We start from the raw sequence: 57,502 nt of genomic DNA, 5'->3' as shown, positions 1-57,502 counted from the left end.
CACCGCGATCAGCGAGGCGTCGGACCGGGCCAGGTTGCGGGCGATGCTCTGGATCAGCGACGGATCGCCGTTCGCGTTGGTGACGTCGAAGCTGACCGGCCGGCCGGCGAGCCTCGCCGCGAGCTCCTTCTTGAACGCCGTCTCCAGCGTGGTGACGACGTCGGCCTGAGCGACCTCGAAGATGCTGACCTTGACCGCCGCCGAGCCCGGGGCCGACGGGCTCTCCGGTCCGGGCGAGCTTCCGCAGCCCGCGGCGGCGCTCACGCCGATCATGCCGATCACGCCGAGAAGCGCGCCCGCCGCCCAGCGGCGGCGCGACGTTCTGATCTTCATCCCACCTCCAGATCTGAGAAGTTCTTCTCAAGTCAGAGTCGGAGCGCTATGTTTCTCGGGAATGAAGATCTATGAGCGCTTGCGTAACGACTCGCTCACATAGGGTGCCTATATCTCGGGCCTACTACCTCGTCGCCCACCGATAGCTTCTCCCCCATTACGCAATGGGCGGGGGGATCATTGCCAACCCCGGCAAGGTTGACCTCGTTCCGCCGCCTGGCATGATCACGATTTCTGCCCTCTGCGGGTCATATCCGCAGCCCCTTCGCGACCACCAGAGGGCGCAAACGGCGATCACGCCAACGGGCCACGCGGCCGCGGCAATGGACGCGGCCACAGTCGCCGGCCCGACAGTGTCAGTCGCCAGTCGCCAGTCGGCCGACGGCACCGGCGGCGGGTGGTCACCGACGGTCGACACGTCGTCACCCGGCCGCCACGACCTCTCCCCCAGTGACGCGCCGCACTGGAACGCTCCTCGGGAAACGATCCGGCGGGCCGTGGCAACCGGATGGCCGCCCAAAGGGTTAACGCGGCGAAAGCGGGGAACCCGAGGATCATCGTCGCCGACGGCCGGCGCGGTGTTCCTCTCGGAGCACATCCTTGTATGTTCTGGAGCGCTGACATGGGCCTGCGCTATACCCGCCGCCCCCACTACGGTCCTTTTCACGTGAACGTGAGCGAGAACGGGGTGTCATCGGTCACGCTCAAACTCGGACGTGTCTCCTGGCGGGTCTGGTCGAAGAACCGCCGGCGCGGCCTGTCCAGCGTCGACCTTCCCGGCCCGTTCTCCTACCGGCGCGAAAGCTCCCGCCGATAACGATCATCACCGCCGGCCGGTGGGCGTGGCCCGTAACCCAGGGCACGCCCGCCCGCCGGCCGGCGCTCGTAACCGGCCCCGCGCCGTCCTCCCGGGGAGAGAAAAACACGCCGGCCGCTCTCCGTATCAGGCGTGACGGGGCCGCGGCCGCCCGCTGGCGAGTTCTTCGATCTGGGCACGGATGAAGGCGTCGACGGCCTCGTAGTCGGCGGCGATACCCAGATCGACGTCGATTGTCATGATCTGGGTCATGCCTATCATCGCCACCTGCGCGACCAGTGGCGGGCACCGTTCAGGTGGAACTCCGAGGTCGGTGAGCGCGACCGTGAACGCGTCGAGCTGGAGCTGGCGATAACGCTGGTAGTAGTCGATGATCGCGGACCGGATCGCCTTGCGGTGGTTGGCCAGAGCCATGAACTCCATGTTGAACCTGGAGTTCGTCACGCCGGTGTCGCGCAGCTCCCAGAGCTGCCGCAGTGTCGGCCGGGAACCGAGCACCTCCCGCAGGAGCTCCAGGCCCACGTCCGCGCGCCGCCGGAACACCTGCAGAAACAGGTCGTCCATCGTCTGGAAGTAGTAATGCACCAACTGGGGTGTGAGGCCAGCCCGCGCGCCGACCCGGCGCGAGGTGACGGACGCGTAACCTTCCTCCAGCAGCAACCGCTCCGCGGCGTCGAGCAGCTGCTCACGCCTCCCCGACTCCGCTGAAGCAGTCCGACCCTGGCTTACCATCTGTCCTTCATATCGCGGTGCGACGGCTAGTTCCGCACGGTTCACACCGTGTCGTGCCGGTCAGATTATCAGCACCCGTCGATCACCATGGTGACCGGAACGGCCGGGACGGAGGCCCCGGGCACCGCTGGTGAGGACGGCGATCCGGCTCATCGGGCGCCGCCCTCGACGGGGGTGAACTCCAGGTGGAGCTCGGTCAGGCCGCGCAGTATCCAGGTCGGCTCGTACTTGAAGCGCCGCGCCTCGGCCGGGCCGTGGTGCTCCTCGGACAGCCGGATGTCTCGGGTGCGGGCGAGGATGCGTTCGAGGCTGATGCGGCCTTCGACGCGGGCCAGCGGGCCGCCGGGGCAGGAGTGGACTCCCCTGCCGAATGCGATGTGCTGGCGGACGTTCTTACGGTCGACTCGGAACTCGGCCGGGCATTCGAACTGCCGGGGATCGCGGTTGGCGGCGCCGTTGAGCAGCATGACCGGCGTCCCCGCCGCCACATCGACGCCGCCGATGGTCGTGGCGCGCCGGGCGAGGCGGAAGTCGGTCTTCACCGGGCTCTCGATGCGCAGCGTCTCCTCGATGAGGTCCGGGATGAGCTCCGGGTGCTCCCGAAGCTCGTCCTGGACGTCGGGGTGCTCGGCCAGGTATTTCAGCACCGCCCCGAGCAGCCGCGCGGTGGTCTCCTGCCCGGCGGCGAACAGGAACGTGGCGGCCCGGACGACCGCGGTCACCTCTGGGACGCTCCCGTCCGGGTAGGTCGCCGCCGCCATCTGCGTCAACACGTCGCCCCGCGGGTCGCGCCGCCGGTCCTTGATGTACTCGGCGAACCAGCTGTCCAGCCACCCGAGCGCGTTCAGCTCCCCGTCCCGCGAGCCGCCTGCGCCAACCTGCCCCGGGCTCGCGGACAGGCCAAAGCCCACCCGGAACCGCTCGTGGTCGGCCTCGGGCACGCCCAGCACGTCCGCCACCGTCAGCATCGCGAACGGCTGCGCGAACGCGCGGATGAACTCGCACCGACCGTCCGCGAGAAACTCGTCCAGTTGCAGGCCGGCGAGCCGCCAGATGAAACTCTCGTTCTCCTGCAGCCGTTTCGGCGTGAGCATCCGCATCACCAGCGCCCGCTCGCGGGTGTGCATCGGTGGGTCCATGGTGACCATGTGCTCGTTCATCGGGATCTGGTCCCGGTAACGGTCGATGATCTCACCGACGTCGTCGCCCTCAAGCGGCACCGGGAACGTCGCGAACGGACCGATCACCGAGTTGCACGACGAGAATGTGTCGACGTCGCGGTACACCTCGTGCGCCTCGTCATAACCCGTAACGGCCACCACGCCGAGGTGGGGCAGCGGGAGCACCGGGCACGCCGCGCGCAGGTCGTCGAAGTAGGAGTACGGGTCTTCGACAAGCGACTCGTCGTTGAAGAAGTCGATGGTGGTCCAGTCGGTCATCCCAGCCGCCTTCCAGGCTTCGGACACGCGATATCCAGGGGTCTTGGGCGGTCGCCAAAACTGCGATTGACGAATTTTTAGCACACGCCCAGCCCGGCCCGCAAGCAGCGCCCGGAATCACTACTCTCACCCCACGGCTCAGCCATGGACTCCGTCCCCCCGAGCCAGCCCGCGCGAGATGGACCGATGGAAGACCCAGGTCAGCGCGCGGAGGTGGTGAACGACCACCCGACCGCGCCGACGCGCATCGGGCCGCCCCGGGCCAGCGGCGAGCGCCGCGCCGGCCCTATCCATGGCACCGGGTGCAGCAACATGCGGCCGCGTGCGAAGATCTGGCGCAGCCGGCGATGAGGCCGGCGCCACCGACTCGCCATGACTCCCGCCCACCGCGGCCGCCGTCGCTTCCACCCGGCCGAACGGGAATGCGATCGCGGTTCGCAACGGTCGGGCTTGCCGACCCGGTGGACATGTGTTAGACACCGGGCGAGCAAATTGGGCGACCGCCCAAGATGGCGTTGGCTGAGGCCGTCATGGTCGGGCCTCAGAGTCAACAGCGCGGCGGTCCGACGTTTCTAAACCGAGTACCAACGCCGTCCCCCTCGCGGCAGAGGAGAAGATTCATGACGATGGCCGGACCTCCCCTGCGGATCGTGCAATGGACGACGGGAAAGGTGGCTCGCGAGGCCGTCAAGGCGATCGTCGAACGCCCGGACCTCGAGCTCGTCGGTGTCTATGCCTTCAGCAAGGAGAAGGTCGGCCAGGACGTCGGTGACCTCACAGAACTCGGACGTACCCTCGGTGTCGCCGCCACCGACGACATCGAGGCCATCATCGCCTTACAGCCCGACTGTGTCGTCTACATGCCGTTGCACCCGGACGTGGATCATCTGACCCGTCTGCTCGGTGCCGGCGTCAACGTCGTCTCCACCGCCGGATTCATCACCGGCCGTGCCTACGGGCCCGAGACGCGCGCCGCGCTGCAGAAGGCCGCCCTCGCCGGCAACGCGAGCCTCTTCGGCAGCGGCATCAACCCCGGCTTCGCCGAGTACATCGCCACGGTGGCCTCGGGACCGTGCCGGGAGGTCAACTACGTCCGGGTCACCGAGTCGTTCAACATCGGGCTCTGGGCCGCGGACGCGAACCAGGACGAGCTCGGCTGGGGCAGCCCGGCCGGCGAGCCCGGCCACGCCGACGACATCGAGAAGGCGACGGCGGTGTTCGGCGACGCGGTCGAGTCGATCGCCGCCCATCTCGGCCTGCCGCTCGACGACATCCGCTGCGAGGTCCAGTTCGCCCACGCGGCCAGCGACGCCGACGTCCCCGGCCGGGCCGTGAAGCGCGGCAGCGTCGCCGGTATCGACGTCCGCTGGATCGGCTCCGACGCCGGCGTCGACGTCGTCGAGGCGCAGGTCCGCTGGACGGTCGCGGCCGACCTCGAACCGGCGTGGGACATCGCGATGGCGTACCTCATCGAGGTGCGCGGCACACCGCAGATCAACCTGCGCGTCGACGTCCTGCCGGCAGACATCTCCACCTTCACGCTCGAGGACGCGTCCGCGATGGGCTCGATGATCACCGCCATGCCGGTCGTCAACGCCATCCCCGCCGTCGTGGCCGCCCCGTCGGGCATCGTCACCTACGCCGATCTGCCGCCGGTCACCTCGCGGCTGAAGGCGAAGCGCTGACGGGAGCGGAAGCGGGCCGCCGAGAAGGGTGAGCCCGCGGCGGGAGTGCCCACGCTGTCGTGAGCACTCTCATTCGAGATTCGAGCAGCGTCGGCACACCGAATCGAGGCGACGATGAACGACAGCGACCCGGGGACGCCAGGCGAGTTACCCAGCCCCCGACGAGCCCGGCCACGTCACGGACGCCCGGGCCCGCCGGCTGCCGCGGGCGGCCCAGAGGGCAGCGAAGACCGGGGCGGGCCTCGGCATCGCCGGCCACGGCGCACGGCGCTGGCCGCCGCCGCGATGGTCACGGCGCTGGCCGCCGGCTGCGCGGTGGCCGGCGGCGGCGCGGGCGGCAGCGCCCGCGCGGCCTGCGACACGCCCGGATACAGCGACGACGAGATCCGGCTGGGCTTCGTCTATCCCGACAGCGGCGCGGTCGCCAGTTCGCTCGCCGCGTCCATGAGCGGCTTCCTCGCGCGGATCGGGCAGGCGAACGCGGCCGGCGGGATACACGGCCGCAAGCTGGTCTACTCCTGGCGCGACGACGTCAGCGCGAGCGGCCAGAACCTGGAGGCCGTGCGCGATCTCGTCGAGAAGCAGGACGTCTTCGGGCTCGTCGAGGCATCCGTGAGCGCCTTCGGCGGCGCGGACTACCTCCGCGCACGCGGCATCCCGGTGGCGGGGATAGCGGCTGAGGCATTCTGGGCGGACCCTCGCTACCGCAACATGTTCGCCTACACGTACCTGTTCACGGACGGCCCGTCCGTCTCCACCTTCGGCGACTACGCGAAGACCCAGGGCGGTACCCGGGCGGCCGTGATCCAGAGCGACGTCACGTCGACCGGAAACGACATCGGGTCGCGGATGAGTGTCAGCCTGGCGGCCGCGGGCATCCCGACTGTGCCCGGCCGCTTCGTCTACAACCCGAGCGTCACCAGCCCCATGCAGCTGGGCCAGCAGCTGCGCGCCGCCCAGGCCGACGTGGTGATCGCCGTACTCGCCGGCAGCAACCTGGCCGAGGTCATGCGCGGTATCCGGGAGGCCGGCGCGCCGGTGAAGGTCGTGCTCGCGCCCAGCGGCTATGACAAGGCGCTCATCGACCAGTATGGCCAGACGCTCGGCGGGCTGAGCGCGGCGGTCACCTACGTTCCCGCCGAGATCGGCGGCCCGGCCCACCAGACCTATCTGGACGCGATGGCCGAGTACGCCCCCGAGCTGCGGCCTCCGGACCAGGAGCTCGCCTTCGTCACCTACATCATCACCGACCTGTTCCTCTCCGGCCTGGATAAGGCCGGCCCCTGCCCGACCCGCGCCCAGTTCATCGACACCCTGCGCGCCAGCAAGTTCGACGCCAGCGGGCTGCTGCCCGGCCCCGTCGACATGACGAAGGACTTCGGTCAGATGGCCCTCTGCTACACCTTCATGCGGGTCAACCCCGCCGGCACGGGCTACGACGTCGTCCCCGACCCGAACGCCGACCCCGCCAACCGCGACCGCTGGTGCGGCCACCGGCTGGAGCACTAGTGATCCTGGGGACAACGGCCGCCGGATGTGCGAAGGAAGATCATTTTCGCACATCCTTTGGCCCTCTAGGCGGTCGCGTCGTTCCACGCGGCGACCGCCGCCACCGCAGCGCCGCCCACCCCGCGGGTCGGCGGGTGCCCGGGCCGAGGACGCACGATTTGTGATCCACCACGTGGTGCGCCCGAGCGCCTACTTTACGTTTAGGTCTGAGTGACACAGAGTCGCTCCATGCGCTGTACGAGAAGCTCACGCGCCACGACCGGCATGATCATCGCACTCGTCCCGCTGGCGCTCGCCGCCTGCGGCTCCTCGACGAGCCCGCCAGCCGCCGCCGCGCAGACCTCGCTCTCCCCCGCGGCCTCCACCCCGGGCGCGACGTCCACGCCGTCGCCCCTGCCCGCCCTGTCGGCTCCGCCTACGGTCGTGCTCGACGAGTTCACCCGGTACGGCCCGGGCGCCAAGGCCGTCACCTACGACCCGACGCGCGTCCCGGTCGACTCGGATGTCGCCGTCGTGCTGGTGCAGACCACCGGCCAGACCCTCACCCTGCTCACGGTCCGCGGCCTGCCCGCGAACCAGCACTTCGGCGCGCACGTGCACGCCAACGCGTGCGGCGAGAACCCAGAGGCGGCCGGCCCGCACTACCAGAACAAGGTCGACCCCAAGCAGCCGTCGGTGAACCCGGACTACGCCAATCCAAGCAACGAGATCTGGCTGGACTTCACCACGGACGCGACCGGCTCGGCCCATGTGGAGTCCACCGTCCCCTGGACCTTCAGCGACCGGCCGCACAAGTCGATCGTGATCCACGCGCAGCACACCGCCACCGACCCGGGCCACGCGGGCACCGCCGGCGCACGGCTCGCCTGCGTGAACCTCTAGCCGGCACCGCTGGTCCGGTGGCGTCGTCAGTCGGCTTCGGCCGGGTCGCGGTCGCGTCGGTGACAGCCGACGCGACCGCGGCCCGGCCGCCCGCCCGTATGACCAGCTTGATCGACAACCGGTCCCGTTTGCGTCGGGTTACTCGCCGGCACATGCTTACCGCACATGGACTATCGCGTACTCGGTCGCACCGGCGTGCGGGTCTCCCCGCTCTGCCTGGGCGCGATGATGTTCGGGGCCTGGGGCAACCAGGACCACGACGACTCGATAAAGATCATTAACCGGGCGCTGGACGCCGGCATCAACTTCATCGACACGGCGGACGTCTACTCCGCCGGCGAGTCGGAGGAGATCGTCGGCAAGGCGCTGGCCGGCCGCCGCGACGACGTCGTGCTCGCGACCAAGCTGTACATGCCGATGGGGCCCGGGCCCAACCAGCGCGGCCTCTCCCGCCGCTGGATCGTCGCCGAGGTGGAGAACAGCCTGCGGCGCCTCGGCACCGACTGGATCGACCTCTACCAGGTGCACCGGCCCGACCCGTCGACCGAGATCGACGAGACGCTCGGCGCGCTCACCGACCTCGTCCGCGCCGGCAAGATCCGCTACTTCGGCAGCTCGACGTTCCCGGCGCACGAGGTGGTCGAGGCGCAGTGGGTGGCCGAGCGCCGAGGCCGCGAGCGGTTCGTCACCGAGCAGCCGCCGTACTCGCTGCTCGTCCGCGGCATCGAGGCCGACCTGCTGCCGGTGGCCCAGAAGTACGGGCTCGGCGTGCTGCCGTGGAGCCCGCTCGCCGGCGGCTTCCTGTCCGGCCGCTACACCCGCGACGGCGGCGAGGTCACGAGCACCCGGGCGTCCCGGGTCCCGAACAGGTTCGACCTGTCCGTGCCCGAGAACCGGCGCAAGGTCGACGCCGCCATCGCGTTCGGCGACCTCGCCGCCGAGGTGGGCATCACGCTCATCGAGCTGGCCCTGGCGTTCGTGCTGCGCCATCCGGCGGTGACCTCGGCGATCATCGGCCCGCGCACGATGGACCATCTGGAAAGCCAGCTCACCGGAGCCGACATCACCCTGGACGAGGCGGCCCTGGACCGGATCGACGAGATCGTCCCGCCGGGCGTCACCATCAACCCGGAGGACGCCGGGTGGATCCCGCCGGCCCTCACCAAGCCGGCTCTCCGTCGCCGCTGACGTCACGGCTGGTCGCGGATCGGGCGATGGCGTGGGCCGGGCCGGGCACCCTCGGCCCGGCCCACGCCATCCCGGCCGTCGCGCGCGACGCACTCCCCATGCTCGAAGTCGATGTCGACATCGACGGTCGTCACCGTCTATCGTGGGCACGCCCAGCCCGCGTTCTCGGCTTCGCCGGCAGGACCCGAGCCCGGCCGCGGCGGGCCCACGGCCGTGACCGCGGGCGACGCGCGGTCCGTGCGTCAGCGCCGTCGTCGCCTTCGGAGGAAGAAGACCACGTGGACCTCGCTGTCACCCAGGAGCAGGCCGAGCTGCGCCGGACCGTGCGCGACTTCCTCGACAAGACGTCGCCGGAGACGGAGGTCCGCCGGCTCATGGAGACGGCGGACGGCTACGACCCCGACACCTGGCGGCGGCTGGCCGGTGAGCTCGGCGTCGCCGGCCTGACGCTGCCGGAGGAACACGGCGGCGCCGGCTACGGGTTCGTCGAGCTCGGCATCGTGCTCGAGGAGGCCGGACGCTCCCTGCTGTGCGCGCCGCTGCTGTCGACCGTCGTCCTGGCCGCCTCGACGCTGCTCGCGCTGGACGACGAGCAGGCCCGCGCCGACTACCTCCCCGGCATCGCCGCCGGGACGACCATCGCCACGCTCGCGCTCACCGAGGCCGCCGGCCGCTGGGACGGCCCCGACGCCGTCACCACCACGGCCGCCCGCGGCGCGCACGGCTGGACCGTCACCGGGACGAAGGCGCATGTGCTCGACGGGCACCTCGCGGCGTTGCTGCTCGTCGCCGCCCGCACCGACGCCGGGACCAGCGTGTTCGCCGTCGACGGCGACGCCCCGGGCGTGCACCGGCAGCCGCGGGCCACGCTCGACCAGACCCGCCGGCAGGCCGACCTCACCTTCACCGCCGCCCCGGCCCGGCTGCTCGGCGACGAGGGCGCGGCCTGGCCGGCGCTGGCGCGCGTGCTCGACCTGGCCGCGGTCGCCGTCGCCACCGAGCAGGTCGGTGGCGCGGCACGGGTCCTCGACATGGCCGTCGGCTACGCGAAGAGCAGGGTCCAGTTCGGCCGGCCGATCGGCTCGTTCCAGGCCGTCAAACACAAGCTGGCGAACATCCATCTCGACGTCGAGACGGCGCGCTCGGCCGCCCGCTACGGGCTGTGGGCCGCGGCCGGCAGCCCGCCCGACCTGCCACTGGCGGCGAGCCTGGCCAAGGCCTGCTGCGGGGACGCCTACGTCACGGCGGCCACCGAGAACATCCAGGTACACGGCGGCATCGGCTTCACCTGGGAGCACCCCGCGCACCTCTACCTGAAGCGGGCGCACAGCTCGCGGCAGCTCTTCGGCAACGCCGCGGACCACCGGCAGCGCCTGGCCCGGCAGGTGCTCGCCGAGCAGCCCGAGTGACCCTGAGCAATCTGAGTGGCATCGAGCGGCCCGAGTCGCGTCGAGCGGCCGAGCAAGAGCGAAGGTCCCGAATGACGGTGGAAAGTCCGAGTGGCCCGGGCATCCGGCTACGAACGCGCGTGGAGGCGAAGACCTGATGCCGACCTCAGCCGTACCGGCACCCGAGGGTGCCGTCGAAGGGCGCGCCGAGTTCCAGGACCGGGTCCGTGCCTGGTTCGCCGCCAACGCGCCGCGTAAGGGATCGCCGGAGGACTTCTCCGCCGTCCATGTCGTCAGCGCGCGGACGGCCGAGGAGTACCGCCGGCAGGAGCAGCGCGCGATCGACGTGACCCGCGCCTGGCAGCGAAGGCTCTTCGACGCGGGCCTGGCCGGCCGGTCCTGGCCGGCCGAGTGCGGCGGCCGCGGCGCGCCGGCCTGGCAGGACGAGGTCGTCGCCGCGGAGCAGGCCAGGTGGGGCGTGTCGACGAAGATGTTCGCCGTCGGGCTGGAGATGGTCCCGGCGGTGCTGTTCGCCCACGGCACCCCCGAACAGCGGGCCACCTACCTCCCGCCCGTCCTGCGGGGCGAGCACAGCTGGTGCCAGCTGCTCTCCGAGCCGGGCGCAGGCTCCGACCTCGCCAGCGTCCAGACGAAGGCGACGCCGCGGGACGACGGCGGCTGGTCGGTCACCGGCCAGAAGGTGTGGACGTCCAACGCCGGCTGCAGCGAGTACGCCCTGCTCATCGCCCGCACCGGCCGCCGGGAGGACGGCCGCGCCGGCCTGTCCTGCTTCGTGCTTGAGCTCGCGAAGCTCGGCGTCGACATCCGCCCGCTGCGCCAGATGTCCGGCGGCTACCACTTCAACGAGGTCTTCCTCGACGAGGTGGCCGTCCCCGCGGCGGGGCTGATCGGCGGCCTGGGCGACGGGTGGGCAGTGCTGCGCACGATGCTCGCGAGCGAGCGGGCCGCGATAGGCGGCGGCACCAGCGCCCGCTCCGCCACCCAGCTCGTCGCGCTCGCCCAGCGGCTCGGCCGCGCCGACGACCCCGCCGTGCGGGACCTGCTGGCCCAGGCGGTCATCCGGGAGCGGACGCTTGACCTGCTGCGGGCCAGGATCGCGGCCGGCCACCATGTGCCGGCCGGCGGGCCGACGACGAAGCTGCTCTACTCCGAGCACGCCAGGCTCAGCGCCGACGCCGCGACCACCATCCTCGGAATGGCGGCGACGACCGTCGACGACCCGGTCGCGGCGCCGTGGATCGAGCGGCTGCTGTTCGCCCCCGGGCTGCGCCTCGGCGGCGGCACGGACGAGATCCAGCGCAACGCGATCGCCGAGCGGGGGCTCGGCCTCCCCCGCTGAGCCGCCCGTCGGGCCTGACCGGGAACACCCGCCCCGCGCACCCGGCCGGGTGCGCGGCGACTCGCGCCGGGCCTGGGCCTGGTGGTGACCATCCAGTTCCCCATGCGGGTGGGGCAAAGCCCATGGACCGGATGGAACGTGATAATCCCGTTCGTCCTGCCGGCGATTGGCCCGGACGGGAGGAGCCAGCCTCGGCGGGGAGATCCAGGGCGGCGCCGACAACAGGATGGACACGAGAACCGCTCCGGTATACTCGGCATTTATGTCAGGGCTTCCTGCTCGTCCGGACGTGCGCAAGGACGCACGCGGCATCCACACGCGGGATCTGCTTCTCCGGACGGCGGAGCGGCTTTTCGCGAGTCAGGGAATCGCTCGCACCTCGACCCGGCAGATCACGGCCGAGGCCGGCATCAGCCGGGACGCAATCCACTATCATTTCGGCTCCAAGGCGACCCTGGTGCTCGCGATTGTCGACGCCCGCACCGAGGAGCTCCGCGCCGAAATCGAGCGGCTGTTCGCCGTGAACGTCCCGGACCGGGACATCACCATTCGCGACATCGCCCATGCCATGGTGGTCGCCGCGACCGAGATGGCCGAACACGAGACCGGCCGGTACTACCATCCCTTCCTGGTCGCCCTGATGAACGATCCGGAGTTCCGGCACCTTGTGAACTCGAGGTCCTCGCCACAAAGCGAGGCCGTCGTGGCGCTGCTCACCCCGCTCACCCCGGGTGTCGGTGAGGCGGAACGCGTCTACCGGGTGGCGTGCGCGCTGGTGCTGGTCCTGTTCGGCACCGGGAACGGCGGTGTCGCCGAATGGGTGAGCTCCCAGGTCGAGACCACCCAGGGACATCTGCTGATAATGCTGACCGACACCGTCACGAACGTGTTGGCCGGCGGCGTCCCGACCACGGCCACGGCGGGCGCGTCCGGGCGGGGAGGCGCGCCTCGCGGCCGCGAGGCGGCCGTCGTCGGCCCGGTCATGGACCGCTCCGCGAAGTAGGGTCGGCCGTTCTCCGGCGGGCGAGACGACCGGCCCCGCGCGACGGCCGGCCGAACCGGTCACCGCCGAAACGGCGACCGGCTCGGCCCTCGATCGGCTACCGGCTCAGTTCCCGATCGGTGAGACTCCGACCGACGTGAACCCGGCCGGCTCGCCCTTGTCGTTCAGCGTCGCGACCAGCCCGCCCCGGACACACACCCCGGGCTGGTCGGGAATCGCCTTGCCGTTGCACCGGAAACGCAGGCCTTCCGCACCCGGCAGGTCCTTCTCCGGCATCGCCTTGATGGCGGCGGTGATCGACGCGGGCGTGACATCACCGGTGAGTCCCTCGACCGCCGCGCCAAAGGCGGCGACCACGGTGAACATGCTCATCGTGCCGGGCCGGTTGACGTCGATGTCGTGGCCATAGGTCTTGACGACGGCGTTCAGCAGGCGGGTCGACGGGTTGTCCGTGCCGACGGGCGCGGTCGCGGAGACTCGCAGGCCCTTGAGGGAGCTGGCCGGCACCGCCTTGCGCGTCGCATCGGTGATGCACAGTGCCAGGGCGACGACCGGGCCGGTGTACCCGACCGCGCGCAGGCCGTTGAGCGCGCTGATGCAGAAGGCGTCGCCGCCGATGATCGACACGACACCCGGGTCGCCGGTCGCGATGTCCCGCAGCTGCGGCGTCATGTCGGCCGTGCCCGGCGGGACCGCGACGACGTGGAGGTCGATTCCCTTCTCCTTGAACTTCGACGGCGCGACCGACCTGTAGAAGTCCGAGACGACGGGCACGTCGATCACGACCGCGGTCACCTTCTTGAGGCCCTTGTCCTTCGCCTGCTGGATCGGCAGGTCGATCTGACCGAAGAACGGGTCGGTCAGCTCGAAGGTCGACTGGGTGTCCGCCAGCGCCGCGGAGGCGGAGGTGTTCGCGAACATCAGCGGGATCTTCGCCTGGTGCAGCGGTGTCCAGATGCTCTCCCCGACCGAGGACGAGCCGACGACGACGGCCACGACGTTCTGCTCGACCATCCGGTTGGCGCAGTCGGTGCCCTTGCCGGGATCCGCCAGGGCATCGCATTTCACCAGCTCGATCGGCCGGCCGGCGATACCGGAACGGTGCTCGTTGAGCCACTTGATGGTGGCGTCGGCGACGCGCCCCTCGTAGGACAGGTCCGAGACCGGGCCCTTGCCGTCCGAGATCATGCCGATCCGGACCGGGGTGCCCTTCGCCACGGCGGCCGGACCGAGCACGTCGGCGGCGGCCGCGGCGGCGGCCGTCGAGGCCGCGACGCCGGCGCCGTCGTCGCCACCGCCACCGCCACCGCCACCGCAGCCGGTGATGAGGAACAGGCTCGCGGCCAGGGCCGCCGCGGCGGCTAACGTCATCCCGGCTGGGCGTCTGCCCGCTCGTCGGCGGCCCGCGGGATGACGCGAGATCCCAATATCTCTCATGGTTCTTCTCCTCTTGTCACGGTGGTGAATGCCGGCATTGGAGGCGCGACTTTCTTCGGAGGCATCGGGAAAGGCCCAGAAGCGCCGATTCGCAGACGCGCCGTCAGTCCTCGTTCCAACCCGTCTTGAGAAAACTCTCGGTGTGCTCCCCGATCCGGGGAGCCGGTCGGGAGATGCACCAGGCGGTATGGTTGAACCGGTACGGCGCCCCAGGATGGGTCTCGACTCGGCCCGTATACGGATCGGTCACCTCGGTCGCGAATCCCCGGGCGACGAGGTGTGGGTCGGCGACCGCCTCCTCCGGCGACGCCACGAATCCCGCGACGATGCCGCGGCGCTGACAGCCCAGAAAGAAGTCATACGCCGGGAGGCGCTGGGCGAGCAGAACCATCGCGTCGCGCGAGGCGTTCCAGATCTCCTGCGCCAGCGGGTCGGTCGCGAGCTCGATGACGGCCACACCGCCGCGCTCGGCCCCGAGCTCCAGCAGGACCACGTCGGGGAACTCGTCGCGCAGCCCGACCAGGTCGACCCACTCGACGATCGAGGCGTAGTCCTCGGCAGCCCGCGGCGGGAACCCCAGGACGACGTGGTGCCCGTCGGCCGCCTGGACCTGCGTCGGAGCGCTGCCGCCGACCATCGCGTGCCGGCCCGTCTGCCGCTCGACGATGCCCCCGTCGGTGAGGTACTGGGTGGTGGCCAGCTCGCTGGAGACGTTGAGCGCGGCGTCGACGCTGACGTCGACGTGCTGCCCACGCCCGGACACCGCGCGGTGCAGGAGCGCGGTGAGCGCGGCCGTGACGGCGAAGGATCCCGCGACGTGCGCGCTCTGCCCGCCACCGCCCCGCACCGGCGGCAACGTGTGGTCGTCGTAGCCGCAGTTGTGTACCGGGCCGCCGCCGGCCATCAGCGTGAGGTCGGTGGCCGGGACGTCGGGGGGCGACCCGCGCCGCCCGAACGGCGTTACCGAGACCCAGACGAGCGACGGGTACTCGTCCGAGAAGGTCGCCGGGTCGAGCGTGAGCAGGCCGGTGTCCCGCGCCGGCAGCCCCTCCAGGAGAACGTCGCAGTCGGCGAGAAGCACCCGGAACCGCTCGCGGCCCGTGCCGTCGCCCAGATCGAGCAGGACGCTTCGCTTCGAGGTGTTGTAGTGCCGCCAGTGCAGGCTCGCCTCGGGCGCCGGCAGGTCGCCGGCGAACGGGCCCCAGCCGCGGGTCGCAGACCCGCCGGGGGGCTCGACCACGACGACGTTCGCTCCCAGGTCGGCGAGCACCTTGCCCGGGTAGGCGGAGAACTCCCCGGCGATCTCCAGGACGCGCAGGCCGTGCAGCGGGCCGGTCACACGGCCCCCTCGGCCGTCAGCTCGGCCTGCTCGGCCTCGTCGACACCGAGCAGATCGCCCAGGACGAAACGGTTGTGCTCGCCGAGGCGCGGGGCGCCGCGACGCAGTGACCAGTCGGTCTCCGACAGGTGCACCGGCAGCCCCTCGACCCGCATCGGCCCGATGTCGGGATGCGTGACGGTCGGCCAGAGATCCCAGTCGGGTGTCGCCGCCGCCCCGTCGATCCGCTCGGCCGGCGTGCGGACGGGGCTGGCGGGGATCCCGGCCGCCACCAGCCGGTCCGCGAGTTCCTGGCCGTCGAGTCCGGCGGTCCACGCGGCCAGCCGGGCGTCGAGCGCGTCCTGGTCGGCGAGCCGGGCGGCGAGCGTCGCCAGCTCGGCGCCCACGGCCCAGGGCTGGCCGATCTCGTCCGCGAGGCGCCGCCAGTCCAGGTCGTCGCGGCAGGCCAGCGCAATCCAGCGGTCCTCCCCCAGCGCGGGGTAGATCCCGTGCGGTGCCATCGCGGGGGCGCCGCCGCGGTTGGAGTCGACGGATCCCGGCGCTCGCGGGGTACGCCCGTTTAGGTGGTGGTCGAGGATGTCGGGACCGGTGAGGCTCAGGCCGACCTCGACGCCGGCCACATCCACCCACTGCCCCTCGCCCGTCTGGTCGCGGTGCCACAGCGCCGCGAACGTCGCGATCGCCATCGCGTAGGCGCCCATGTGGTCCATGTACGAGAAGCCCCAGCCGGCCGGCGGCTGCCCCTCCAGGCCGGCGGTGAAGGTCAGGCCGCTCACCGCCTGCACGATCGGCCCCCAGGTGCGGAAGTCGCGGTAGGGACCGGTGGCGCCGAACCCGCTGTGGGAGACGTAGACGATGTCGGGCCTGATCTCCTGGAGCCGTTCGTACGGGAAGCCGAGCCTGGCGAACACCCCGCCGGCGAAGTTCTCGGTCACGACGTCGGAGATCGCGATCAGCCGGGTGAGCAGGTCACGGCCGCGCTCGGTGCGCAGGTTGAGCGTGATCCCCAGCTTCTCGGTGTTGTGGTTGTTGAAGCCGCCGCCGAACTCGATGCCGCGGCGTTCGTCACGGTAGGGCGGGGCGCCGCGGACGATGTCCCAGCCGCCCCTGGTCGCCGGGTCCTCGACACGGATCACCTGGGCGCCGAACGCCGCGAGGATCCTGGTCGCCCCGGCGCCGGCCAGCTGGCCGGACAGGTCGCACACGCGGATCCGGCGTAAGGCCGTCGACCTTGCTTCGAGATCAGCCGGGCACCCGGCCCACCGATCGACCAGCCCGCCGGCGGCGGGCCGCGACGACGATCCGACCACTCGCTGCCTCCTGGGTAGGTGCCTGAGCGGGTGGAGCACCCGCGGAGGACAGTTTCTATCAAGCGCTTGACAGAAAAGTCCAGGTCTCCGCCCCATTCGCGGCGTATGTCCGCCCTTTGGCGCAGCCAGCTTCCCGGGACGCGGCCTCAGCAGCGGTCGGCGGCAAGGGGCGGCAGGGGCCCGGTGACCAGGTGTGCTCGGCGTCGGCGACGGGCAGCCGGCTCACCCGCGATCGGTCACGCGCGACGGCTCACGCGCTGCCAGCGGCGACCGGTCCAGCGCCGCGCCGACCGCCGGCTTGCCGCCCGGGCGCAGCGTCAGCGAGCCGCCCGCCGGGATGCCGAGGGCCTCGGCGGTGCACCCATGCCGAGGGCCTCGGCGGTGCACCCGTCGACCCGGCACGTCCTGACCGGGACACGTGACGTGAGCCTGCCACCGAGCGGGAGCGCGAGCGGCTGTCCATCCGTCGCTGGACCTGCCGCGGGCCAGGATCGCGGCGGGCCACTCCGCCTCCGCCCCGGGGCCGACATCGAGCGGCTGCTATTCGCCCCGGCCTGCGCCTCGGCGGCGCACCGACGAGATCCAGCGCAACGCGATCGCCGAGCGCGGTGTCGGTCTCCCCCGCTGAGCCTCCGGCGGACCCGACCGGTTCATGACTCTCCGGTCGCGGATTCGAGCCCCCACCCGCCTCGACCGCCTGCCGCAATTTCTGCAATCGACGAAATGATTCCTCAAGGGAGAGTCGTCTCATCTTGATCTCAAGACCTCGTGGCCGCTTGCGGTGTCACGCGCGCCGGTGGCGATGAGAGTAGCCGGACGGTGCGGCGGCTCGTTCTCTTTAGGAGTGGCCCGTGGCTAACAACCGTAGTTCACGGCCGCGGTCGACGGCGCTGGAGCGGCCGGTGGCGCCGAGTTTGGTGTAGATGTGGCGGATATGTGTGTTGATGGTGTTGACGGAGACGGACAGTTCGTGGGCGATTTCAGGTCGGGTGAGGTTGGTGGGCAGGTACCGCAGTACTCGCAGTTCGCTGGGGCTGAGCTGCTCGTGCGGCTGCCCCGGCGCGACGGCGGGGGTCGCGGGGGTCGTGCCGTGGACGGCGTCGCGGATGTCGGCGATCAGGGCGGCGTGGGCGGTGGCACGCGAGGGCGCCATCTCGAGAAGTTGCCATGCCCCGGTCATCGAGAACGGCGCGATCAGCCGGTCGGGTCCGGCGATCTCGAGTGCCTGCTCGACGCAGGCGCGAGCCGCGGGAAGGTCGCCGAGGTCACGGTGGGCGAGCGCGTCGAGGAGGTGGGCCTCGACGCGGGTGAGGTAGGGGTTGACCGGTGCGGTGCCGTCGAGTACCGGCCGGAGGGCGTGCCGGGCGGCGTCGGGTTGGTGGGCGGCAAGGTGCAGCGCCGCGGTGGCGTTACGCATTTCGCCGGTGGCCGCTAGGTCGGGGTCGACGGTGGCGAGGGTTGCTGCGGCTTGGTCGAGCAGTCCGAGGCGGGCCTGGGTGGCGATCGTCCAGGCGGTGACCCAGGTGGTAAGCCCGTGCCGTCCCGCCATGCGGGTCTGGACTCGTGCGGCGGTGGTGAATGCGGTGAGGGCTTGCGGGTGCTGGCCTCGTGCGGCATACGAGACGCCGTCGACGAGGTGCAGCAGGAGTTCAAGGCCGGGTTCGCCGCCACCGTGGGCGGCGGTCCGGGCCTGGTCGAGCCATTGCCGGCCGTGGTCGAGTTCTCCGGTCCAGATGAGGGTGCCGGCGAGTGTCGCCAGCGCCGGTGCGATCACCGGTGCGGTGGCCCAGCCATGCCGGGCGGCCAAGGCGATGGCGTCCTCGCAGTGCTGCCGGGCCTGGCCGAATGAGTGGGCGATCGCGGCGAATCCGAGGTGGGCGCGGCAGGCGACCTCGAGGTAGGGGCGGTTGATGTCGTGGGCGAGGGCGGCGCCGTCGCGGAGGTGTCGTTCGCTGTCGGCCAGCCGTAGCGACCAGGCTTCGGTGACGCCGAGGTTCATCAGGGCCAGGGCCCGCAGGTCGGCGCCAAGGGCGAGGCCGCCACCGATGGTGCCGGCGCTGGAGAGGGTGTCGATCTGGGCGATGACACCGTCGAAGTGGCCGCGGAGCCGGGCGAGTAGCAGGTCCAGCGACGCGATCGCCAGGTTCAACTGGTCGCGGTGGACCGCTGGGGACGTTGCGGCGTAGGTGCGCACGGTGTCGAGGTGCGCGGCGGCGTGGTCCAGGCGCATCCGGTCGAGGTCGGCGATGGTGTCCACCAGCGCCAAATCCGGATGCGTGTCGCGGATCGGGGCAGGAAACGCCTGGAGCAGGCTGGTCACGGTGGCGGCGTGGCCGTCGAGGGTGAGGCTGAGCGCGTGGTCGGTGAGCAGCCGGGCTGCGGCGCTCCAGTCGCCGGCGGCTTGGAGGTGGCCGATGGCCTCGACGGGGTGGTTGCGCTCGGTCAACCAGCCGGCGGCGAGTCGGTGCAGCTTGGGCACCTGGCCGGGTTCGGTGCGGCGCAGTTGCAGGGCGAGCATGTCGGCGACTAGGTGATGGAACCGGAACCAGGTGCGGCCGGGGTCGAGGGAGACGACGAACGCGTTGGTGTCCTCCAAGTCGAGCAGGAGCCCCTCTGAGCCGGTGGCGCCGGTGAGCAGATCGGCCAGCTCGCCGTTGATCCGGTCGAGCACGCTGGTGCGCAGCAGCAGCCGCTGGACGTCCGCCGGCTGCCGGTCGAGCATTTCGGCCATCAAGTACTCGGCGACGGTGCGGTCGGTGCCGGAGAACTCCGCCACGAACCCGGCCGGATCGGGGTTGCCGGACAGGGACAGCGCGGCCAGGCGAAGGCCTGCGGCCCAGCCCTCGGTCCGCTGGTGCAGGACGGCGACGAGGCGCTCGGGTAGGTCGACGCCGGCGGCGGAGAGTAGCTGACGGGTTTCGCTCGCGGTGAAGGTCAGCTGCGCGGCGCGGATCTCGGCGAGTTCCCCGTCCAGACGCAGCCGGTGCAGGCGCAGGGGCGAGTCGTGTCGGGTGGCGACAGCCGCGTGCACCGCGGCGGGAAGGTTCGCCAGCAGTTCGGTGAGATGCTCGATCGCGGACGTCGAATGCAGCTCGTGGAGATCGTCGATGATCAGTGCGGTGGCACCGTCGAGGGCGGCGAGTTCACCCAGAACCTGGGCGACCATCGTGGGACCGTCGAAGTCCGGTGTCGGCGACGGCGGGTCTGCGTGGCACGCCGCCCGGATCGCGGCTAGCAGAGCGAGCCAGAACTGGTGCGGGTCGGCTTGGCCCGGCCGCACGGTCAGGAACACGATGCGGCGATCTGTCGCGGCGTGGCCGGCCCAGGTCCGCAGGAGCGACGTTTTTCCACTGCCGGCGGGTGCCGAGATGACCGTTACCCGACGCTCAGTGGCGCGGTCCAGTGCGGCAAGCAGACCGGGTCGGCTGATCAGCCCTGGTCCAGGGGCGTGTGGCGGATCGACCGTGGTGGACGCGGCCATCCGCGTGCCCTCTGAACGTGGCACCGTGTCAGCCTATCGCACGCGAATCACCGGAATCTGGTGACGACCGGTCATCCGGTCGGCGACAACGCTCAAGCGACCGGCCAGTCAGGCCGGGCGAATTTGAGCGGAGATCGTGATGACATCAGCCGCCACCGACGAACCCCAGCCGCTGCCCGACTACGCGCCGGTCCCGGACTTGGCGCTCGGCCCGGCCCTCAACGACCACGGCTTCTACGTTGGCAGAGTCCAGCGCAACCTGTTCTGGGTGACCGACGGCACTTACCAGTGCGCGTTCTTGGCCACCCGCGACGGGGTGGCGCTCTTCGACGCCCCACCGACGATCGGACACAACCTGCGTCGTGCCGTCGATGAGATCACCGCGGCCGAAGGCGTCCCGAACACGGTGACGCATCTGGTGTATTCCCACCACCACGCCGACCACGCTGGGGCGGCGGACCTGTTCGGCGACGACGTGGTCCGCATCGGTCACGTCGAGACGCGGCGGCTGCTGCTTCGCGACAACGACCCGACCCGCCCGGCGCCCGAGGTCACCTTTGAGGATCGGTACACGCTGCAGGTCGGCGGAGAGCGAGTCGAGCTGGCGTTTCACGGCCCGAATCACTCGCCGGACAACATCTTCATCCACTTCCCGGACCACGACGCGCTGATGCTCATCGACATCGTCAACATCGGCTGGGTACCGATCTACAACCTCAACCTCAGCGAGGACGTTCCAGGCTATCTCGACGCCCCCGCCCAGGCTCTGTCCTATCCATGGACGCACTACATCGGCGGGCACCTCGGTCGGCTCGGTACCCGCGACGACATTGCCCTGCACCAGCGCTACATCGCCGACATTGTCGACAGCTGCCGTGCCGCGCTGGGATCGGTGGATCCGACACCGTACTTCGTGAGGTACGGCGCGAACGTGTGGGCGGCGGTCGGCGGCTACCTCGACGCCGTCACAGCAAAGGCAGCCGCACCCATCATCGCCCAGTACACCGGCGTGCTCGCGGCCGCGGACGTGCCGGCGTTCACCACCAGCACCACCTTCACGATCCTGCAGTCGATGCGCCTGGACCTCGGCGCGGGCTCCCAGGTCCACCCGTGACCACACCCGGCGCCCGAGCCAGCCGTCCGGACCTGGGCGGGTACTTCCCGCTCGGCCCGTGGCGGGTGCACAGAGCCGGGTACGGGGCGATGCAGCTGGCCGGCGACGGGTTCTTCGGACCGGCGACACGCGATGGCGCCGAGGCGGTCCGGGTACTGCAGGCGGCCGTCGCCGCCGGCGTCGACCACATCGACACAGCCCAGTACTACGGGCCCGGCACCGTCAACCAACTCATCCGCGAGGCGCTGCACCCCTACCCGGCGAGCCTCGCGATCGTCAGCAAGGTCGCCGCACGACGCGACACCGACGGCGCGCTGGTGCCCTTCGACGACCCGCACGAACTTCGCCAAGACATCGAGGACAACCTCACCACCCTGGACATCGACCGGCTTGCCGCGGTGAACCTGCGGATCGCGGACCCGGCCGCACCCGCGGGCCGGCGGTTCGACGCCCAGATCGCCGCCCTCGTCCAGGCCCGCGACGAGGGCCTCATCGGCGGTGTCGGCATCAGCAACGTCTCCCGGGAACACCTGGTCCGGGCCAGGGCACAGACCGAGATCGTGTGCGTGCAGAACCTGTTCAACCTGGCCGACCAGTCTGCCCGCGACGTACTGGCCGAATGTGAGGCCCATGGCATCGCGTTCGTCCCGTACTGCCCACTGGGCTTGGCCGGAGACCAGCGGCGCCGGCTGCTCACCGAACCCGTGCTCACGGCGACCGCCGCGCGGCTTGGCGCGACACCGGTGCAGGCCGCGCTCGCCTGGCTGCTGGACCTCGCGTCGAACATTCTGCTCATCCCGGGCACCCGCACCCGCGGCCACCTCGCCGAGAACCTCGCCGCCGCCGACGTCCGTCTCGACGACACGGCCCGCACCGAACTGACCCGCCATTTCCGACCCTGAACGAGCTGACGACCGTGGACAACGAAGAGATCATCCGCAACGCGTACCGGATCGCCGAGGCCAAAGACACCGAAGGCTGGCTGGCCGCGTTCACCCCCGACGGGACGTTCACCGACGAGTCGATCGGGGTCACCTACCGCGGCCAGGACCGGACGTTCCCGCTGGACAACTACGGGCGGGCGTTCTCCGACATGCACCGCGAACTCCACCAGGTCTACGTCAACGGCGACATGGTCATCGTCCAGCTCGCGCTGCAGGGCACCCACGACGGGCCGCTCCAGGCCGGCGACGGGATCATCGCACCGACCGGCAACCGGATGGACGCCCCGTGCTGTGACGTGTTCCAGCTGCGTGACGGCAGGATCGAACGGTTCGACTGCTACCCGTCGGGCACCGTGATCCTCGCCCAACTCGGTGTCCTCGGCGCCCTCGACGCCGCCATCACCCGCTCATGACCACGCCGATCACGGGCGCCGAAGCGGCCGACCGGCTGGCGATCCGCGACCTCGTCGACGCCTATGCGCACTGTGCCGACCGCCGCGACGCCGTCGGCCGGATGCGCGCTTCCACCCGGAGCCTCCGGTCGCGCGAATCACCGGAATCCGGTGACGTGTCCTCACCTGCCGGACGACAAGGCTAGAAGGGCCTGCCTCCCGGCAGGAGATTCAGCAGCGGATTTGCCGTCGGCGAGCGCCGCCTCGGGAGCGCTGACGCGAATCCCAGGGGAAGGGAGATCCTCGGTGAGCACCGAGCAGCGAGAGACCCTCGACGCGATCCTGCGACAGTCAGTCTTCCCTGACGGCATCGATGTCATCGAGCAACGGCGACTGCTCAAGGAGTTGGTGTCGGCGCAGCCACTGCCCGCCGACGTGACCGTGACCGCAGCCGCACTGGGCGGCGTACCCACTGCCGAGATCACCATCGACGGCATCGAACCCCGCCATGTCGTCCTGTACTTTCACGGCGGCGTGTACGTACTGGGGGACGCCGTCAGCGCCGCCAACCTGGCCTCCCAGATCGGCCGGCGGACGCACGCAAAGGTCATCTCCGTCGACTACCGGCTTGCCCCCGAGCATCCGTATCCAGCAGCGGTCGACGACGCCCTGACCGCCTACGAAGCCCTCCTGCACAACGGCACCGCACCGTCGGACATCGTCTTCGCGGGCGAGTCCGCCGGCGGCGGACTCGCGATCGCCACCCTGGTCAACGCCCGCGATCACGGGCTGCCCCTGCCGGCCGCGGCCCTCGTCATGTCACCGTATGCCGACCTCACGCTGGCCGGGGCGACCATGGACACCAAGGGGGAGGTCGACGTACTAATGAGTCGAGAAAATCTTCAAACCCGAGTCGCCGACTACACGGCCAGTCAAGACGCCGCTTCCGGGCTGATCAGCCCCATATTCGCCGACCTGTCCCGCCTGCCGCCGCTGATCATCCAGGTCGGAACCCACGAGGTGCTCCTTGACGACGCCGTCCGCCTCGCGCGACAGGCCGCCACCGCCGACGTCGACGTCACCCTCGACATCACCCCCGGAGTACCGCACGTCTTCCAGACCTTCTATCCGATCCTCGACGAAGCGGTCGGCGCGCTGGACCGGGCCGGACAACTCCTGTCGACGCATCTTGCCAGCGCAGAACGCGTCACCGGATAGGGAAAGGCAGAACGCATGGCTACGTTCAACGACACGATGATCGAGAGCTTCCGGGCCAACGACGGCGTCCTCGGCGGTCCTTTCGAGGGCAGGACCACCCTCCTGCTACACACTCCCGGCCGCAAGTCCGGCAAGCAGTTCGTCAACCCGCTCGTCGCGGCGCCCCACGGCGACTCGTACATCGTCTGCGGCAGCGCAGGCGGTGCGCCGCAGGACCCGCAATGGGTGGCCAACCTAGAGGCCGTCGAAGGCCCCGTCACCATCGAGCTGGGCGCCGACACGGCGCAGGCCGACCACCGGGTGGTACGCCCCGGCCGCGACGACGACTGGGACCAGCTGTACGGCGTGTGGCGCGCATATTGGCCAGACGCCGCGACATACGAGAAACAAACCGACCGGAAATTCCCGGTCGCCGTCATCACCGTACGTTAACGGCCACGTCTCGTTCGAGTCCCAGTTGGCTTCGACGCAAACGGCTACCTGCGGTAGCGGCGGGGCCAGCGCTCGGCGCACATCCGGATCATAAGCCTGTCGCCTGTCGCCTGTCGCCTGTCGCCTGCGGCCCGAGGCGGCTGACCCCGGACAACCAGGCCCGGCGCGGCCGGGCCATCGTGGATCAATGGTTCTGCCTCCCGAGTGGCTCGGTGAATCCGGGGATCATCTTCTCGAGGAGACGCTCGCGATCCTCAGCGACCCGGCGTACATCACAGTGGCCGTGTTCAGCGCATTCTCCCCATGCCCCGCGGTGCCTGGCGCCGCCGTTTCGCTTCCCGACGCTCCGCCCGGGCGAAGTGTGGACGCATCCCCGCCGCTGCCGATGACGTGTTTGGCGAGCAAGGCGCTCACTGCGGAGGTGGGCGTTCTATCGTGAGTGCGTCAGAGGATGTGTGTTCCGGTGCTTCCCCGCCCAGGATCCGACTGTCGTCGAGACGACGTTCGTCAGCTATGAACGCCGACAGGACGCGCGGGCTGGGTGACCGATGAGGAAGGGTTTAGGAGTGCGAGCGCGGACGGTCGACCGCCTGGTGTGGCAGGTTTGCACGGGCGACGGCTTCTACAGACGTCGGCGGGCTGGTCGGGCCGCCGACCGGCTTGCCCGAGCCATCAGTCGTGGTGACCTGCTCGGGGGGCGGATGCCGAACACGGTGGAGGTCCTTCTCGGGTGGCTGCCCGAGTCACTGCCGCGTCGGGCTGACCGCATCCGTCTGGCGCTGCGTTCGCTACCCGATCCGGCGGCGCAGCATCTTATGTGCGAGATCGCACTCAGCCAGGGTGGTGAGGCGAGGGCGGCTGCGATCGAAGCTGGCTACCTGCCCGCGCTGGACGCCGACCGCGCGGCCTACTTGGTGCTGACCGATCAGTGGGACCGTTACCACGAGTCGGACCCGGATGGACGTCTGCTCGCCGCCGCCTACCGCGCCCGCCCAGCGTCGGGCCGGGACCGCATTCGGGCCGCCTGTCAGCGCGGACGCGTGGACACGCTACAGATCCTGGTCGGCGATGACCGGCGCGCCGGAGTACGCGACCTCAACGCTGAGACGGCGGACTACCTGCTCGAGTCGCTGATCTCGGCGGGGCGGTGCCAGGAGGCTTGGAGTCTCGTTTTCGACCTGCGGTTCGAATGGGGTCTGCTTGCGGCAGCCCGGCTGCGCGATGCGGATATCTTACCGGAAAGATCGTCGGACGCTCCGGCGCCCTGGGCGACGCGACTTCGGTGAGCTATGGCGAGGGCTACTCTTCTCGCTACGACCCTCGTCCTTCCCATATCGCTTTCGCCCCGGCAGGCGACGAAATTCTGGTCGGGACCAGGCAGGGCGATGTCGGAGTCAATTTCAGTTCGGGCAGCAAGGGGGTGGGCCGCTCCTTCTCCGTGGCTGGCAGGAGCCCGATCGTGGATATTGTGTCGATCGGGGAGACCGCGATTGTTGTGGCGGCCGCCGAGAACGGAAACATCGAAGTGTCAGACTGGATCAGCGCCTCGAGACTACTTTCGATTAAAACAGGCAAACGAATCCGCGCGTTGGCCGCATCCCCCTGTGGGGCCTTCCTGGCTGGGACGTATCATGACGGCACCATCGAGCTATGGGACCTGCGCGCACTGAAGATCGCCTACCTTTTCCAGTTACCGCTCGTAGACGCGACTCCCGACCACCTGACCCAGGTCCAGGATGCCGTCGCGCATGGACTCCCGCCGCGGCTCCGACCGCACGTGGAGGCACTCGGGGCGGTGCTGCAATACCGTTTCCGCCACGTCATCCAGGTCGGCGAGCATTACGGCCCCGAGAGAGGATAGTCAGCCGATACCGGACTTCGCGAACCATGAGCCAAGGGTGCCAACCGCCTTCCAGGCCTGGCACTGATGACCCCACGTCGATCGAGGCGGCACGGCACCAGGCAGGACCACGGCTCCCCGAATCCGTCACCCCACAAGCGCTCACGTATAACGAGCAGGGCGGGATGGGTCTCGTCCCCCGGATGCCTCACCTGGCCTGGAACGTAGACCTAGCGGTGCAAGAACCCTCGTCCGGAGTTGCTCTGGGGTAGGGGATACGGAGCGTTTCATCCCGGGGGCGAAGGCCCTTGGTGCCGCTCGGGTGCCTCCGCACTTGTGTAGGTGTCATTAGGTGTAGGTACAGTTCGACACACGGATTCAGCTGACAACCTCCAATCGAGGGGGCCGCTCTTGTGGCCGCAAACCCCGCCGAGCTGCGACGGCTCGCTGAACGCGCCGACGTCGCCGCCGACTCGGCCGCCAGGTACATCGCCGCCTACAACTCGATGAGGCTTCGCTACTCCGACCCCTACGCCGGCTACGGAAGACACAAGGGTCTCCATTACCAAGATGCGGAGGACCGCGATACCCATACGGGCAGCGACCGAGCGGCAAGCGCCGCCCACGCGGCCGCCCTCGACGCCGATAATGCCACCCGCAGCGCCCTCGACGATGTCCGAATCCGCATCCCGGTCGCCGCCCGCGTCGCAGTCGCCGCGCGCGCTCGCCTCACGACCAGGCACGCTCGCTGTCCCGGCGCCAAGGAGGCGCGCGCGGCCACCATCGCCGCTCGTCGGGCCGCCGCCTTCGCCCGTCTGGTGGCGGACCGGATGGAAACGCGCGACCGCTCCTGATCACACGCTTGGGCTTGGACCCGTCCTGCGCGGGCATTTCTGAAAGCGCGATCCGCGTCTCATCGGACGAAAGCGCGATCTCGTAGTTAGATCGACCTCGGCCCGACTGCGGTGGTCGAAAGCCAGGGTTATCAGCAGTTGATGTTGCTCATCGTGAGTAAGACGATATCAAACACGCGTTGATCGTCGGTCCAGCAACATCCAGTTCTTGCGCCCCATTTTACTGATCTTAGTAACGGTGGCGTTACATTCGCGAGGCGCTGACCAGCGTCGATGCGAAGTCGACGCTGAAGGTCAACGTCGCCAATACGGAGACTGCCTGCTGATCACGGCGACCTTGCCCCGCAAGGGCTGGCTGTAGTCCTACATGATTCTTCTCCTTGTTGTGATCAGGACTGGATGGTGGGGCGGACGACAATTTCGCTGATGTCGATGCCGGCGGGCTGTGCGATCGCGTAGCCGACTGCGGCGGCGACAGCGGACGGTGGCATGGCGATCTCCTCGCGTTGACGGGCCAGCGCCGCTGCCGCCTCCGGGCTCGCGCCTTTGCCGACGCCCTCGGTGTCGGTGAAGCCCGGCGACACGAGGGTGACGCGCAGGTCCGGACCCGACTCCTGCCGCAGCCCCTCGGTGAGTACCTTGACTGCGGTCTTCGTAGCCGCGTAGACGCCCTGCGGGGACTTCACGACATACGCCGCGGTCGAGGCCACATTTACGAATTGGCCCGAACGCTGGCGCCGGAACACGGGCAGCGCCGCCGCGATCCCGTTGAGCACTCCGGTGATGTTCGTCGCCACCATCGCGTCCCAGTCGTCCTGCCGCATGTCATCGAACGGCGACACCGTCAGGGTGCCGGCGTTGGAGACGAGGACGTCGAGCCGCCCGTGCCGCTAGACCGCCGTGCCGACGAGCCGGACGAGATCGTCACGGCGAGTCACGTCCATGACCAGTCCGGTCGCATCACCGCCGCTCGCGATAACCCGGTCGACTACCTCTTTGAGCCGGTCCTCCCGTCGCGCGCCCAGCACGACCCTGGCCCCTCGCGCCCCGAGGTGTTCTGCGGTCGCGGCACCGATGCCGCTGCTCGCGCCAGTGATCGCGACGACTGCTTCGTCGATTCGCGCATGCATGTGAAGTCCGACCTTCCGATCACCGCCGGTACGCTGGAACCGGACGGATGTCCAGATCGACGGTAGTGGACAGGTGTCCGTTTGTCGAGAGGGGTGACGTTGCGCGCGGACGCGAGGCGGAACAAGGAACGGATTCTCGACGTCGCTCGCGCGGCGCTCAGTGCCGGGCAGACGCCGACCATGGCCGCGGTCGCGCGGGCGGCCGGCGTGGGTCAGGGGACGCTGTACCGGCACTTCCCGACGTGGCAGGACCTCGTGATGGAGGTGCATCGCGCGGACATGGCGGAGCTCGTCGATGCCGCGCCGAAGCTGCTCGAGCAACAGCCGCCGGTCGAGGCGCTGGCTGCCTGGCTGAGTCAGCTCGCCGAGTACGGTCGGATCAAGAAAGGCCTGAGCGATGCCATGCACGCCGCGATGCGTGAGCAGTTCGCCGGCGAGGAGCACTACCCGGATCTGGCGCCGATCGACCTCATCCTCGATGCGGGCAAGGCAGACGGCAGCATCCGCGGCGACGTCTCCGGAGAGGACGTGCTGCTGCTAGTTGGGTTCCTCTGGCGCCTGGACCTGACCGCCGACCGCGACGAGCGCTCCACGCGACTCCTGCGCATCGTGCTCGACGGGTTGCGGGCGAGGACGTGAAGGCGGCCTGGGACGTGAAGGCACAGGACAAGATCTTCGAGAGCCTGGGCGGTGACTTCTTCCAGGAGGTCCACCGGTTGGACGCGCGATCTGAATGCGTCCTGGCCGCGCCTCGCGACCGGATATCCGGCGGCACGGCGCCGGTAGAGGACGGTGGCGGTGGGGACGAAGATGATCAGTAGTCCGATGACCAGATCGGGGTCGCGTGGACGGGGTGCTGCATGGGCCACGCGTCGATCGAGGCCGCTGGGTTGGGGTTGCCGAGCAGTTCGCGGGCGGCGGCGGTGACGGCGCTGATCGGGTTCCAGGTGGTGAGGTCGCGCAGCCAGGGGGTCATGCGCTGGGTGGGGACCAGGGCGTTGGATACGAAGACGATCGGGAGCAGCAGGAGCAGGCCCAGGGCTTGGGCGGTCTCGACGCCCTTGCTGGCCAGGCCCAGGCAGGCGCATCCCCAGGAGACCGCGTAGCCGAGCTCAGCGCGCTCGCGGCCGATCTCGTGCGCCAGAACGCGGGCGTCGCGCAGCGACTGCCTGCGACCAGGTGGCTACGACATCCGGTCAATGTGATAGCGCCACGTTGCCGTGTCGGCGCAGCAGCATCCGCCAATTGGCGGATCCAGGCGACGGATCTGCGAATAATCGTCGGTAACGGCAGCTCGCGCACTTAGGAAAACTGACCCGGCGCGCCAATGTTGCGCATGTCGCGATGTTACGACCGCCGGAGGTCAGGATGGGTACTGCGATCGACGGTTCCGCCATTGACAAGGTTCTGAAGGACGCTGTCGCCACGGGCGTTGTTCCGCATGTGGCGGCGATCGCGGCTGATCGGGACGGGATCATCTACGAGGGTGGAGCGGGGGTCCGGATTGTAGGTGAGAACCATGACCCGGTAACCACTGCGACTCATTTCCGCATCATGTCGATGACCAAGATGGTGTGTACCACGGCCGCGCTGCAGCAGATGGAGCGAGGTGAGCTGGAGTTGGACGCGCCCGTCGACACCTACTGTCCACAGTTCGCTGACGTGAGGGTGTTGGAGGGTTTCGACGGGGATACTCCGAAGCTCCGCGCCGCCCGCGGCCGGGCCACGGTGAAGCAATTGATTACTCATACCTCTGGGTTAGGCTACTGGTTCTGGAACGCCGACCTGGTTCGCTTCGAGAAGGTGACTGGGGTGCCCAACGTGGTCCCAGGCTCGGCGGAGGCGTTCAAGGCCCCGCTGGTGGCCGATCCGGGAACCGAATTCGTGTACGGCATCAACACCGACTGGTTGGGCAAGGTCGTGGAAGCGGTCGCGGGCAAAACTCTCGACGTGGTAATCAAGGAGGGGGTGACCGGTCCGCTCGGGATGAACGACACGATGTTTCGATTGGACGAAGCGCGTACCGCCAACTGCGTCACGGTTCATGTCAAAGGCGACGACGGTACGTGGAGTTCAGCCGGCGAGATCCTGAACCAGAATCCGGACTGGTGGGCCGGGGGCCACGGCTTGTACTCGACGCCGCGGGACTACGTCCAGTTGGAGCGCGCGCTGTTACGGGGCGGAGAGCTGGACGGGGAAAGGATACTTCGCCAGGAAACGGTCGACGCGGCGTTCGCCAACCAGATCGGTGACATCGACTTTCCGGCCGAGATCCCGAGCGCCGACCCACCGATCACCGACGCGTTGCGGGTCGGACCGGGCTGGAAGTGGGGCTACGGCCTGTTGCTGAACACCCAGGACGTGCCCGGGCGGCGACGGGCCGGCACGGGTGCCTGGGCCGGCCTGTTCAACACCCACTTCTTTGTCGACCGTACGACGGGAGTGTGCGCCTCGATCTACACCAATTCGCTACCGTTCATCTCTGAACACGAGGCGTGGAAGACCTATGTCGACTTCGAGGCGGCACTCTACTCCTGCCTGTAACCGCTCCTCCCTGTAACCGCAGCTGTGGCCCGCGGTGACCGGCGAGGACGACGACCTCGCCGGTCACGGTGGAGGCGCCGCCGCGCGTCGGCGGCTCCGGCATGATGAACTGAGGCCTACCAGGACGATCGAGAGGCCGGGCGCGATGCCGACCGTCGCACGACCCGAGTTCGACCCGGAGCTGAAGGCCGGGCTCGCGGTAGTCGGTGGCGTTTTCCCACCCACTGTCACCGTCGACCTCATCGCCTTCATGCGTAAGTCCTACGCGTCGCCTCCGATCGAGGAAACACTGCGGGGGCGCGCGATCGAACGCCGGGACGAGACCATCCGGGGCCACCGCGGCGACGCCGTCGGCGTCTCGGTGCTCCGACCTGTCGGCGTCACCGAGCCACGCCCGGGTGTCGTCTTCGTGCATTCGGGCGGGCTGATGTTCGGCGACCGGTTCAGCGGTGCCGATCTCGTCCTCAACTGGGTCGACAAGTTCGGCGCCGTGCTCGTCACAGTGGAGTACCGCCTCGCCCCGGAGTTCCCCGACCCCTACCCCAGAGAAGACTGCTACGCAGCCTTGGAGTGGGTCGCAGCAAGCGCCGAACGGCTCGGGATCCGCCGCGACCGCATGATGGTGGCCGGGGCGAGTTCGGGCGGTGGGCTGGCCGCCGGAATGGCCCTCGCCGCCCGGGACCGCGGCGGGCCGCGGCTGTGCGGTCAGGTGCTCGACTATCCGATGCTCGACGACCGCGGCATCACCCCCTCGACCAACCAGTTCGACGGCGTCGGGGTGTGGGACCGCGTCAGCAACGAAACGGGCTGGACCGCACTGCTCGGCGACGCCCGCGGCGGACCTGACGTGTCCGAGTACGCGGCGCCCGCGCGAGCCACCGACCTGCGAGGTCTGCCCCCGGCGTTCATCGACGTCGGCGCGGCCGAGATCTTCCGCGACGAGGCGATGGCGTACGCCGACCGGCTGTGGACCGCCGGCGGGAACGCCGAGCTGCACGTGTGGGCAGGCGGGTTCCATGCCTTCGACATCTTCGCTCCGCACACCATGGTGGGACAAGGGATGATTCGCACCCGCGACGCTTGGGTGGAGAAGATCCTCGCCGACTGACCCGGCGGCCGACTACTACGCCCCATACTGTGACGCAGGACACTAAATCGGCGCTCAAGGGGTTGGGTGAGTAGACGTGCAGGAGCTGCTGGGTCGCATCGCAGCACTCGACCCCCAAGCAAGTTTGAGCCTGCGGGTCATCGCCTGCTTCGACGAGCTGATCGTGGGCAACGTCAACACCCGCGGCCTGCTCGGCGCCGCCGCGTCGCTGGCTGGCTGCGACGCCGGGTTCTGCCAGGAACTCCCGCCGCGCGCACTCCGCGTCACCGCCAAAGGTGCACTGGTCGCGGACGGCCCGCCGTGTCCGACCTCTGCCGTCACCTCCGAGGGCATCACCGTCTGGTTGGACCGCACCGGGCCCGCCCACGCCAACGACGCGATCATCCTCGAACGACTTGCCCTGGCCGTACGTGTCCGCCATGGCCGGGGCCGGCGCGACCTGGAGAGCCGCCGCGAATTAGGCCTGCTGGTCGACGGTACGGTGCCGGTCGAGGAACGTAGCCTCGCCGCCGCTCGCCTCAACCTCGTGAGCGGGGCGCGCTACCGCATCGTCGCCGCACCGCTGTTCGCCGTCTGGGAGAGCCACCCAACTGGGGCCGAAGACGTCGTCGCCACCCCGTTCGGCCCCGTTCACGCCCTCGTCGTGCCCCACGACCACGAACCCGTCGCCGCCACCCCATCCGGCACCGGGCTCGCGGCTCGCGTGGAGAACCTGCATCGCTCGTTCAGCACCGCGGTGGTTGCGCTCAGGCTGTGCGAACCGCCGCGCATCCCTTCCGTGCAGGCCGACCGCTACGGCGGCTTGGTCGGCCTGCTTGCCGACGCCCCCACCGACACCGATCTGCCCGACGTCGACTCCCTCGACCAAGTCATGACCCACGTATGGGGGCCAACCACCCTCGACGCCCTGGTCCGCGCCGGATCCGTCCGACAAGCCTCTCGACTCGCCGGAGTCCATCACAGCACCCTGCAAGCCCGGCTCGACGCGGTGACCGAGCTGATGGGCTTCGACCCGTTCGACGGCATCGGCCGCACGCGACTCGGCATCGCATACCTCATCTGGCGGCTCAGAAACTCTCGAGTGCTCGACCTGCCAGCACCGACCTACAGCGACTCGAAAACCCGGTGAGCCGGACGTGCCCCAGATAGGTGGGCGCCACCTCGGTCGCGGGGTCGATCGTTTTCAGGTAGGTGGCGTTCTTCAGCCACCAGCCTTGAGTATCTCGTAGAGAACGGTCCAGTTCTCGGTGCCGCGGCCCGCGGTGACGGCCCGGTCGTAGTGCGCCTTGACGGCTTTGGGTAGCCGGGTGTCGATGCCGGCCTTCTCACTCGTCCACACGATGTGGTTCGCTGTGGCGCCCATCATCCGCGCCGTGCTGAGGTCGCCGGGGTGTTCGCCGGCCTCCAGGCGCCGGGCCAGGTCCCGTCCGTCTCCGATCATCGTCGGGATGTCGGTGAGGGAGTTCAGCGCGCCGGGTAGGAAGTCGGCGGCCGGGACACCGGCGGCGGTGACGAGCGCGGTGGCGTGGAGCAGGCTTGACAGAGCGGTGAGGAAGACGTCGAGGTACGCCTGGTAGAAGAGCTGGGCCAGGCCTGGGTCCTCCCCGAGGTACCTGGGCTCGCCGATCAGTCTGAGCGTCGGTTCGTGTACGTCGAACACCGCACGGGGCCCGCTGTAGAACACATGTGCCCCAGGGCCGCCCACGGCGGGAGCGGGAACCATGACGCCTCCTGTCACGAAGCTCGCTCCGTGTCCGGCCGCCCATTCCGCCGCATCCCGAGAGGCGTCGGGCGTGTCCGAACTGAGATTGACCAGGACCTTGCCGGCAAGAACACCTGAGGGTCGCGAACTCTCGGCGACCGGGCCGAGGATGTCGTACATCGCCTGGTAGTCGGTGAGGCTGAGGATGGTCAGCTCGCTGGCGGCAACCGCGGCTGTCGGTGTGGGCGCCATCGTCGCGCCCCTGGCGATGAGGTCGTCGGCGCGCCCCGCGGTGCGGTTCCACACCGTCACCGGATGGCCGGAGCCCAGCAGGGACGCGGCGATCGCTCGACCCATCGGGCCAATGCCGATGACCGTCACGGAGGACAGACCGCCCTCGCCGCTCATCGGGCCTTCCTGAGCTCTTCGAAGATGCGGGCGGTGCCCTGCCGGCCGTAGCCGGCGGCGATCTGCCGGCGCACGATGTCAAGCACGGGCCGCAGCACCTCGACATTGACGCCCTGGTCGAGGCTGGCCGTCACCAGCGAGGCCAGTGCGGCTTCGGTGAACTCAAGGCTCTGCTGGCCCGCCCCGGCGTAGTCTTCGGCGTCTACTGTGGCGGCGAGGCCGGCCAGCTGGCCGGTCATGGCAGCGAGGAAAGGTGTCTGCCGTCGGGCGAACTCGGCCGCCGACACGCCCTCGACACCGACCATCGCCGCGCCGTGCAGAAAACCGGCGAACATCGTGTACATCCCGACGAGCATCGCCAGGTCGCGCAGCGAGGCCATACCGGGGTCGGTCCCGAAGTAGTCGCTCTGCCCCCACAGATCGAGCAGTTCCCGGTTCTCCTCGAAGGCGGCCTCGGGGCCGCTGTAGAAGATCGCCGCACCCGGACGCCTGATCATCTCAGGTACGGCCATGATCGCGCCGTTCAGGTAGGTGATGCTGTGCTCCGTCGCCCAGGCCGCGAGCTCGCGGGCCTGGTCCGGTGTTGTTGTCGTCAGATTGATCACGGTGCGTCCGGCCAGGCTGGCGGCGACCGGATCGACCACGGCGTGCACCGACTGATGGTCGAACAGGCACACGACGATCAGTCCGTCGCCGGTGATCGCCTCCTCGACGGTCTCGGCAATGGTGGCGCCACGCTCGCCGAGTGCCCCTGCTCTGCCCGGGGTGCGGTTCCACACCACGGAGGGTCGGCCGGCATCGAGAGCCGCGGCGGCGAGCGCGCTGCCCATCGCGCCCAGGCCCAGGAAGGTCGTACGGGTCGTCATGGATCGTCCCTTGCTTCGCTCGGTGGTCTGACTGGCGTGCCGTCCCGACCCTCCCCGCTAAACTTTCCCACCGGCAAGTACCTACTATTTTGTTCGATACTTACCCGGAAGTGAGTGTCCAGCTAGGCGAGGTGGAGGGTCTGATGGTGACGAGCGCGAGGCGCGGTCCATACGTCTGCGGCATCGACGCCGGTATGGACGTGGTGTCAGGGAAGTGGAAGTCGCTGATCCTCTGGGAGCTGAACAACCACGGCGCCCGGCGGTTCGGAGAGCTGCGGCGCGGCCTTCCCGGCGTCAGCGAGAAGATGCTCATCCAGCACCTGCGCGAGATGGAAGAGGACGGCCTCGTCCACCGCGAGGTGTATCGCGAGGTCCCACCCCGGGTCGAGTACTCCCTCACCGAGCACGGCACGTCACTCAACGAGGCCCTCCGCCCGCTGGGCGAGTGGGGAAAACGACGTCACGAGCGCCTCGCCGCCAAGGACACGCTCGAATCCGCGTAACCAGCCGCGCCTCGCTGCCCACGATCCCCACGATCATGGTGACGAGACGGACCGGAACCGCCGGAACCACCAGGTTTCAGGAACTGGCCGCCGTAGAGTTAGAGAACCAGCGCCTCGACCCCCGGCCCGTACTGGACCGGGACGCCACCCCGACGGGTGCCACCGCCCGCGTCCGGGTGCCGCAGCAGGCACACTCCCGCTCGACGAGCCGGTGCTCGACGACCTGCGGGGCGAGCGGCGGCAGGTCCACCACCTGCCGCCGCTCGACCTGCGTCACCGGCGCGCCCAGCAGCGGATCCCCGCAGCCCCCGCACACCGCGGGCTCATGCACGACGGTCCGGGCCCCGTCGTCGACCAGCTTCAGCGTCGAGCCGTCATGCCCGTCCTGCCCACCCGGCCTGCGCCCGGTCTTCCTCCGCAGCGACCTCGGCTCGGGCTTGGCCAGCCCGTCCGAAACGGTGCGTGTCATGGTGATGGGGTTGAAAGTGCGACCTCGACCCGGTTGCGTCCGCTACTCTTGGCCCGGTATAGCTGGGCGTCGGCAAGTTCGACCAGGTCAGCGGGGCCCACGCCGCGGGTGGGAATGATGCTCGCGACGCCGACGCTCACAGTGACGACGTGCTCGGCGGTGAACGGGTGTGGTTCGGCCATCTCCTCGACGGCGGAGCGCAGGCGGTGGGCGATTCGTGCGGCAATGTCGAGTTCGGCGCCGGGCATCACGACCGCGAACTCCTCGCCCCCGTACCGCGCGGCCAGGTCGGTGCCGCGGGTGTTCCTGGAAAGGCATGCGGTGACGCGTTGAAGGCACCGGTCACCGGCGGTGTGTCCGAAGTTGTCGTTATAGGGCTTGAAGTGGTCGATATCGATCATTGCCAGTGCGATGGGTGCCGCCGGCTGCGTCGCCCGGTACCATTCGGCGTTGAGGACCTCGTCAAGGCGTCGCCGGTTGGCCAGCCCTGTCAGAGGATCGGTAATCGAGAGCTGCTCCAGCCGCTGGTTGGCGGCGGCGAGCTGCTGGGTTCGCTCCGCGACCTTGCGTTCCAGCGACGCATAGATCTGGGCGTTGTCGAGGGAGACCGCTAGCTGCCCGGCGATGAGCATGATCCCTTCGAGGCGTTCCGTGGAGAAGGCCCCCCGGATCATCCGGTTCTCCAGCAGCAGCATCGCTCCCAGTCGGCCCCGCGTCATGATGGGAACAGCGAGCATTGAGCAGCGCTCGGGGTCGGCGAAGTAGGGGTCGCGGTTGAACCGGTCGTCATGGGTGGCGTCGTCAACGACAACGGGTTCGCGGGTACGCTCTGCGTACCGGATGACCGATGCTGGAAGCAGGCGCCGCTGGCTGGCTTCCGGGAGCGAGAGAATCCGACCGTCGTCCGCGGGCATCGACCACCTGGATTCCTGTTGGTCGCTCAGCAGAAGATGGACACCGGTGGCGCCAGTCATCGCCGACAGGATTCCTACGACCTTGGCCCGCAGACCTTCGATGCTGGTCTCGGAGCTGAGCGCCTGGGAAGCGGCGACGATGCTGAGCAGATCGATGATGCCGGTCGTGACGGTGGAGCGGCAGACTGCTGGTTCCCCCGGTGGCGGCGCCGCTGGCTCAGCACCAGCGGGCTCGGCGCGTAGCATCGGGAAGGCCCAGTCTAGCTGACTGACCTTCGCGTTCGCTCCCCAGGCCAGGTATTCGCGGCGCGCGGCGGCGAGCATCGCACTGCCGGCTTCCTCCATGCCAAATGTAAGGTAGAACCGCGCACACCGTTCAAGGATCAGTGCGCGGTGCCACGGGCGTACTCGTACTGAGGCGTCGCGCTGTGCCACGTCGTACGTATAAGCCGCCTCCTGGAAGTCACCGGCGGCCCAGGCCCGTTCCGCCTTCACCAGGCGCAGCAGGTGCAAGAAGTTAACCGGTGCGTCGGCCGCGCGCGCGGCCAGCCATTCGATCGACTTGTCGAGCTCGGCCAACAGGGAGCCACGCCGACCCGTTTCGGCCGAGCGGGCCTGCCAAGCCAATGCCAAGGCCCGTAGGAGGTGCGCATTTGCCATCGCATAGATGGGCTCGACGTACGGCAACAGAGGTGTCACGGCTGTCATGTGCCTGGCCAGCTCAACCGGGTCATCGAGGATGGCCGCGGCAAGCGCCCGGGTGATGTGGCGGGCGGCGGCGTAGGGGCTGTCGGCCAGCCCGCCCAGTACGGCAGCCTCATCGGCCGCCGACTCGGCGACCTCGCCGCGCAGCAGCCTCGCCAGCTGGCGGTATAGCAGGAACAGCTCCTCCGCGTGACCGTTGCCGGTGCGCCTGGCGAACGCCAATGCTTCGTCGATCTCGGCGACAAACACGCCAAGCGATGGTGCGCAGTCCAGGAGGTTATAGATCAGTACGTAGTGGGTCCAGCATGCGCTCTGCAGATCACCGGCCTGTATCAGGCCCTCCAGCGCGCGATGCGCCTCTGAGACGTTTTCCTCGAGCGATTCGAACCAGTGGCCGGCACTCATCAAATACAGAAACTCCGCCCGCCATACGTCAGGCTCGTAACCGCGTTCCCGGCCGACCGTGAGGATCCGCCGCATCATGCGGTACCCGGTGCGGTAGTCGTGCCTGCGAGCTGTGACAACAAGCGCCGCATGAGCGGCGGGGCCGAGCAGGGTGGGATCCGGGCCGTACCGTGTCCACATCTCCAGCGTCTCCACGGTCAGCCAGGCCATTATCGTCTGGTCGCAGTAGAACGCCGGGGCCATGAGTCGGTTGATGAGATTGATGGTGCCCAGGCGCGAGCGGTCAGCGATTCTCGGTCGTCGCCGATCGTCGGCTTCGCTGGTCTCGTCGAGCCATCGGTACAGCGCGTCGAGCCTCCGGTCTATCTCCTTGTCGATGTGGCCCCGGTCGGGGGCGGCGAGACCGAGCTGCCGCAACTGGTCGAGGCCAAGCCGTACCGCCTCGGCGGGGCGGCCCTGATCGGTGAGGCTGCTGACCTGCACGACGGTGGCGGCCGTGCGTTCCGCGGGGTGAGTGCAGAGCCTGCTGATGGTTTGGTACTCCTCGTCAGCCTCTTCCAGCCGGCCGAGGCCGTAAAGGGCGGCGTGCCGGTCGGTGTGGACCATGATCCGTTGTTCCACGTCGGCCGTATCGACGAGTGGAATTGCCGCGGCCAGGAACCTTTCGACCAGCGAGTGGTTGCTCAGCAGCTTTGCCTCGTCCGCGGCCTGCTTGAAAAGCCTGACCACCAGCTGGCGCTCCTCAGCGGCGTGCACGGCGTCGATCACATGCAGGTACTGCTCCGCCGCAACCACGGAGAACTCGTGTTGGCCAGCCAGGCGTCGGGCCAAGCGCAGCCGCGTGGCGCGCTGTGTCTGCGAGGTGAGGCCGCGCAGTATGCTTTCCTGCGCCCGATCGTGGTGAAACCGCAGGCTCGCCGGGTCGCCGGGCTCCAGCACCAACAGGCCATCGGCGAACGCGGGGGCGAGCCGCCGGGAGAGATCGTCGGTTGGCAGCGCGGTAGCGGCCTCCAGGACATCCAGCTCCACCTGACCGGCCAGGCACGCCATCACCGCCAGCACCTCCCTGGTGTCCGGTGGCAACAGGGAGGTACGGGTGACCAGCAGGTCGGTAACGTCCATGCGGCCGAGCTGGCGGCGCAGCGTCTCCCGGTCCCATCGCCATCCGCTTTCGCTGGGGGCCAGCGCGCCGCCGTGGCGCAGCGTGTTGAGCAACTCCAGCGTGTTGTACGGATTGCCCGCGCTGGTTGGCGCGATCGTCCCTGCCAGCTCGGCCGCAGGCCGCGGGGCCAGGTGTAGCAGGTCGGCCACCATAGCCGCCTGACCCCGTGGCGAGAGGCTACCCAGCCACACATGGTGCGGCCCGGCTGGCTGGCGACGCCACCGGGCGAGCATCCGCGTGAGCGGGTGGGCGGCGTCCACACCGCGCTCCCTGTAGGCGCCGACGAGCAGCAGCCCCTCAATCTGTTCTTCGCCGCCGAATATCAGGTCGACGAAGCCGAGCGGTGTCCGCCCGGCCCACTGAAGGTCGTCGAGGAACAACACGACCGGCCGTTTCCGGGACGCGACGGCACGCATTATTGCGATCACGGCGCGTGATACTCGGGCCTGCGCGGTCATCGGATCGCCCGGCTCCGGGGGGACCTTCAGCAACGTCGCGACCTCGGGCACGACCGCGGCCGCCAGCCCGGCGTTAGGTCCCAATCCACTACGCATCCGGTCCCGCACCTCGGCCAAGTTGTCCTCCGGTTCGGCCAGCAACAGCCGACCCAATGCGCGAAATGCCTGTCGGATCGCGTCGTGCTCCTGGTCGCGGCGAAACTGGTCGAACTTGCCGGCCACGAACCAGCCGTCGCTGCCGGCCACGATCGGCCGCAGCTCGTTGACCAGGGACGTCTTACCCACCCCCGGCGCACCGGCGACTAGGAGCCCACAGCAACGGCCGGCCATCGCATCGGCGAACACAACGCCCAGCTCGCCGACTTCCCGGTCACGCCCGGCCAGCCGGGACGTCGACAGCGGTCGCGAGGGGAAATCGTGCTCGCCGGGACGCAGCACCGTGGCTCCCCGCTGCAGCAGGAACAGATCATGCAGCAGCCCGTCGGCACTCTGGTATCGATCGTCCGGCTCCTTCTCAAGCAGATGCATGATGATCGCCGACGGCGCGGCCGGGACCGCTGGGTTCACCGCCGCCGGCGGTGCCGGCAGCCGCGCGAGATGGTCATGAATGATCCGCAGGGGGTCGCCGGTGCCGAACGGAGGCGCGCCGGTTGCCAGCTCGTAGAGGGTGGCTCCGACCGCGTATAGATCGGCGCGCTGGTCGACCGGGCGACCGCTCCGGCCGGTCTGCTCCGGCGCGAGGTAAGGGATCGTCCCGACAATCTCCTTGGATGGCATGAATCCTGGCCGGACCGTCACGAACGTCGTAGCCACAGCGAAGTCGATCAGACAAAGTGCGTCCTGGCCCCTGCTGACGACGATGTTCGCTGGGTTGATATTCCGATGCACCACGCCGTGGCGGTGCATCCCCGCCACGGCGCGTGCAAGCGACCCGGCCAGGCGGATCAGCTCGGCAGGATCCAGCGGGGTGGCGCGCTCGGACAGAACGGTGCCGCCGAGGTCCTCGAGCAGGACGGACCCCTGGCAGGGCGGCCGTCCAGCCGCCAGTCGCACGACCCCCTCGACCCCGGACAGCCGCTCAAGGATGTCGATCTCATGCCGCAACCGTCGCTGCGCGTTCGGCCCCAGCGGTTCCTTCCGGATCACGCTTCCATCTGGGAACACCAGTCGAGACACCCGAGTCCGCTCTGTCTCGTGGAGCAGCTCCGTCCGCGTCACCGCCGCCGGCGGATCCCGGCTCGGCGTCGTTCGCTTGAATCCCATCCGCCAATCCCCCGGCATCGTCCCGGCGAGCTCACCTGTTCGGTCTGCCCCCAATCACAGCGACGGCAACGCGACGATCGTCCCGATCGCGAACCTGCGCGCCGAGCCGAGCGCCCTGGGGCTGACTGTCGTCTCCAAGCAGCGGGCCGAACGGCACAACGGCCAGGATGTCGTCACCGCCGCGGTCCTCCCGATCAACGCGGCTCTGATCGGCGGGGAGGACCTGGCCTGGCGACCGGCCCCGCCGTCGCGCGCCCGCGCGCTGCTGCGCACGATCGCTTTCAACGCGAGCGTCCCGGTGCTCGCGTTGGCCTACCTTGTGGACCGGACGATCTCCTGATTCGCCGGTCACGTGCTTTACCTTGACACAATGTCAAGGTGTCCACTGGGTGCAGGAGGTGGTCCCGATCAACACGGCAAACGGAACCCCGCAGAACACCCGCGTGGCCAACGCCCTGGGCGCCAAGGACTCGTCGGTTCGGCTTCAGGCGGCTCTGGCGGTCGGCTCGAACCCGGACGCCGGCCTTCTCGAGACGCTCGTCGAGCGGTGCGCGGTCGAGCCGGACTTCTTCGTGCGAGACACGCTGTCCTGGGCGCTGACCCGCCTGTCGCCGGAGATCACCCTGCCCCGGATCCGCCAGGAACTCGACTCCGAGCGCACTCAGGCCCGCAGTCAGGCGTTGCACACGCTCACCAAGATCGGCGACAAGCGCGCGTGGGCCTGGATCACGCGCGACATGCTGCGCGACGCCGACGACGAGGTCGCGCGGACCGCGTGGCGTGTCGCGGTCGCCCTCGTACCCGAGGACGAGAAGAAGGACCTGGCCGACGAACTGGTCGTGCAGCTCGGCCGCGGCGACCGCAATGTGCAGCTAAGCCTGAGCCGGGCCCTCGTCGACCTCGGCAACGTGATCGAGCCCGCCCTGGAGAAGGCCGCGGCGAACCCCGACCCGGCGGTGGCCGCGCACGCCCGTGCCACCGAGTTGCTCCTGCAGGACCCGGAGAGCGGTTTTGACGCGGCCATCGACGAGGCGAAGCGAGTCGTCACTCTCGGCCCGGAACGAGCCGCTGCTGCCGCCGCCGCGGCTGCATCGAGAGTCGCCGAGACTTCGGGGACTGCCGCGACCACGGAGACTGCCGACGTCGCGGAGACCGCCGAGCCCACGGAGACGACCGAGTCGACGGAGGCCGCGAAGGCTGCGGAGACCGCGGATTGCTGATCGGCGATGTGGCCCGCCACTCGGGGGTGAGCACCCGAATGCTTCGGCACTACGACGCCCTCGGGCTGGTGCGACCGAGCGGTCGCACCGCCGGCGGCTACCGTGAGTACTCCGCCGAGGACATCCGCAGGATCTTCCACGTGGAGAGCCTGCGGTCCCTCGGGCTCTCGCTCAAGCAGATCGGGCGCGCGCTGGAGGACCCGGCCTCCACGCCGTCCGCCCTGGTCAGCGACCTCATCCAGTGGACGGAAGACCGCTTGGAGCGGGAACAGGAGCTGCTCAAGCGGCTCCGCGCGATCGATGCGTCGGCGCCCACCGGCTGGCAGGGCGTCCTGCGCATCGTCGAACTCATGCAGGGGCTCAACTCGACCAGCGCCGCGCGCAGGCAGCAGGCCGTCCTGGCCCGGCCGGAGGGCGTGTCGGTTCCCGCCGAACTGCTGGCCGGGGCGGTCCTGGCCGAATCCGACCCCAACGTCGCGGGCGCCCTGCGCTGGGCGCTCGCCCGATCGGGCGGCGACGGCGTGGCGACGCTGGCCGCCGGCGTGCACTCGGAGGACGTCGACATCCGGCGGCGCGCGGTGCTGGCGATCGCCGAGATGTCCGAGGCCCCGGGTGTGACCACGGTGCTTGCGGACGCGCTCGGGGACCCGGACACGACGGTGCGCAGGCACGCCGCTCTGGCGTTGGGCAGGCGTGGTGTGACCGGGGCAGTGCCGACACTCGTCGGCATGGTGGTCGAGGGCGCAGGCGACGTCGACGCGGCGGAGGCCCTGGGAACGCTGTCCCAGGATCCCGGGTGCGCGGACCGGATCATCACCGCACTGGTCGACGAACTCGCCGCGCACACCGCAAACTCCGCGGTGCGAATACGCCTCGCTCAGGCGCTGGTCGAGCTGCCGGGGACCACCGTGCGGGACGTCCTGCGCCAACTGGCCCACGACGACGACCCCGCTGTCGCCCTCGTCGCCTCGGCCTTCGTCGGAGTTCTCGAAGCGCGGTCCCCCGAAGACCGAGGTGACGAGGATTCCTGAAAGCGCGCGACCGAGGCGTCTCGGCCCCCTGTCCCGAAGATATGGGGCTCTTCGCATTTGGCTAGAAGCCGTGATCAGGTGGTCACGGGACGCGCTTGGTCTGGTGTCGCGATGTGTAGCCAGGTTGGGCGGGTGCGGCGGGAGGCGTAGCGGGCGCGGCGCTGTTGGTTGGTCACGTTGGTCAGGCCGAAGGCCAGTTGGTAGCTGAGATCTGGGGAGTCGTCGACGTCCTCACACAGCTACGACAGCTCGGCGTGATTCCCGGAGGCCCTTCAGTCGGGTAGTCGGGGTCGAACGACGTCTGGTCGTACTCCGCGAGGATGAGCATGTCCAGAGCCCTTCCGACCGAGATCAGTCGGGCATCGACAAGAAGCGAGCGAACGCACTCCTGCCAGTTCTCAGCAGCCGACGAGACCTCTCCCTCCTGGAGGATTCGGGTCAGGAAGCACGATCCGCGAGGTCCTCGTGTACGTCAGGCGAAAACGATCTGGAACGATATTCAACAACACCAACATATGTATGCCGAAATTCCGGAGCATCTTTATCACAATCTTCCGGTCGTGAGTTCGAGCCCCCTACAGCCGGCCGCTCACGAACGGCGCCACACCGATCATGGCCGCGGGGCGAACGGAGTACGAGTAGCCGTCCGGCCCAGGTTCGGACGCCGTCTGGGAGGCTTACGCCCGGCGGCGGACGGCCTCGTCCCGCCGCCAGGCACCCATCCTGTGCAGGCGCGGGATGTAGATCGCCAGGAGGATCGATGCACACGGCTGACGTCGAGTACACGTACGAGGATCTGCGTCTGATCGGCGAGCTGTCGGTGGACGACCGCCAGCCCGGCCCACGACCAGCCGTGCTGGTCTGCCACGAGGGGGACGGGCTCAGCGACCACTCCCGGAACAAGGCCCGCCGGCTGGCCGAACTGGGATATGTGGCCTTCGCGCTGGACTACCACGGCGGCGGGCGCAAGCTGGCCCCCGAGGAAGCCGGCCAGCGCTTCGGCAAGCTGGCCGGGGATCCCGCGCGGGTGCGGGCCCTCGGCCAGGCCGGCCTGGACATCCTGCTCAACCATGAGCTGGCCGACCCGGACCGGGTCGCGGCGATCGGCTTCTGCTTCGGGGGCACGCTCGCCCTCGAGCTGGCCCGGGGCGGGGCCGACCTCAAGGCCGTCGTCGGCTTCCACTCCGGGCTCTCGACGACCCGGCCGCAGGACGCCGCGAACATCACCGGTAAGATTCTGGTCTGCATCGGGACCGAGGACCCGATCATCCCGCCCGAGCAGCGCCTCGCGTTCGAGCAGGAAATGCGCGACGGCGGGGTCGACTGGCGGATGAACCTCTACGGCGGCGCCGCGCACAGCTTCACCAATCCCGCCGCCGACGGCTCCCAACTCCCAGCGATCAAGTACAACCAGCACGCCGACGAACGATCCTGGCGAGCCATGACCGACCTGTTCGACGAAGTGTTCTAGACGTCCGGGCGGACACCACAGGCTCCTCCGTTCGCCGGGCGACACGAACGCGCTGCCGGGCGGCGAATGCCATGGGAATCGCGCGGCTATCCGACCTATTTCCTCGCCGCGACCGACGTCAACCAGGAGCTGCTCGCCCCTGACGGAACCAGCTCGGGTGCCCAGTGGACGGCGGGCTTGCCGTCCGGGCGCAGTGTCAGCGAGCCGCCGGCCGGGATGCCGAGGGCTTCGGCGGTGCGCCCGTCGAGCCGGCACGTCCTGACCGGGACACGTGACGTGAGCGTGCCACCGAGCGCGAGCGCGAGCGGCTGTCCATCCGTCGCCGGCGTCTCCGGCCCGGTGAGCACGGTCAGGCCAGGCCCCAGGAGGTCGAGGGTGGAGACCCGCCGGGTGGCGCCGGGGTGGGTTGTGGTGATGCCACGGTCCGCGTCGCCGCCCGCCTGGTCGACCCAGGCGTGTGTCACCCGGCCGCCGAGGTCGAAGTCCAGTTCCTCGGCCGGGTCTCGGTAGGAGCCGAAGGACTGCGCGGACAGCGTCGTGTTGCGGCGCCCGACCGGCTCCCGCTCGGTCTCGTAGCTGTCCAGCAGTTCGGGGGACGCCCAGCCGAGCATGACCCAGGCGAGTTTCCAGCCGAGGTCGTGGCCGTCGTGGACGGCGGTGTTCAGCCCGGTGCCGCCCCGCGGGGTCATGCGGTGCGCCGCGTCGCCGACGAGGAACACCGCGCCATCACGGTAGCGGCGGGCCATCATCGCGTCGAAGCTGAACGTTCCCGTGCGCAGGATGGTCGGCCGCAGGCCCGGCAGGCCGATCGCCGTCGCGATCTGGTCGGCCAGGGCCTCGTAGGCGGGCGTGGGCGCGTCGGGGTCGCAGTCCTGCCCGAAGATCCAGCGGCCGTCGCCGGCGGGAAGCAGGACGCCGCCCGCCTCCGGGTTGGTGATGGTGTAGATGAGGTGCCGGCGCTCGCCGAGGACGTCCCACAGCGATCCTTCGGGGAGCGGCGCCGTGAACAGGGTCGTGCGGGCGGCGAGCCACGGGGAGCCGAGCACCCCGCGCGGGCCGTCGTCGTCGCCCACCTCGTCCGTCTCGATCCCGATCGCGTTCCGGACCGGGCTGTGGGCTCCGTCGGCGGCGACGAGGTAGGCCGGCCGGCACGCGCTGACCGCGCCGTTGCCGACGTCGCGAAGGGTGGCCTCGACGACGCCGTCGGCCTGGCGCACCGCGACCAGTTCGGTGCCGAACCGCACCTCGACGTGGGCGAATCCGGTGAGGTGGTCGAGCAGGGCCGCTTCCAGGACGTCCTGCGGAACGCAGGCCGGCGCGGTGGGGCTCAGCCGGGACACCACGTCGGGACGCGGCCAGATGGTGTCGAGCGCGGTCCCGTGCGGCGAGACGAGGCTCGGCCCGATCCAGGCCTGCCAGCGGACGTCGACCCCGCCGGCGCGGACCCGCTCCTCCAGCCCCCAGGAACGGATGAGCTCCATGGTCCGGGTGCTGATCCCGGTGGCCCGAGGCAGCGGGGACGGCTCGGGCCGGCGCTCCACCACCAGGGTGGGCACGCCGTAGCGGGCGAGCGTGATGGCGGTGGCGAGACCGGCCGGGCCGGCCCCGACGACGAGAACGGTCATGACGACCCTCATTTCGCGAGACAGCTTGTCTTTCATCAGGCATACTGTCTTCTGTCGGGCAGGCCGTCCATCGAATGTAAGGTTGGCGTCATGGCCACCCGGCGGTACGAGCAGCGGCTGCGGGCGCAGAGCGCGGAGCAGACCCGGCGGCGCATCCTCGACACGGTGTACGACCAGCTCCCGAAGATCCCCAGCGTGGACGCGGTGGCCCGCCAGGCCGGGGTGGCCCGTTCGACCGTCTACCTGGTCTTCGGCTCGCGCGCCGGGCTGTTCGACGCCCTGCTGCGCGACGTCAGCGAGCGGGGCGGCTTCGCCGACCTCGTGTTGGCCGTGCAGGACCCGGACCCGCTCACCCATCTGCGCGGCGCCGTCGTCGCCAACACCCGGATCTACGGCCGGCAGCGCGATGCGCTGGTTGCCCTGCGCGCGGAGGCGGCCTCGCTCGAGGGCGCGCTGGAGCGGATGGAGCAGGGCCGCCTGGGCGGGCTGATCCATCTCGCCAACCGGCTCGACGAGCACGGCCTGCTCGCCGTCGCGAAGGACGTGGCCGTCGACGTGCTGTGGACGCTCACCGGCTTCGAGGCTTTCGACGCCCTGCACACCGGCCGCGGCCTGCCGGTGGACGACGTCGCCGCCCGCCTGCTCGTCACTGCCGAGCGCACCCTTCTGCGGGTCCCGCCGGCCGAGGGCGCGCGGGGCTGAGCAGCCACCGCCATGACCCACCCGACCGTGAGGGCCCGGTGACTCGGCCCGCCGCGGCAGGGAAGAGCGAGCACTCCCGCCAGGACTCCATGATCCACGTGAGCCGACGGCTCAGGTAGCCCACGCGCCGGACTCGCCGGCGGATACGCCAGGTCAGGTACGCGACACCGGGTGACGCGCTTCGGGCCTACGCTGGGCCGATCGAGGGGTGATCAATGCGGATTCGGCTCCTGGGGGCGTTCGCGGTCGAGATCGACGGCCGTGACATGGCCGCTCGTCCGTGGCGGTTGCGCAAGTCGCGGACCTTGGTGAAGGTACTGGCGCTCGCTCCCGAGCAGCGCACGCACCGGGACCGGCTGCTTGACCTGCTCTGGCCGGACCTGGGTCCGGCGGCGGCGGCCAACAACCTGCACCAGGCTCTGCACGTGGCGCGCCGGGAGCTGGTCGACGCGCGCCGGGACGATGCGGTGCTGTTCGGGCACGAGCGGCTGGTCGCCGCGGGAGAACGGGCCGCCGTCGAGGCGGCGCACTGCGCGTACTTTGTCACGCTCGCGGACGATCACGACCTTGACCGGCACACCGTCGGGGTGGTCCGCCCCCAGCTGCTCGACGAGGAGCACGACAACCTGCGGGCGGCCCTGGGGCGGGCGTTGCGGTCCAGTCCGGACCAGGCCCTGCGCCTCGCCGTCGCTCTGTGGCGGTTCTGGCTGGCCCGGGGGCACTTCGCCGAGGGATCGGCGTGGCTGGAGCAGGCGCTCGCGGTCGCGTCACCGAGCGCGGTGGAACGGCCACGGGCGCTGTTGGCGCTGGCGTTGCTCGATGCGCGGCAAGGGCGGGTCTCTCGGTTCACCGAGCTGGGCGCCGCCGCGGTCACCGCGACGGAACGTGTCGGCTCGCCGGTGGAGGTCGGCTTCACCCGGCTGCGGGCCGCCTTCCTCCAGCCCGTTGCCGGCAACGTGCGGGCGGCCGCCGAGACCGCGGCCCAGGGACGGGTCCAGGCGGAGGAGCTCGGCTCTCCCCCCATGGCGGCCACCTCCCACTGGTTGGGCAGCATGGTGGCTCTGTTCCAGGAGGACGTGCCGACGGCGCTGGCCTTGCTGCGTGACACGTTGGCCGCCGTCGACCGGGTGGCCCTGGAGGCCCCGCCGTTCCTCCCGGCGGTCACCATGGCCGTGGTGCTGATTCCCTGCGCGGGGCGGTGGGTTCCGGCCTTCGAGGAGACCGCGTTGATCGGCGGCCAGGTCGGGCGGGCGCAGGCTCCCGGGTACGTGTGGTCGGCCATCGGCGGCGCGCACCGGCTGGATCGGGACCTCGGGTCGGCGGCGGCGGCCGTCCGGCGCGCCGCCGAGGTGTTCGACACCGTCGCCGACGACGCCGGATCGGCTCTCGCCCGCCACCAGCTGGGCTGCATCGAACGCGACCGAGGCGAGTACGGCGCGGCGCGGACCCACCTCAACAGTGCCCTGCGCCTGCGCCGCCAGCTGGGCGACCGGCGTGGGGAGACCCTGACGCTGGCCAACCTCGGCCTGGGCGAGGCCGCGGCCGGTGATGTCGAGTCCGGCCGCCGGCTCACCCGCGGCGCCGTGGCACGAGGGGAAGAGGTCGACGACGGTCCCGGCGTGGCCGGCAACCTGTTGAATCTCGCCGTCGTCGAGCTCTTCGCCGGCGATCTGGCCCTGAGCCGGCGTCTCGCGGAGCAGGCGGTGGAGGCGTTCCGGCCGCAGCGGTACCCGCGGCTGACCGCCTGGGCGCTGCAGTTCGCCGCGGAGCTGGCGTTGGCCGGTGGCGCTCCCCAGGCCGCGCGACGCCACGGCGGGGAAGCGGCCGCGCTGTTCACCGAGGTCGGTTGCCAGATCGGCCGCTCCCGCGCCGCCGCGTTGGCCGCACAGGACGGATGAGGCCCGCTAAGTCCTGCTAAGGCCCTGCTGAGGGTCGTCTCCCTAGCGTGGCGTCGTAGATCGTGGACCGGTGCCCAGGAGGAAATTCCATGACAACGACACAGCACCAGCCGCCGGCGTTGGGTGAGGCCACCCTTGCCGAGTTCACCCAGTCCGTGCGCGGGGAACTGGTCGGGCCGGAGGCCGCGGGGTACGACGACGCGCGTTCGATCTGGAACGGGGCGCACGACCGGCGCCCGGCACTCATCCTTCGGGCCGCCGGAGTCGCCGATGTCATCAAGGGCGTGCAGTTCGCCCGCAGCGAGAACCTGCCGCTGGCCATCCGCGGCGGCGGGCACAGCATTCCCGGCTTCTCCACCGTGGACAGCGGGCTGGTTCTCGACCTGTCGGCCATGAAGGGGGTCCGGGTTGACCCCGGCCACGGGCGGGTGGTGGCCCAGGCCGGCAACCTGTGGCAGGACCTCGACCACGAGACCCAGGCCTTCGGGCTCGCGGTGACCGGCGGGCTAGTGTCGGGCACGGGAATCGCCGGCTTCACCCTCGGCGGCGGGATCGGCTGGCTCGTCCGCCGCGCCGGGCTGACCTCCGACAACCTCGTCTCGGCGGACATCGTCACGGCCGACGGCCAGTTCCTCCGGGCCAGCGCCGACGAGCACCCGGACCTGTTCTGGGCACTGCGCGGCGGGGGCGGCAACTTCGGGGTCGTCACCTCGTTCGAGTACGCGCTGCACGAGGTCGGGCCCACCGTCTTCGCCGGCGGGGTCTTCTACCCGGGCGAGCACGCCGCCGAGATCCTCGACGGCTACCAGAAGATGTGCGCCGCCGCGCCCGACGGCCTGTCGACGGTGATCAACCTGACCACCGCGCCGCCCGTCCCGTTCCTGCCCGAGTCGGTACACGGCAAGCCGGTCGTGGCCGTTCTCGGCATGTGGTCGGGGCCGCTGGCCGACGGCGACCGCCACACCCGGGGCTTCCGCGAGCTGGCACCGCCCATCGCCGACCTCTTCGGGCCGATGCCCTACGTGGCCATGCAGTCGCTGATCGACCCGCTGTACCCGCGCGGTCTGCACAACTACTTCCGGGCGGCGTTCCTCCCCAGCCTCGACAGCGCGTCCACGGCGTCGATCCTGGAGTCCTACCACGCGGCGCCGAACCCGCTGAGCGAGCTGCACATCCACCATCTCGGCGGCGCCGTGTCCCGGACGCCCAGCGACGCCACCGCGTTCGCCACCCGTGACGCGGACTTCATCCTCAACGTGGTGGCCCGCACGCCCGACGCCGACGGGTTCGACGCCGTCGTCGACTGGGCGCGCACGGCAACCGACCGGGTCGGCACAGACAGTGCCACGTACGTCAACTTCACTGGTGAGGCGAGCGTGGACCGGGTGCGTGCGTCGTACCCGCGGGAAACCTACGACCGGCTGGTCGCGGTCAAGGACCGCTACGACCCGACCAACCTGTTCCAGCTGAACCAGAACATCCCGCCGTCACAGCCCTGACCGGAAAACCCGCCGACCGTTGAGCGGGGCAGCGCTGACGATGCCACCGGATCATGGCCGAATCCATGATCCGGTGGGATGTTCGGGGCCCTGGCACGCAAGAACGCAATCACCCGGGGAACGCCTTGGCGATCGCAGAGCCAACCCCGCCTGGAGCCCGGCCCGGACTCAGTCGGAGCGCCGACCGGGCGCTCGCGCGGCCGCGAGCTCATCCTGTCCGACATCAGAGTCACAACCAGCACCGTTTCGCGCCCCTGGCGTCTGACACGACGCCCGAAATCCCCCGGGCACCTGCCACGACGAGGGAGAGAAGCAACCGAGCCGCCGCTCCGCTCTACCCGTCGACCGGGCACACATCGCCCGAGGCAGCACCCACATCACGCCGATCAGTCGAGCAATTAGGTTCCCTCGCTCTGATGCGAAGGATGGCGTCCGGGCGGATCGGCTGATCGTTTACCCGGCGAGTGTTGGCGCGTCGTCGAGGTAGTCGGGCGAAGCCGGATCAGGCGATCAGGCGGGTCGTGTAGCCGGCTGCGACGAGGGCGCGGTAGGCCTCGCGAACCTCGTGCGGCACAGGCTGCTGTATGGCGTAGCCGCGTTCTGCGTAGATCCAGATCCGTTGGGTGTCGCCGACCAGCATCGACACCACCCGGCCGACGTCCCCGATGCTCGCTAGGTAGTCGTCCAGGGCGAGCGGCTGGGAGGAGCAGAGAACATCGACGTCCGGCCAGAGTTTGCGGCAGGTGGCGTAGGCCCGGCGCTGCTGGTACGGCCGGGAGATCAGCATCACGGAATGCGGCTCGATGCCTCGGGCGCGCAGCAGGTCGTGGGAGCGGGTGATGTTCTCGCCGGTGTTTCGGGCGGTCGGCTCGACCAGAACGGCCGCGTCCGGGACACCGAGAGCCAGGGCGTGTTCGCGGTAGTGGACCGCCTCGCCGCGTGGGAAGGCGCCGATGGTCGTGGGGGCATTCGCCCCGGTGAACACGATGAGCGGGAACAGGCCACGCTCGTGCAGTTCGGCGGTGTACGTCGCCACGCCAAGGTCATGGCTACCGAGGCCGATGCCCACATCCACGGGCCGGAGTTCGTGCCGCAGGTTGTGGTAGGTCCAGAGCACTTCCACTGGTCCACGGATCGCAGGCGCCAATATGGCCGTCGTGGTCATCGGCGCTCTCCCGAGTCGGGCACGGCGAACTCGTATGACCAGGCGAACCGGGACGCCGCGTGAATACCGATGGCGTATTCGACCACAACCCCGTCCGCGGTGGACGTCGTCCGGTGCAGCTCGACCACAGGTTCCCCGGGCGGCAGCTCGAGCGTCGCGACCTCTTCGGGCGTGGGCATCCTCGCGAGAAGATCTTCCACCATCCGGGCAATCTCGAGGCCTCGTTCATACAGGACCCGGAACCCCCCGCCTGGTCCAGCCGGTCCGGCGGTCGCGTTGACCAGGCGCGTCCCCTCCACGTGCTCGAGCCGGTAGTAGCTGGTGAGCGTGTGGGTGGGTTCGCCCTGTTCGCGCACTATCCGGGCGCGCTCGTACACATCGGCGCCCGACGGTAGACCGAGGGCGGCAGCGACCCTGTCGGGCGCCGGAATCCGGCTCACCGTCTGCGTCTGGTCGGAGGGCTCCCACGATCGCCCGGAGGCCTCGCGATCAGCCGCGAAGGCCACAACGTCCGCGTCACGCCACTTCGCCTTGTCGTATCGATCGATGCCGAGCCGGCGCAGGGGCGGCCGAGGCCGGACGTACACACCGGCGCCGGCGCGGCCGATCAGGAGTCCCTGCTCCTTTAGCCGCGCAACGGCCAAGCGGGCGGTCTCCGAGGCGACTCCGTAGCGCCGGGCCAGTTCAGCGGTCGACGGGAGCGCGGCACCTGGACGCAGAGCACCGGAGTTGATCTGCTCGCGGAGTTCGGCCGCGATGCGATCCGACGCTCCTCGGTTGCCGCTGGTCACAGACCCGAGTCTAAATGCTTCCTAGGAAGGCCTTGACCTTCCTAGGAAGATTGTGTCACCGTTGCGGCACCTTCCTAGGAAGGACTGAACGGCCGGCGTTCGAACACTCAGACAAGCGTTTTGATCCGACCTATGTCGGCATCGACCGCTGCTGACCTGGCCACCCGCACCCCGTTCCACACGCCCGCGCCCACCCGGGTGAACAACGGCCCGGCCCAGGCGCGAATCCTCAAGGAGGCCTCGTGTCAACCCTTGCGCTTTCCCCACCTCGCACGGGCCGCGATCTGATCGATCCAGGTCTATTCGCCCGGCTGACGACCCGGCTCGCCACCGACCACCCGGACCTGGCCGACATGGCCGAACGGGTCGTCGACCAGACGTTCGCGTTCCTCGCGACGGCCGCCACCAGTGCCATCCCGCTCCGCCCGTCACGGACCATCGACTACGGATGGCACATCGCTCTCATGTACACCCGTGACTACGCCGATTTCTGCCAGCGGGCCGCGGGCCGGTTCCTGGATCATGTCCCGGACGACGACCCGGCGCGCGACAGGCCGGTCAACGTCTGCGCGCTGGGCACTACCGTGGTCGCGATGCGGCAGGCCGGATACGAGGTCGACGCGGACCTGTGGGGCCACGCAGCCGACTGCAACGGCAAATGCTCGCAGTGCTACCAGGGCTGCCACGACGACCCCAGGGAGGTCTGACGTGCTGCGGGCGACCTGGAACGATCTCCCGGACTCGGTCCACGCCGCGACCGAAGCCGTGTTCGGCCCGGACATGGTCGAGGACATCCCGGGCGGGCTCATGCCGGGCCTGGCCTGCCACCTCCACGGCTGCCATAGCGGCGACGTCTTCCTCAAGGGTGTCGACCTCGACAGCCCCGCGGCCAGCCTCTATCTCACCGAACGAGACGCCAACGGACATCTGCCGCGCGGCGTACCCGCGCCACGGCTGCTGTGGACAGCCGAACTCGACGGCTGGGTCCTGCTGGCGTTCCCCTTCCTCGACGGGCGGTCAGCCGACCTCCACCCCGGCTCGCCGGACCTGCCCGCCATCGGTGACCTGCTCCGCGGCCTGGGCAAGGTCATGACATCCTGCACGTGGCCCGAGGCACCGCCCGTCACGAGCCGCATCGACGGCCTGTTCGAGAAGGCGCACCGTCTTCTCGGCCGAACCGACCTGGACGTCCCCGACCTGGACCTCTACGCCGCCGCCCTCAACGCGCTGCCCGCCGACGCCTTCGACGGCGACAGCCTGCTCCACTACGACCTGCACTCGGGCAACATCCGCATGACCGCGGACGGCCCGCAGATCCTCGACTGGGCGTTCGCCTGCCAGGGCGCACCGTGGATCGACGCCGCGATGGTCGTCCCACGCCTCATCGAAGCCGGACATTCCCCGGCCCGGGCCGAGGCTCTCGTCGCCGAAATGCCCGCATGGGAGACCGCCCCGCCGAACGCGGTCGCCGGCCTGGCCGCGTTGTGGTCACTGTTCCGCGAGTACAAGGCCCGGCTCGGACCGAAGGACCAGCGTCCGCACCGCGCCCGCGCCGCCGCGGCCGGACGGACCTGGCTCACCTACCGGACCGACCACCCGTAAGACACGACCCCCTGACGCAGGACCAACCGGCCGGTGTGACCGGCTCGTACCGGCCGGCATCGTCGACCGGCGGGGGCGAAACCAAGGCCTGTCGGCGTTCACCCATACCATCCCGGAAATCGCCAAGGCCGCCGGCCTCTCGCTCGCATGCATCAAGATCTCCCTAAGTGAGACATCCTGACAGGCGGACCGTTACGCGCCTCGCATCGCATGCCTCTTGGGCGAGAACTGAGTAATTTCGTTTCCTCGCTCTGGCACGCAAGAACGCAATCACCCGGGGAACGCCTTGGCGATCGCAGAGCCAACCCCGCCTGGAGCCCGGCCCGGACTCAGTCGGAGCGCCGACCGGGCGCTCGCGCGGCCGCGAGCTCATCCTGTCCGACATCAGAGTCACAACCAGCACCGTTTCGCGCCCCTGGCGTCTGACACGACGCCCGAAATCCCCCGGGCACCTGCCACGACGAGGGAGAGAAGCAACCGAGCCGCCGCTCCGCTCTACCCGTCGACCGGGCACACATCGCCCGAGGCAGCACCCACATCACGCCGATCAGTCGAGCAACTAGCCTTCCTCGCTCTGGCACTGAACATTTCACCGGATCATGGGACCGGTGGTGGTCTGACGGGATTGCCGCGCCGCCCCGGCCGCCGGTCACCAGCATTTCCTCCGGCGCTCCGATGGTCAGCGGGGCACGAGATGGACGGTGACCGGGGCGGGTTCGGGGATGCCGGAGAGGCCGTATACGCGGGCTTCGTAGTCGCCGGCGGGGAGTAGCGGCATGGTGTTGCCCGGCCCGCAGAGCGGGGAGGAGGGGTTCGCGGTGGGTGCGGGGGTGCTCTGGGAACAGGCCGTGTAACTCGCGCGGATGCTGAGCGGGAACCTGGTGGTGCCCGCTGGGATGACGAGGGGCCCCCGTTCGCAGAGGAGGGTGACGTACGGCGCCGCCTCGGCGGTGGCGCCCCGCAGGCCGAGGCCCCATTTCTGCTTGCACGTGCCCGGCGGCGCGAGGTCGCGTGGCTCGCCAGTATGGTTTGTCACCTCGAGACGCGCCTCGACGGTCGTTCCCTGGACGATCGGCGCGTCCGGCACCACAAGCCGTGTTGAGAACGGCCCACCTGAACCGGTTGGTGTGTCCTGCCCGGACGTCGGGATGGCCGAAACGCCACCTCCGCAGCCCGCGGCCGTGGTCGCGACGAACAGCGCTACCAGCGGCACAGCGAGCGCCAACCACCGTGGACAGCCCTGTCGGATCATGCGGTCTCCCGTCCCCACCGAGCGTCGGCTTCCGGGAAGCGAGGCGCCCGGGCGGCCCGCGGTTCCGCCGATTATGCAGGCATCTTTCTGCATACGTCAGGTGGGATGGAACGGCAAAATGCTTTGCCGGGTGACCATCGACCCTCGACACTGGCCAGGTGACGCGAGGCCGGACGTTCAGCGCGGTGGTGACCGCGGGCGACGACTGCCTCGGGACCTGCGGTCCCTTTCCGGCGGACACCCCGTGGTGGGCCGACGTCGAACCGGTCGTCGCCCGGCTGCGCCAGGAGCTCGGCGCGCCGGTGCTGGTGCTGCGCCTGCCAGGCGTCGACGGCGGTGACGGTGCCCGCCATGGACATGTCCGCTACCACGTCGAAGCCTTCGGCCGGCCGAATACCCGGCGGCTCACGCCCTGGCCCGGCGACCAGCCAGGCGACCAGGACGAGCTGGCCGGGCACGTCGCGTCGCGGGCGAGCTGGGCGACGCCCGACGGCCTCGCCGAGATCCTGGACCGGGCGCGGGTGGCGCTGGCTACCGCTGGCCGACCGGCGGGCGGGCCGGCGGAGCAGGTCAAGACCTGGAACCTGGCGGGGCTGTTCCGGTTCCCGACCGCGCGGGGGCCGGCCTGGCTGAAGACCACTCCCCCGTTCGCCGCCCCGGAGGCCGCCGTGATCGGCGCCTTCGGACGGGTGGACCCCGAGCTGGTACCGCGCGTGATCGCGGCGGACCCCGCCGCCGGCCGCATGCTGCTGGAACACGCGCCCGGCACCGACAGGTGGGAGGCGTCACCGGCCGCCATCCGCGCGGCCGTCGGCCAGCTGGTGGCCGCCCAGGCGGTGCTGGCCCGCGACCCCGCGGCGCTGCCCCGCGGCCTGCCGGACCGGACCATGCCCACGCTGGTCGAGCAGGTCGCGAAGCTGCTCGACGGTGAGACGGGCGGCGAGCTCGGCCCGGACGATCTCACCGCCGCCCGCGACCTCGCCGGACGCCTGCCCGGCCTGATGGCGGAGCTGGCCGCCTGCGGGCTGCCGGACACCCTCGTCCACGGCGACCTGCACCCGGGGAACTGGAGATCGGACGGGCGGCGCACGACGATCCTCGACTTCGCCGACAGTCATGTGGGCAATCCGGTCCTCGACGGCCTGCGTCTCCGCGACTTCCTGACCGACCACGTGTCGGCGGCGTACGCCGCCGACACGTGGGTGACGGCGTGGAAGACCGCATGCCCGGCAGCGACCCGGCCCGCGCGCTGGCCGTCGCCGCGCCCCTCGGCCAGCTCTCCTACGCGGTCAGGTACCAGGAGTTCCTGGACAACATCGAGCCCAGCGAGCGCATCTACCACGCCGGTGACCCGGCCGCGACCGTCCGTGCCGCGCTGCGCGAGGCCTCCGCCGTCGCCACCACCAGCGCCGCCGCCACCAGCGCCGCCGCCGAAGCATGACGACGGGAGAACCGGAGCGGGTGGACAGGTCGTCCAGGACTTCCTCGGACTACGGTCCGCTCTGTTCGCTGGTCTACCAGCTCGACAAGCCCGTCGGGACGTCCTCTGGCGATGTCGAGTTCTACCGGGACCTGCTGGCCGGGACTTCCGGCGAAATCCTGGAACCGGCGGTCGGGACCGGCCGGATACTCATTCCCCTGCTGCAGGCGGGATTCCGGGTACGCGGGTTCGACCCCTCGCCCGCCATGCTCACGATCTGCCGCGACAACTGCGCCGCCCACGGGCTGGACCCCGTGTTGTTCGAGGCCGACCTGGTGACCTTTCAGGAACCGGCCGCCTTTGCCGCGGTCGTGATCCCGACCGGGTCGTTCGCATTGGTGACCGGCCGTGAGCGCGCCGCCCAGGCCTTGCGCAACCTCCGGGAAAGCCTGCGGCCGGGCGGGCGGCTGATCGTCGACGTCGAGCCGCTCGAACAGTCCACCAGCCCTGGGCCGTTGCGGCACTGGTGGCTCGGCGACGAGATGCTGACGCTCAGCTCCCTTCCCCCGGCGCAGCCGGAGGAAGGCGTCGTGAGCAGCTGGCTGCGCTACGAGCGCTGGCGCGACGGCCGGCTGGTCGAGACCGAGCTGCAGAACTTCAGCCTCCAGCGGTACGACCTGGACGGGTTCGCCGCCCTGCTCCGGGAGGCCGGCTTCACCGCCGTCACCGTGCACGCCGACTACCAGGCCGGGCTGTCGCCCACACCGGACTCCCATGTCTGGACGTTCGTGGCGACCGCCTGACCGCCAGCGGCACGCGATAACCACACCACGCGGATCGGGTGGGATCGTCGGAGTCCCGGCTCCGAACAGAACCGCGCCCCCGGCCGCAGCCATCCATTCATCGGTTATGGCGCCTAGGAAGCCGAGATCCACCCCACAGGCCATGGCCGGACCCGGGCCGACGCCATGCGCTCAGTCTCCGTCATCGGGTTCCGGTCATCGGGCCGCAGGCGGTCCTGACGGCACGGCGGGCGCCGCGGGCGCCGGTGGCCGTCGACGCAGTGAGCGCACCGCGAGAAACGCGAGTGGCCCGGTGACGAGGAGAATGGCCACGATCTTTGCCAGGGCCAGGGCCATCAGCGTGGAGCGGGTCGTGCCGAGCGGCAGGAGGTCGTTTTCGAGCACGGTCGTCGTCTGGGTAGCCAGCATCACCGGAGCTAGTATCGCGAGGGCCAGCGCCCAGGGTGGGCCCTCGCTCGCCGACCGGCGAGCGTGGCCGCCGAGGCAGACAACGGCGGCAGTCAGGAACGGAAGGGTGTAGATGAAGGAATCGTCGAGCGGGAGCCCGCCATGGAAGCTGGTGACCTCCACACCAAGAATGCCGGCAAAGAGGGCCGCATAGGCGGCCAGCCACCACGCGGGGCGCCGGACCAGCGGGGCGTCGCGATGAAAACCGGCGAGCACGGCAAACACAGACGCGGTGTTGAGCA

52 protein-coding genes and 2 pseudogenes (2 of these 54 only partly in view) are annotated in these 57,502 nt (G+C 69.9%); 35 read left to right on the top strand and 19 right to left on the bottom strand.

Translation table 11 applies throughout. From position 1 onward, the window contains the following. Positions 1 to 333: the start of an ABC transporter substrate-binding protein gene (locus BCD48_RS30855; protein ID WP_071051902.1), read on the bottom strand. 669 nt of this gene lie to the left of the window's left edge; only the first 333 of its 1,002 coding nucleotides appear in the window; its start codon is at positions 331 to 333; its stop codon lies beyond the left edge, outside the window. Between the two features lie 622 nt (positions 334 to 955). On the opposite strand from BCD48_RS30855, the gene BCD48_RS30850 reads away from it, so the two are divergent. Then, positions 956 to 1,150, top strand: coding sequence for a DUF4236 domain-containing protein (locus BCD48_RS30850; RefSeq protein ID WP_071051901.1), 195 nt, complete (start codon positions 956 to 958; stop codon positions 1,148 to 1,150). Positions 1,151 to 1,276: 126 nt separating this feature from the next. On the opposite strand, the gene BCD48_RS30845 is transcribed toward BCD48_RS30850, so the two are convergent. Together BCD48_RS30845 and BCD48_RS30840 are read right to left on the bottom strand one after the other, a co-directional pair. Then, complete coding sequence (locus tag BCD48_RS30845; RefSeq protein WP_071051900.1) at positions 1,277 to 1,882, bottom strand: TetR/AcrR family transcriptional regulator; 606 nt, start codon at positions 1,880 to 1,882, stop codon at positions 1,277 to 1,279. A 149-nt stretch (positions 1,883 to 2,031) separates the two neighbouring features. Continuing rightward, complete coding sequence (locus BCD48_RS30840; protein ID WP_071051899.1) at positions 2,032 to 3,321, bottom strand: cytochrome P450; 1,290 nt, start codon at positions 3,319 to 3,321, stop codon at positions 2,032 to 2,034. 620 nt (positions 3,322 to 3,941) lie between these two features. Here BCD48_RS30840 and BCD48_RS30835 point away from each other — a divergent pair. The 4 genes from BCD48_RS30835 (at position 3,942) to BCD48_RS30820 (ending at position 8,585) form a co-directional block, all read left to right on the top strand. Beyond that, positions 3,942 to 5,006, top strand: a complete 1,065-nt coding sequence (locus BCD48_RS30835) for an NAD(P)H-dependent amine dehydrogenase family protein (RefSeq protein ID WP_071051898.1) — start codon at positions 3,942 to 3,944, stop codon at positions 5,004 to 5,006. A 114-nt stretch (positions 5,007 to 5,120) separates the two neighbouring features. Then, a complete protein-coding gene (locus tag BCD48_RS30830; protein WP_083419457.1) occupies positions 5,121 to 6,515 on the top strand; it encodes an ABC transporter substrate-binding protein in 1,395 nt (464 codons plus the stop codon). Positions 6,516 to 6,779: 264 nt separating this feature from the next. Next, entirely contained in the window at positions 6,780 to 7,397 is a 618-nt protein-coding gene (locus BCD48_RS30825) for a superoxide dismutase family protein (RefSeq protein ID WP_083419456.1), read from the top strand. 165 nt (positions 7,398 to 7,562) lie between these two features. After that, positions 7,563 to 8,585 carry an aldo/keto reductase gene (locus tag BCD48_RS30820; protein ID WP_071051896.1) on the top strand — a complete coding sequence of 341 codons (1,023 nt, stop codon included), beginning with the start codon at positions 7,563 to 7,565 and terminating at the stop codon, positions 8,583 to 8,585. A gap of 2 nt (positions 8,586 to 8,587) precedes the next feature. On the opposite strand, the gene BCD48_RS55080 is transcribed toward BCD48_RS30820, so the two are convergent. Next, positions 8,588 to 8,719 carry a hypothetical protein gene (locus BCD48_RS55080; protein WP_274536595.1) on the bottom strand — a complete coding sequence of 44 codons (132 nt, stop codon included), beginning with the start codon at positions 8,717 to 8,719 and terminating at the stop codon, positions 8,588 to 8,590. A gap of 144 nt (positions 8,720 to 8,863) precedes the next feature. Here BCD48_RS55080 and BCD48_RS30815 point away from each other — a divergent pair, with 144 nt between their 5' ends. The 3 genes from BCD48_RS30815 to BCD48_RS30805 all read left to right on the top strand — a co-directional run bounded on the left by BCD48_RS30815 (position 8,864) and on the right by BCD48_RS30805 (position 12,336). Continuing rightward, positions 8,864 to 9,994 (top strand): acyl-CoA dehydrogenase family protein, encoded by a 1,131-nt coding sequence (locus BCD48_RS30815; RefSeq protein ID WP_071051895.1) that lies wholly within the window; start codon positions 8,864 to 8,866, stop codon positions 9,992 to 9,994. 136 nt (positions 9,995 to 10,130) lie between these two features. Beyond that, positions 10,131 to 11,333 (top strand): acyl-CoA dehydrogenase family protein, encoded by a 1,203-nt coding sequence (locus BCD48_RS30810; RefSeq protein ID WP_071051894.1) that lies wholly within the window; start codon positions 10,131 to 10,133, stop codon positions 11,331 to 11,333. Positions 11,334 to 11,622: 289 nt separating this feature from the next. Next, positions 11,623 to 12,336, top strand: a complete 714-nt coding sequence (locus tag BCD48_RS30805; protein ID WP_241842126.1) for a TetR/AcrR family transcriptional regulator — start codon at positions 11,623 to 11,625, stop codon at positions 12,334 to 12,336. 105 nt (positions 12,337 to 12,441) lie between these two features. Here BCD48_RS30805 and BCD48_RS30800 read toward each other — a convergent pair whose 3' ends face one another. From BCD48_RS30800 to BCD48_RS30785, 4 genes are all read right to left on the bottom strand, one after another. Beyond that, positions 12,442 to 13,707: an ABC transporter substrate-binding protein gene (locus tag BCD48_RS30800; protein WP_083419454.1), complete on the bottom strand. Its 1,266-nt coding sequence runs from the start codon at positions 13,705 to 13,707 to the stop codon at positions 12,442 to 12,444. Between the two features lie 169 nt (positions 13,708 to 13,876). Beyond that, on the bottom strand, positions 13,877 to 15,112 hold the full coding sequence (locus tag BCD48_RS30795) for a CaiB/BaiF CoA transferase family protein (RefSeq protein ID WP_071051892.1): 1,236 nt from the start codon (positions 15,110 to 15,112) through the stop codon (positions 13,877 to 13,879). Further along, complete coding sequence (locus tag BCD48_RS30790) at positions 15,109 to 16,317, bottom strand: CaiB/BaiF CoA transferase family protein (protein WP_241842125.1); 1,209 nt, start codon at positions 16,315 to 16,317, stop codon at positions 15,109 to 15,111. Before BCD48_RS30790 ends, BCD48_RS30795 begins: the two co-directional genes overlap by 4 nt. Positions 16,318 to 17,260: 943 nt before the next feature. Beyond that, positions 17,261 to 19,903: a winged helix-turn-helix domain-containing protein gene (locus BCD48_RS30785; protein WP_071051890.1), complete on the bottom strand. Its 2,643-nt coding sequence runs from the start codon at positions 19,901 to 19,903 to the stop codon at positions 17,261 to 17,263. 139 nt (positions 19,904 to 20,042) lie between these two features. On the opposite strand from BCD48_RS30785, the gene BCD48_RS30780 reads away from it, so the two are divergent. The 9 genes from BCD48_RS30780 to BCD48_RS30745 all read left to right on the top strand — a co-directional run bounded on the left by BCD48_RS30780 (position 20,043) and on the right by BCD48_RS30745 (position 26,697). Further along, positions 20,043 to 21,017, top strand: a complete 975-nt coding sequence (locus BCD48_RS30780; protein WP_083419453.1) for an MBL fold metallo-hydrolase — start codon at positions 20,043 to 20,045, stop codon at positions 21,015 to 21,017. Continuing rightward, positions 21,014 to 21,919: an oxidoreductase gene (locus BCD48_RS30775; RefSeq protein WP_241842124.1), complete on the top strand. Its 906-nt coding sequence runs from the start codon at positions 21,014 to 21,016 to the stop codon at positions 21,917 to 21,919. Before BCD48_RS30780 ends, BCD48_RS30775 begins: the two co-directional genes overlap by 4 nt. A 14-nt stretch (positions 21,920 to 21,933) precedes the next feature. Then, positions 21,934 to 22,374, top strand: a complete 441-nt coding sequence (locus tag BCD48_RS30770; RefSeq protein WP_071051889.1) for a nuclear transport factor 2 family protein — start codon at positions 21,934 to 21,936, stop codon at positions 22,372 to 22,374. Next, positions 22,371 to 22,559 carry a hypothetical protein gene (locus BCD48_RS52580; protein ID WP_071051888.1) on the top strand — a complete coding sequence of 63 codons (189 nt, stop codon included), beginning with the start codon at positions 22,371 to 22,373 and terminating at the stop codon, positions 22,557 to 22,559. The genes BCD48_RS30770 and BCD48_RS52580 overlap by 4 nt, the downstream gene beginning before the upstream one ends. Positions 22,560 to 22,659: 100 nt before the next feature. Beyond that, positions 22,660 to 23,571, top strand: a complete 912-nt coding sequence (locus tag BCD48_RS30760; RefSeq protein WP_071051887.1) for an alpha/beta hydrolase — start codon at positions 22,660 to 22,662, stop codon at positions 23,569 to 23,571. Between the two features lie 15 nt (positions 23,572 to 23,586). Then, positions 23,587 to 24,003, top strand: coding sequence for a nitroreductase/quinone reductase family protein (locus tag BCD48_RS30755; RefSeq protein WP_071051886.1), 417 nt, complete (start codon positions 23,587 to 23,589; stop codon positions 24,001 to 24,003). 815 nt (positions 24,004 to 24,818) lie between these two features. Next, positions 24,819 to 25,289, top strand: a complete 471-nt coding sequence (locus BCD48_RS30750) for a hypothetical protein (RefSeq protein WP_131804133.1) — start codon at positions 24,819 to 24,821, stop codon at positions 25,287 to 25,289. Further along, entirely contained in the window at positions 25,286 to 25,864 is a 579-nt protein-coding gene (locus BCD48_RS50860; protein ID WP_131804132.1) for a WD40 repeat domain-containing protein, read from the top strand. The genes BCD48_RS30750 and BCD48_RS50860 overlap by 4 nt, the downstream gene beginning before the upstream one ends. A 392-nt stretch (positions 25,865 to 26,256) precedes the next feature. Continuing rightward, complete coding sequence (locus tag BCD48_RS30745; protein ID WP_071051884.1) at positions 26,257 to 26,697, top strand: hypothetical protein; 441 nt, start codon at positions 26,257 to 26,259, stop codon at positions 26,695 to 26,697. Positions 26,698 to 27,086: 389 nt separating this feature from the next. On the opposite strand, the pseudogene BCD48_RS54260 reads toward BCD48_RS30745, so the two are convergent. Continuing rightward, a pseudogene (locus BCD48_RS54260) lies at positions 27,087 to 27,827 on the bottom strand (SDR family oxidoreductase). A 99-nt stretch (positions 27,828 to 27,926) separates the two neighbouring features. Here BCD48_RS54260 and BCD48_RS30735 point away from each other — a divergent pair. Together BCD48_RS30735 and BCD48_RS51645 are read left to right on the top strand one after the other, a co-directional pair. Then, entirely contained in the window at positions 27,927 to 28,466 is a 540-nt protein-coding gene (locus BCD48_RS30735) for a TetR/AcrR family transcriptional regulator (RefSeq protein WP_157910589.1), read from the top strand. A 14-nt stretch (positions 28,467 to 28,480) separates the two neighbouring features. Next, positions 28,481 to 28,648, top strand: a complete 168-nt coding sequence (locus BCD48_RS51645) for a hypothetical protein (RefSeq protein ID WP_157910588.1) — start codon at positions 28,481 to 28,483, stop codon at positions 28,646 to 28,648. Here BCD48_RS51645 and BCD48_RS54255 read toward each other — a convergent pair. Continuing rightward, a complete protein-coding gene (locus tag BCD48_RS54255) occupies positions 28,642 to 28,959 on the bottom strand; it encodes an ABC transporter permease (RefSeq protein WP_274536598.1) in 318 nt (105 codons plus the stop codon). The two genes, BCD48_RS51645 and BCD48_RS54255, sit on opposite strands and share 7 nt — an antisense overlap. 236 nt (positions 28,960 to 29,195) lie before the next feature. Here BCD48_RS54255 and BCD48_RS30725 point away from each other — a divergent pair, with 236 nt between their 5' ends. The 3 genes from BCD48_RS30725 (at position 29,196) to BCD48_RS30715 (ending at position 32,608) form a co-directional block, all read left to right on the top strand. Beyond that, positions 29,196 to 30,371 (top strand): serine hydrolase domain-containing protein, encoded by a 1,176-nt coding sequence (locus BCD48_RS30725; protein ID WP_071051881.1) that lies wholly within the window; start codon positions 29,196 to 29,198, stop codon positions 30,369 to 30,371. Positions 30,372 to 30,516: 145 nt separating this feature from the next. After that, positions 30,517 to 31,479: an alpha/beta hydrolase gene (locus tag BCD48_RS30720; RefSeq protein ID WP_083419469.1), complete on the top strand. Its 963-nt coding sequence runs from the start codon at positions 30,517 to 30,519 to the stop codon at positions 31,477 to 31,479. Between the two features lie 76 nt (positions 31,480 to 31,555). Next, positions 31,556 to 32,608, top strand: a complete 1,053-nt coding sequence (locus tag BCD48_RS30715; RefSeq protein WP_071051880.1) for a helix-turn-helix domain-containing protein — start codon at positions 31,556 to 31,558, stop codon at positions 32,606 to 32,608. Between the two features lie 72 nt (positions 32,609 to 32,680). Here the strand turns inward: BCD48_RS30715 and BCD48_RS30710 are convergent, their stop codons facing one another. Beyond that, the gene (locus BCD48_RS30710) at positions 32,681 to 33,589 is read right to left on the bottom strand and encodes an NAD(P)-dependent oxidoreductase (protein ID WP_071051879.1); all 909 of its coding nucleotides are present in this window, start codon (positions 33,587 to 33,589) and stop codon (positions 32,681 to 32,683) included. After that, positions 33,586 to 34,455, bottom strand: a complete 870-nt coding sequence (locus tag BCD48_RS30705) for an NAD(P)-dependent oxidoreductase (protein WP_071051878.1) — start codon at positions 34,453 to 34,455, stop codon at positions 33,586 to 33,588. The genes BCD48_RS30710 and BCD48_RS30705 overlap by 4 nt, the downstream gene beginning before the upstream one ends. Before the next feature lie 143 nt (positions 34,456 to 34,598). On the opposite strand from BCD48_RS30705, the gene BCD48_RS30700 reads away from it, so the two are divergent. Next, positions 34,599 to 34,958: a winged helix-turn-helix transcriptional regulator gene (locus tag BCD48_RS30700; RefSeq protein ID WP_071051877.1), complete on the top strand. Its 360-nt coding sequence runs from the start codon at positions 34,599 to 34,601 to the stop codon at positions 34,956 to 34,958. A gap of 76 nt (positions 34,959 to 35,034) precedes the next feature. Here the strand turns inward: BCD48_RS30700 and BCD48_RS30695 are convergent, their stop codons facing one another. Together BCD48_RS30695 and BCD48_RS30690 are read right to left on the bottom strand one after the other, a co-directional pair. Further along, positions 35,035 to 35,427 carry an IS66 family transposase zinc-finger binding domain-containing protein gene (locus BCD48_RS30695; RefSeq protein WP_071051876.1) on the bottom strand — a complete coding sequence of 131 codons (393 nt, stop codon included), beginning with the start codon at positions 35,425 to 35,427 and terminating at the stop codon, positions 35,035 to 35,037. After that, positions 35,424 to 40,334 carry a diguanylate cyclase gene (locus BCD48_RS30690; protein ID WP_071051875.1) on the bottom strand — a complete coding sequence of 1,637 codons (4,911 nt, stop codon included), beginning with the start codon at positions 40,332 to 40,334 and terminating at the stop codon, positions 35,424 to 35,426. The genes BCD48_RS30695 and BCD48_RS30690 overlap by 4 nt, the downstream gene beginning before the upstream one ends. Between BCD48_RS30690 and BCD48_RS50855 the strand changes: the two genes are divergently transcribed. The 4 genes from BCD48_RS50855 to BCD48_RS30670 all read left to right on the top strand — a co-directional run bounded on the left by BCD48_RS50855 (position 40,324) and on the right by BCD48_RS30670 (position 44,056). After that, positions 40,324 to 40,674, top strand: coding sequence for a hypothetical protein (locus tag BCD48_RS50855; RefSeq protein WP_131804131.1), 351 nt, complete (start codon positions 40,324 to 40,326; stop codon positions 40,672 to 40,674). The genes BCD48_RS30690 and BCD48_RS50855 overlap by 11 nt on opposite strands. Before the next feature lie 49 nt (positions 40,675 to 40,723). Continuing rightward, positions 40,724 to 41,554, top strand: coding sequence for a HEAT repeat domain-containing protein (locus BCD48_RS30680; protein WP_071051873.1), 831 nt, complete (start codon positions 40,724 to 40,726; stop codon positions 41,552 to 41,554). Continuing rightward, on the top strand, positions 41,548 to 42,585 hold the full coding sequence (locus BCD48_RS30675; RefSeq protein ID WP_071051872.1) for a HEAT repeat domain-containing protein: 1,038 nt from the start codon (positions 41,548 to 41,550) through the stop codon (positions 42,583 to 42,585). The genes BCD48_RS30680 and BCD48_RS30675 overlap by 7 nt, the downstream gene beginning before the upstream one ends. A gap of 760 nt (positions 42,586 to 43,345) precedes the next feature. Continuing rightward, complete coding sequence (locus BCD48_RS30670; protein ID WP_071051871.1) at positions 43,346 to 44,056, top strand: dienelactone hydrolase family protein; 711 nt, start codon at positions 43,346 to 43,348, stop codon at positions 44,054 to 44,056. Positions 44,057 to 44,151: 95 nt separating this feature from the next. Here the strand turns inward: BCD48_RS30670 and BCD48_RS30665 are convergent, their stop codons facing one another. Further along, on the bottom strand, positions 44,152 to 45,681 hold the full coding sequence (locus tag BCD48_RS30665; RefSeq protein ID WP_198543458.1) for an FAD-dependent monooxygenase: 1,530 nt from the start codon (positions 45,679 to 45,681) through the stop codon (positions 44,152 to 44,154). A gap of 90 nt (positions 45,682 to 45,771) precedes the next feature. Here BCD48_RS30665 and BCD48_RS30660 point away from each other — a divergent pair, with 90 nt between their 5' ends. The 3 genes from BCD48_RS30660 to BCD48_RS30650 all read left to right on the top strand — a co-directional run bounded on the left by BCD48_RS30660 (position 45,772) and on the right by BCD48_RS30650 (position 49,780). Beyond that, on the top strand, positions 45,772 to 46,383 hold the full coding sequence (locus BCD48_RS30660) for a TetR/AcrR family transcriptional regulator (RefSeq protein WP_071051869.1): 612 nt from the start codon (positions 45,772 to 45,774) through the stop codon (positions 46,381 to 46,383). Between the two features lie 215 nt (positions 46,384 to 46,598). Next, on the top strand, positions 46,599 to 48,281 hold the full coding sequence (locus BCD48_RS30655; protein WP_071051868.1) for an AfsR/SARP family transcriptional regulator: 1,683 nt from the start codon (positions 46,599 to 46,601) through the stop codon (positions 48,279 to 48,281). 89 nt (positions 48,282 to 48,370) lie between these two features. Then, positions 48,371 to 49,780 carry an FAD-binding oxidoreductase gene (locus BCD48_RS30650; RefSeq protein WP_083419449.1) on the top strand — a complete coding sequence of 470 codons (1,410 nt, stop codon included), beginning with the start codon at positions 48,371 to 48,373 and terminating at the stop codon, positions 49,778 to 49,780. Between the two features lie 502 nt (positions 49,781 to 50,282). On the opposite strand, the gene BCD48_RS30645 is transcribed toward BCD48_RS30650, so the two are convergent. Both BCD48_RS30645 and BCD48_RS30640 read right to left on the bottom strand, forming a co-directional pair. Next, positions 50,283 to 50,903, bottom strand: a complete 621-nt coding sequence (locus BCD48_RS30645; RefSeq protein ID WP_241842123.1) for a YdcF family protein — start codon at positions 50,901 to 50,903, stop codon at positions 50,283 to 50,285. 38 nt (positions 50,904 to 50,941) lie between these two features. Next, entirely contained in the window at positions 50,942 to 51,736 is a 795-nt protein-coding gene (locus BCD48_RS30640) for a GntR family transcriptional regulator (RefSeq protein WP_071051866.1), read from the bottom strand. Between the two features lie 242 nt (positions 51,737 to 51,978). On the opposite strand from BCD48_RS30640, the gene BCD48_RS30635 reads away from it, so the two are divergent. Next, positions 51,979 to 52,443, top strand: a complete 465-nt coding sequence (locus tag BCD48_RS30635; RefSeq protein WP_071051865.1) for a glycine-rich domain-containing protein — start codon at positions 51,979 to 51,981, stop codon at positions 52,441 to 52,443. A 1-nt stretch (position 52,444) separates the two neighbouring features. After that, positions 52,445 to 53,338, top strand: a complete 894-nt coding sequence (locus tag BCD48_RS30630) for a phosphotransferase family protein (protein WP_071051864.1) — start codon at positions 52,445 to 52,447, stop codon at positions 53,336 to 53,338. Between the two features lie 679 nt (positions 53,339 to 54,017). Here the strand turns inward: BCD48_RS30630 and BCD48_RS30625 are convergent. Further along, a complete protein-coding gene (locus BCD48_RS30625) occupies positions 54,018 to 54,425 on the bottom strand; it encodes a hypothetical protein (protein ID WP_206745033.1) in 408 nt (135 codons plus the stop codon). A gap of 323 nt (positions 54,426 to 54,748) precedes the next feature. Here BCD48_RS30625 and BCD48_RS56000 point away from each other — a divergent pair. From BCD48_RS56000 to BCD48_RS30615, 3 genes and pseudogenes are all read left to right on the top strand, one after another. Next, positions 54,749 to 55,729 (top strand): annotated as a pseudogene (locus BCD48_RS56000) (aminoglycoside phosphotransferase family protein); the annotation flags it as partial. A 71-nt stretch (positions 55,730 to 55,800) separates the two neighbouring features. Then, entirely contained in the window at positions 55,801 to 56,031 is a 231-nt protein-coding gene (locus BCD48_RS54245) for a hypothetical protein (RefSeq protein WP_241842122.1), read from the top strand. Between the two features lie 20 nt (positions 56,032 to 56,051). Then, the gene (locus tag BCD48_RS30615; protein ID WP_071051862.1) at positions 56,052 to 56,813 is read left to right on the top strand and encodes a class I SAM-dependent DNA methyltransferase; all 762 of its coding nucleotides are present in this window, start codon (positions 56,052 to 56,054) and stop codon (positions 56,811 to 56,813) included. A 195-nt stretch (positions 56,814 to 57,008) separates the two neighbouring features. Here the strand turns inward: BCD48_RS30615 and BCD48_RS30610 are convergent, their stop codons facing one another. After that, a protein-coding gene (locus tag BCD48_RS30610; RefSeq protein WP_131804129.1) for a hypothetical protein crosses the window boundary here: on the bottom strand, positions 57,009 to 57,502 show its end. It continues 604 nt past the right edge of the window; only the last 494 of its 1,098 coding nucleotides appear in the window; its start codon lies beyond the right edge, outside the window; it ends in the stop codon at positions 57,009 to 57,011.

This window comes from Pseudofrankia coriaricola (assembly GCF_001854805.1).
Lineage (GTDB): Bacteria > Actinomycetota > Actinomycetes > Frankiales > Frankiaceae > Pseudofrankia.
This window is presented reverse-complemented; position numbering and strand designations above follow the sequence as displayed.

Coding starts and splice junctions, on each gene's coding strand:
- BCD48_RS30850 (WP_071051901.1), top strand. CDS start 956: ATGGGCCTGCGCTATACCCGCCGCCCCCACTACGGTCCTTTTCACGTG.
- BCD48_RS30845 (WP_071051900.1), bottom strand. CDS start 1,882: ATGGTAAGCCAGGGTCGGACTGCTTCAGCGGAGTCGGGGAGGCGTGAG.
- BCD48_RS30840 (WP_071051899.1), bottom strand. CDS start 3,321: ATGACCGACTGGACCACCATCGACTTCTTCAACGACGAGTCGCTTGTC.
- BCD48_RS30835 (WP_071051898.1), top strand. CDS start 3,942: ATGACGATGGCCGGACCTCCCCTGCGGATCGTGCAATGGACGACGGGA.
- BCD48_RS30830 (WP_083419457.1), top strand. CDS start 5,121: ATGAACGACAGCGACCCGGGGACGCCAGGCGAGTTACCCAGCCCCCGA.
- BCD48_RS30825 (WP_083419456.1), top strand. CDS start 6,780: ATGATCATCGCACTCGTCCCGCTGGCGCTCGCCGCCTGCGGCTCCTCG.
- BCD48_RS30820 (WP_071051896.1), top strand. CDS start 7,563: ATGGACTATCGCGTACTCGGTCGCACCGGCGTGCGGGTCTCCCCGCTC.
- BCD48_RS30810 (WP_071051894.1), top strand. CDS start 10,131: ATGCCGACCTCAGCCGTACCGGCACCCGAGGGTGCCGTCGAAGGGCGC.
- BCD48_RS30800 (WP_083419454.1), bottom strand. CDS start 13,707: ATGACGTTAGCCGCCGCGGCGGCCCTGGCCGCGAGCCTGTTCCTCATC.
- BCD48_RS30785 (WP_071051890.1), bottom strand. CDS start 19,903: ATGGCCGCGTCCACCACGGTCGATCCGCCACACGCCCCTGGACCAGGG.
- BCD48_RS30780 (WP_083419453.1), top strand. CDS start 20,043: ATGACATCAGCCGCCACCGACGAACCCCAGCCGCTGCCCGACTACGCG.
- BCD48_RS52580 (WP_071051888.1), top strand. CDS start 22,371: ATGACCACGCCGATCACGGGCGCCGAAGCGGCCGACCGGCTGGCGATC.
- BCD48_RS30755 (WP_071051886.1), top strand. CDS start 23,587: ATGGCTACGTTCAACGACACGATGATCGAGAGCTTCCGGGCCAACGAC.
- BCD48_RS30750 (WP_131804133.1), top strand. CDS start 24,819: ATGTGCGAGATCGCACTCAGCCAGGGTGGTGAGGCGAGGGCGGCTGCG.
- BCD48_RS30725 (WP_071051881.1), top strand. CDS start 29,196: ATGGGTACTGCGATCGACGGTTCCGCCATTGACAAGGTTCTGAAGGAC.
- BCD48_RS30720 (WP_083419469.1), top strand. CDS start 30,517: ATGCCGACCGTCGCACGACCCGAGTTCGACCCGGAGCTGAAGGCCGGG.
- BCD48_RS30710 (WP_071051879.1), bottom strand. CDS start 33,589: ATGAGCGGCGAGGGCGGTCTGTCCTCCGTGACGGTCATCGGCATTGGC.
- BCD48_RS30705 (WP_071051878.1), bottom strand. CDS start 34,455: ATGACGACCCGTACGACCTTCCTGGGCCTGGGCGCGATGGGCAGCGCG.
- BCD48_RS30700 (WP_071051877.1), top strand. CDS start 34,599: ATGGTGACGAGCGCGAGGCGCGGTCCATACGTCTGCGGCATCGACGCC.
- BCD48_RS30695 (WP_071051876.1), bottom strand. CDS start 35,427: ATGACACGCACCGTTTCGGACGGGCTGGCCAAGCCCGAGCCGAGGTCG.
- BCD48_RS30690 (WP_071051875.1), bottom strand. CDS start 40,334: ATGGGATTCAAGCGAACGACGCCGAGCCGGGATCCGCCGGCGGCGGTG.
- BCD48_RS30670 (WP_071051871.1), top strand. CDS start 43,346: ATGCACACGGCTGACGTCGAGTACACGTACGAGGATCTGCGTCTGATC.
- BCD48_RS30665 (WP_198543458.1), bottom strand. CDS start 45,681: ATGACCGTTCTCGTCGTCGGGGCCGGCCCGGCCGGTCTCGCCACCGCC.
- BCD48_RS30660 (WP_071051869.1), top strand. CDS start 45,772: ATGGCCACCCGGCGGTACGAGCAGCGGCTGCGGGCGCAGAGCGCGGAG.
- BCD48_RS30655 (WP_071051868.1), top strand. CDS start 46,599: ATGCGGATTCGGCTCCTGGGGGCGTTCGCGGTCGAGATCGACGGCCGT.
- BCD48_RS30650 (WP_083419449.1), top strand. CDS start 48,371: ATGACAACGACACAGCACCAGCCGCCGGCGTTGGGTGAGGCCACCCTT.